The following is a 40,785-nucleotide window of genomic DNA, read 5'->3' on the forward strand; positions in this document are numbered from 1 at the left end:
CTTGCTTTTCTGAGCACACGATAGCTTGGCGAAAGGGAGTGAACAATAACCGTGACCACGTGGCCAAGAACACTTGGCTGCACTAGGCGAAAACCCGTTTTCTCGGCTCGTGCCACGGCAGGGCAGAGACAACTCAGATCATACTGAAATTGTCGCGTTTTCCTACCACCCAAACTGTTCGGTAAAGCCACCTTCCGCTCGAAAACGACGGTACTGCTCAAACACTACAAGAACGACTACTGCTCTAAAAACACTTCATTCGTTTGCGAACAACTACCTTTTCTCGCCGTAAGAGTGTTGACGCCCGCCTGCGGCACGTCGATTTGTGACCGGAAGCGTCCAAGTGGTTTACCATTCAAATACCAATCAGCTTCTTGATCACCAATTATCTTCAACACTCGCGACGTCGAGCGGATCCACGAACCATTCTGAGGGTAATTGATCAGATCATGGCAAGCAACTTTTGCAGGCATAACTTCGAACGCATCACGCGGCTGAAGTACTGGTTTCGATGGTGGCTTAAAACCCAGAGAACGCCCAATCTCGAGTGAAATCGGAAATGCAGAACCTGCGCCGGTGAGTGTTGATGTCGGTTCGTTATCTGGTGTCCCCATCCAAACCAGAATGAGATGATTTTCATATATTTGCACGCTCCAAGCATCCTGACGGGCATATGACGTTCCTGTTTTGAATGCTACACGCTCGCCATTGCTCATCTCTTGAATGAGTAGATCTAAAAGCTGCTCTGCAGTGGCTTGCGAAACAAGTGTCATTTCGGTTGGCGGCACTTCCCCGAGCTCAAATGTAAGTTCCCGCGCTTGCCCAGGGTCCAGAACCCCCAGATAAACTGACGCTAGCTGTTCTGGTGTCAGATACAGCCCCCCTACCCCCAGACTAAGGCCAGCATCTTGCTGCGTTGATAGAGCACCGTCTAGGTAGCTGTTTAGTTCACTTTGAAGCAGATTTGGATCAATTTTTTCTAGGACCCGAATAGCTGGGATGTTGAGCGATGTGATAAGAGCATTTCGAAGGCCGACTTTCCCGCTGAAGTCCTGATTAAAGTTGGTCGGCTGATACCCTGCTCTAAAATACGTGCTGTCATCAAAGACTTCATCGAACTGGATAAGTCCGCGATCTAGGGCTTTTCCGTAGATGAGCGGTTTCAGTGTAGAGCCAGGACTTCTCAATGAAGTAAGATAGTTAATGGCTCCCTTTCTGAGGGTAGAGCTATAGTTGGACGAGCCAACGTAAGCCCTCACTAGACCGGTCTTACGTTCTACTATTAGTGCCGCGGCTTGAATTGGCGCCGGACGGGTCTCGATATCGTGCGCTAAAATGTTTTCGACCTGACGCTGCCAGTCTGAGTTCAGCGTCGTATTTAAACCTCTGTGGCCTGCATGATTGAGCCGCTCAGCAAGGTGTATCGCGTGTGAACTGGGCTTAGATAGCCGCGACGGAAGCGGCTCAATTGAGACTTCCGCGAGAGCGTTTGGAGCAAAATTCAGCCTTGGAGCTACTTTTTCTAAAACAACTTGTTTTGCTTCGTATGCCGCATGGGGAAATCTATCAGGGCGACGTCGCTCGGGAGATTGAGGAAGTGCAACAAGCAGAGCTATTTCATTTAAAGTGAGGTTGGCCGGGCTTTTTTGAAACCAAGCCTCAGTGGCCGCCTTAACGCCTTCGATATTCCCCCCGTAAGGAGCGAGAGTAAAATAGGCCTCTAGGATCTCATCCTTTGTCCAGTGTCTCTCAAGTCGAATAGCTTCAACCATTTGCCGCAGTTTGGTGGTAAACGTGCGTTTGCCTAAACTTGTGTTTAGCAACCTTACGGTTTGCATGGTTATGGTTGATGCGCCGGACGTCACCTTACCGTACTTGATAAGGTTAATTCCCGCACGGGCTGCTGCCCAAAGATCTATTCCGCTGTGTTGCCAGTAGCGTTGGTCCTCATATGCAATGAGGACCTCCACTAGTCCTGGATCAATCTCTTCAATCCTCACCGGTTCGCGCCAAAACCCTTTGTCGGTAAGAGTAAGGTTAATGATACGACCATCACTTGATCGAAGGACGCCCGACGCGGCATCCAAACGCCCTAGCTCGGGAGGTTGATTAGTGTACCAAGCTAGAGCGCCTAAAGTGATCACTGCAGTAGCAACTATCGTTGAGATGATCCCCCTAAAAATTGTCATCGTTCTTGGACGACCACCTGTTCTATGCCTGACCGCCCGTTAACCTCTGGGGCGTACATTTCCTCAACAGTTGCATCTGGTATCTGAGCCTTCCCTTGGTAAGCGGCGCGAACGGTGTACTTCACAAAAGCAAAGTTGCCGCGATACCATCGGTCATCAAAGTGAGCGATGAAGCGATCGTCCATCTCAGCGGTAAAATATGGCTGCTTACCTTCACTGAGATCTAGCTCAACGCCATTGATCTGTGGATCAGCAAGCGTTGCATCTTCAATTTCAAAGCCGGTGGGTAGCAGATCTGTTAGGAGAAGGTCTGATCCGAAACCAGATTTTGTTCGATCAATTTCAACAACTACGGTGAACAGATCGCCTTGATTGACGTCCAGCGCTCCAGATGTAAGATCAACCGAATTCCCAGAACGATCGTACCACCATTTTGTTACCTGGTAGCCGTTGTCCAACGGATCAGTGAAGCTTCGTTGCCCGGTCGTTTTGACGTTAAGATACAGCGGGACGTCCGCGTTATGCTCGATTTCAAAACCAAATTTGAGCTGATGATCTGTCAACGGAACGCCACCCGTATCATCGAGAACAAATTTCACGTCGTCGATTAAGACGACGGTACCTGACATTGATTGTTCTTGATGCGTTTGCAGCGCAACCAGTTTGGCACTTGATTGGGTAGAGCGGTAACGGCGCTGGCTTAAGTACGCATGGGTGTTCCGTATAACTTCCGTCAACGCTGGAGCCAAACTGTCTCGGTTCAGTTCAGTCAAAAGGTGGGCATACTTAGGTGCAGAAATAGAAAGTCTAGCTCGATAATTTTCTGCAAGATCACTAGAAAACCATACGCCAGAAGAACGCTCAGGAAGCGCTCCAATGTCGGGAGCTTGGTCTAGTAAGTTTCGAACCTTTTCCGTTAGCTGCATCATCCTTTTTGTATCGCTCAGATTGGCTGCTGTCCAATATGCAAGCGTAAAGTCATCTAACGCCCTTGCCGTAGAGGAAGGTGCTGAGGTGGCAAATAACAGCTCTGTCCGCGGCCGTGATAATACGCTGTCAATCGCATACCTTGCCCGAGAGGTGACCTCATATCCTGAGCGCGCCAAGATACCATATGCGTACAGTTTCGTGCGTTCGTCTGTGAAGTTTGACCGATACAAGTATTCAAGACCATTGTTGATAGCCGCGATTACTTGGTCGGGCTTATCTGCGTAAGGTAGAAGTTTTTGTAGAGTGTCTACGGCATAAGGCTGATAAGCCTCATAGACCCGTGAATTTGCACTCCAATAGCCAAAAGCACCGGAAAATTTTTGTTTAGCGAGTAGGTTATCAATGCCGAGTTGGATCTTCTTCGACGTCGCTTTGTCCAGCCCACGAACCTGGGTAAAAGCAAGTAGACCGCGAGCCTTGGATGAGACCTGTTCGACACAGCCATATGGATATCTGTTGAGCTCAGATACAACTTGGCTCAAATTTATACCGGCTGTGTTTGTTAAGCTCGCACTGTATGTGCTGCCAGGCGCATCAAGTCCAACAAGGTACGCGCTATAGGGTTGGACCAATGAGCTGCCGAACCCGAGCCAGTTTCGTTTTTGTAACGCTACAGATTGAATTTCTGTGATCGGGTAAGACGCACTACGAGAGACTATTTCATAAGTGCGACGGTAGACGCGATCACCGGCCGTTACCGCAACACTGACGGGAACGGTTCCTGTTGTAGTTGACCTAATTGGAAGATCCATGACGTAGTCGTTGGAAGCAGATGGCGTAATACGTTGCGTAGTGGTTGATCCACCGATTGTCGTTTCTAAATCAACCGGCCCATCAAATTCGTTCCATCGAACATTCATTTTCGCATTGACGCTATCGTTCGGCGCAACAAACCGAGGCATGGAGACGTCTATACTGACAGGGTCCTGCACGGTGATTTCTGTCTCGCTAAAGCCAAACCCAGTATCGCTCATCGCTATCACGACGACACGAAGCCGGCCTTCCCATTCATCAGTTTTTTCGAACGTGTGGATCGCTTTGCCATCACTGAGCTCGAGTAGTGGGCTTGCCGCGACAAACGTTTTGAAAAATTCAGATTTAGGAGCCTGCGCGGCCGCAGCCAACATACTGCCATCACCGCCAACACGTATCGATTGCAAAGTCGCGTCTTGAGAGATCAATTTTCCAAAATTGGTGAAGATGCCATAGTTCAGAGCGCGTTCTGCAAGAAAATGCTCGGTAATATCATCATTCTTATACCCCGTTATCGCGTGAATGCCTTCATCGACCACGAAAATCATGGCACTTCCGCTGGGAACGTTCGTAGCAATCGAAACTTCGAGTGGCGTTTTACTGTCGGTTTTTGCGGGCGCATCAACCGCAATTTCGAGTTGCCTATCCGCACGTACCGTTGAGACCCAAGTTTTACCGAGAGCAATTTGAGGGAGATGTTCAGATCCTGTCTCAATCGGTCTAATCAGGGATGCAAGTAGGTGAATGCCTGGTTCAGCTCCCTCGGACAAAGTGAAAGGTAGTTCAAATTCGCCTTGCTGGACGTCAGTCAACATCACTGATTGTATGTCTTCATTTGCGACTAAGATCGACAGCTTACCACTGAAAGGGGCTGTGCCGCGAACTACTGCGCCGTCGAACGCAAAGCTTAATTGCTCCGGTTCACTCGCTGGCTTCGTATTGGCACCCCAGCCAACGTAAAACTCATAGCTGGTTTCAAACCCATGACTATTTTTGACGATAATTTCATGTCGACCCCAGGAGAGAGCTGTTTGCAATGTCAACGTGCGACTTATGACATCCCCTACTTCCACAGTCTCGCCTGATACGCGGACGGCATTCCAGCGCCAGCCACCGTCATAGTACCAGTTATAGTCGTAGTTAACTTTTCGGACCTCATAGATAATGTCGCCAAAACCAACCGCATTGCCCTGCCGGTCTATGGAAGCAACCGAGAATGAGGGTGGAACATCTAGATCTGCATATTCGTCAAACTCTGGACGTACGCCAACGTAACTAGCCAGGGTGTCCAAGCCCACGCGGCTTTTGATCGTGTTGGCTCGCCCACCTATGTCATAGATTGTCCCCTCAACAACCACTTCATAAAAACGGTCGCTCTCAAATTGATAATCCGTGAAAATTGTAGCAGTGAACTCTCCGTTATGATCAAGTGCTTCGCCGAAGCTATCCATCTCGCTGGTGGATGAGTTGTTCTTGTTGCCAAAGATGAAATCAACGAGGTGCGGAGCGTCGTGAGTGCTGACCTCTTTCAAAAAGGTGGTAATCTCGGCAGATAGATCCGCAGCAGCACCACCCGAATAGTACATACCTTTCAACGTGACCTCTTGCTGGGTACCAACTGACCAATAGTCTTCGCCAGTCGCCAAGCTAGCCTCAATGGTCAGGGGCGCAAAGTCGCTGACATTAACCGTATGTTCCGCGAGTACCACCTCGTCTACAGTTGTCACCTGAATAGAATAGCGCCCTAGTGGAATGGTCGATTTCAGGGGCACTTGCGCAGAAAACGCACCGAACTCATTGCTTAAAATGTCTGATGTATAGACCTGATTATCTTGGCGATTAACAAGTTTGAGTATGAACTCCTGGGAAGGTACTGGGGCCAAATCCAATGTTCTTGCGACCCCGAGCAGCTGAATAGTATCTCCAGGACGATAAATGCCGCGATCAGAGGTTAAGTAGACATCTGTTTGAAACCGTTTGGTATTCCCACCATCAAGGAAACGAGGTTTCTGGTCAGTGCTGTTCACTTCAATGATGCTTGTCCCACGAGCGGCATCCGAAACCAGTATGAACTTTGGTGCAAACCCGCCGTTACCGTTCAGAAATTTGTTTGAAACTTGTACTCGGCCTGCGTCGTCAGATTTTCCCTCAAATAAAGTCCGATTATTGGCAGCGACGATTCGAACATCGGCACCTGAAACAGCCCCGGCATCCGTAAAACTCGTCAAAAAAATGTCAGATTGATTAAGCCCTTTGTAGAACTGCATTGCGATGTCAGAAATTGAGAACCATTGAGTGGGTCTGTTTTCATAGCTACTGTTATCGATCTGTGGTGACGCAAACGTGGCAACAAAAAGTCCTGTAGCATCGTCTCTTAGGAGATCTCCAAAATTCAAGTTCAACTTTTGTGGTTGGTTCAACGGAGCGTCTACTGAAATCGTTTTTTGTAGAATTTCTTCGCCCCAGTAATTTTGAAGCTGGTTGATTTCTGCACCATCGAGCAGTGTGAAGACATCGTTGTAAGCCGGTAGTGAGGCTAGATCGATCTTGTGAAGAGTGACTTCAAGCTCTGTCACGTTTGTATATTCTATCGGAATAAACGCGTTGGTGGGATCTGTCATAATCGACTTCGACGAGTCCAACTTAATGCTTGGAATTCGCGGCGGTGTTTTGAACACAAGCGTAATCGGCGTCTGTACCACGACCTTATAGTTTTTTCGCGCCAATGTTAAGTCAGGTAGAAGACGCAGTTGGTAACGGGTCGAATGATCAAGGCCAATAATACAAAATTCCCTGAGTTCATCTCTCCATGAAAAAATATCCGTTGGGCTCGTGACAGAGTAAGCATCTACAACCTTATCATTTGACGTGAGTTCAAAGTACTTTTGGTATCCATCATCGGCGAATTCTAGCACCTCATCATGTACTTTTTGAACCAAAGTCGAACACATAGAGGCCGAGGAACCACTATCAAACGTACGAGCTGGGTAAACCGTCACGTTTTGATCATTGTCCTGCGAGTAGAACAACGACGCATCAGCGTTCAGCACTCGATCGCCGTAGGTGAATGTCGCGAGCTTTCCGCTTGGCGAATTGCTTCGGGTAACGTCGATAACACCAAGGAAGTTCACTTCAGCGCCAGCCGGAACGGTTATTATGTCATTAATCACAATCCGCTCGATAGCGATGTAGCGACCGACTTGCTCTGCCATGAGAAACGTAGGAAATGCCAACAAGAATATGTGGGTAACTATCTGAATAAATTGACGCATTTTAAGTTTCTTTCGTTCGACAGTGTCTGTGAAAAATTTAGGTGAAGTCGCCTTGCACGTCGGGCGACCCTTGCTCTGTTGTAGCTTCATATAAGGGTGTCGTTTTTATGAGTGTCACAGCCAAGTTTAAGAATTTCAAGGCTATCAGTAAGGTTGGCCACCGGCCACTTATTGCTTGACGAAAGTTCAATCCCCTCGGCGTACAGCGAAAATTGAGAGTGCTCAGTGTACTGAGGTAGATGGTCGATCACATCCCAGTCCCAATAGCCTAATCTGATATAAACCAGATCACTGTCAGAACTTTCACTTGGATAGATTTCTAAAAGATGGCCTTCAGATGCGATCTGTTTGTCAGCCAAAAAGAAACTGAGCTCCACAGCATCACCAGATGATACACCTTGCACGCTAGACCGCGCAAATTCAGTCCATAATCTCAGTTCTAGTGCGTCGCAGTTTTTCGATGGCATAATTTCCAACATCCCCTTGGGATGTTCCACACTATCAACAGTTAGGGTTTGTTCTCTAGACAACGCCCAGAGGTCCTGCGCCGAAGCATCGTGCGTCAAAAATAGGGACAGGACTGGGCCCATGAATTTCCAGGTCATTGTTCTGCCCACAGTACGAGACCGAAGCTAAACAGTAGAAATACGATAAGAACGCTTGTGGATATCATGGTGACCTCTCGTCTGTTGCCTATTAGGTTTAGTAACTCCCGCGAGGCCGGGAGATTGCCTCGCGGGAGGAGCACGCTCGTCTGCTCGACAGGTTGCCTCAACCTGCGACACTCGGTTTACAGCGTGAAAATGCAGATATATTTGGCCAGTTTTGTAGATTTTAAGGAGATATGTGCAGAAGCTGTGCACTCCTGAGAAAACGATTGATCCACAGTGCTTGAGCCGCCATGAAAGTGCCAAGCGAGGACCGTATGCCGAAAATTGTAATCGTTGATGATGAGGTGGAAATCCTCGAGCCACTTGAAGAGATGCTCTTAGAAGAGGGCTACTCTGTACGTGCATTTTCCAGCTCGCTTAAAGCGTTGGCTTACCTAAAGCATCAAGCAGCAGATCTAGTGGTTTTTGACATCAAAATGCCCGAACTCAACGGGCTCGAACTTCTGCAAAGGGTGAGAGAGGTACACCCGTCAATCCCCACAATTTTTTTGAGTAGTAAAAATGAGGATGCAGACCAACTGATTGGCTTTTCCGCAGGTGCAGACGATTACGTTGGGAAGCCTTTCACCAAACAGCTTCTGATATTTCGTATTAAGTCCGTTCTTCGCCGGTACGCACCCGCTGAACAGGTGTCGCAGCGCCCTATAGTTGCGGGTGATTTATCGATTGACCGCGAGCGCCACCTCGTCAGCTGGCAAGAGCAGGCGCTCACTCTTACAGTCACAGAGTGTATGATTTTAATCTCGTTAGCAGAAAGGCCTGGCGCAGTAAAAAAGAGGTCTCAGCTGATGGACGCATGCTATGAAGGTAATGTTTTTGTCAGTGATAGAACAATCGACAGCCATGTACGAAACATTCGGTCTAAAATTCGAGCCGTTGATCAAGAAGCGGAACTAATTAAGACCGTGCATGGACTGGGCTACAAGCTGGTAGTCTGACATGCACAGTATATTGAGTAAAATACTCGGTTTGATTTTGATATTTAATGTTGTGCTATGGATATTTGCCTTAGCGTCGGATGACTTTGCCATAAATGAAATCAAGCATAAAAAAGATCAGATATCTCTATCCGCTATTCTTTATGCTCAGATTGCTCTACCGATCATGCAAGACACCAAAATTACTGATTTTGAAAAAATGGTAAGAATTAGCCAGAAATTTTCGCGCAAAGTTATACCAAACTCAGAATTCGTGAATATCTATCGCTTCGAAGCTGAGGGTGAGCATTCTGAGTGGTTTAAATACTTTGACGGATCGGCCGCAAGTCGGCAAGAGCCCATTATCGTCAGTGGTTTACCGTCGAGCTTAAGTAGTCAGCAGCGGGCACAGCCAAGCTTTACTGACCAGATTGTTGGCGGTTTATTCGAGATTTATAAGCCTTTAGTGGACCGAAAGGTTCTTACAAAGCCGCTTGTTGAAAAGCGCGCAAGGTTTAGTAGTCAAAGTGAAGTTATCACTAATGAAGCTGGCTCTTATAACCTACGTGTTCTTACCCCTATCCGGGATGGCCGAGAAACTATTGGTATAGTAGAGGTTAGAGACAGCTACCAAATTAAAGATGCATATTTCGGAAGAAATGCCATGCGGCTTAATTTATTAGGTGGTATCTCTTTGATTAGCTGTGTCTTTGGGATCGTACTAGCAGTATCGATCGCCTTCCCTCTTCGAAGATTGTCCAAGCGATTAGACCAAAAGTTGTCGCCGGACGACATCGCTGTTCAGTTACAAAGTTTCAGTATCAGCAGCCTTAGTCGCCGCCGTGATGAAATCGGCAAACTACATGAAAATCTCGTCAAGCTCACTAAGCAGATGACAGAACTCTTTCAGGAAAAAGAGCAGTTTGCTGCAGAGGTGAGCCATGAACTCAAGAATCCTATAGCAAGTATCATCGCATATGCAGAGAACTGCGAAGACGCTGCTACTACAGATCCCGAGGTCATAGGAAAGATGAAGGCGCAGGCTGTTCGAATGAACAAACTTGTGACTGAAATTTCTGAAGCTGCTGTGGTTGATAATGATCTGGTCACAAAGAAGCGTGAGCGCTTTGATCTTTCGGAAACGATTGGAGAGATACTCGACCACTATGAAGATGTTAACGAATATCCCAGCCTCAAGTTTGTTCGCAACATTCAGCGAAGGGTAGCTATTACTGGACTGCAAGACAGATGGGGGCAGATTATTGTCAACCTACTTGATAATGCGGTCTCATTCACACGACCAGTCGGAACTATTCGTATCACGTTGAAAAAGACGTGGCGTCACGGTGTCGTGCTGGAAATTGAGGATACTGGCCCAGGAGTGAGTGAAGCAGCTGCAGAGCTTATCTTTGAACGTTTTTACACAGCACGGAGGGGCAATGCTGTTCAGGCAAATGCATCAGGCCTTGGGCTGGCATTGGCCAAACAGATTGTTGAGGCTCACGGGGGACAAATTAACCCGACGTCGTCTGAACTGGGTGGGGCTCGGTTTGTAATTGTTTTAAAGTGACATGGTTTGCGACTGAAGCGGGCACAATTGCCCGCCATCACGCGGCCAAACCAAACCGTTTCAATGTCCACGAATTTCATCGGCCATCCCTGAGCACGGCTGAGCACAAACGTTTGTGGATTTTCCGAGGGTGCGTCTCGCCAGACATTGACATGGCGTTGCCATAGAGGATCGTAATCAAGCCCTCACATGCGCGCTCCGGGCGCATTTTCACCCTTCGGCATGCGATGCACCATAGCTGATTTTTTACACGCATGGTTGCACCTCGACTGCGGCATACACGATTTTGGCAGCGCCGTGTCGCGACACAAATGCTGACTTGGCGCGCCGTAATCGCGCGGTTATCAGAACCTCCAGCATCCCTGAAGGAGACAGCCATGACCGCCACCGAAGTTCGTATTGCCCGCACGATCGCCACCGATATTGGCGCGACAGCTGAACAAGTCCGGGCAACGGTCGGTTTGCTGGATGGTGGCGACACGGTCCCCTTCGTCGCGCGTTATCGCAAAGAAGCGACAGGCGGACTTGATGATACCCAACTGCGCAAATTGGCAGAGCGGCTAGACTACCTGCGTGATCTGGAAAAGCGCCGCGCTGCAATCCTCGGCGAAATTACATCCCAGGGCAAACTCACCGATGATCTGGCTCGTGCGATTGCACAGGCAGATACCAAATCAGTGCTCGAAGACCTTTACTTACCTTACAAACCCAAGCGCCGCACCAAAGCGATGATCGCCCGCGAAAACGGATTAGAGCCTTTGTTACGCGCTATCATGCAAGACCGCGCCGCAGATCCGACAGACCTCGCTCAGGCTTATCTTAACGACGCAGTCACCAGCCCAAAAGACGCGCTCAACGGTGCGCGTGATATTTTAGTCGAGGAACTGGCTGAAAACGCCTCCTTACTCGGCCGCCTACGCGAGATGATGCAGAGCGAAGCTATGATCTCCGCCAAAGTCACTGCTGGAAAGGAAGATGTTGGCGCGAAGTTTTCCGATTATTTTGATCATAGCGAAAAATGGGCAACAATCCCGTCCCATCGCGCACTAGCCCTTTTGCGAGCCTCCAAAGAAGAAATTGTTACGCTCAACATCGCACCTGAGCCAGAGGCGGGCTTGCGGCGCGTGATAGGCACCATCAACGCCGAAATCGGCATACAGGGCCAAGGTACGGGCGACGTTTGGTTGCGGGAGGTCGCAGTTTGGGCCTGGAATGTGAAACTAAGCTTATCGATGTTCATGGACCTGATGGGGGACCTGCGTCGCCGCGCCCATGATGCCGCGATTGACGTGTTCGCACGCAACCTGCGCGACCTTCTGCTGGCTGCACCTGCGGGCGCGAGGGCCACTCTAGGCCTTGATCCCGGTATTCGCACGGGGTGCAAAATCGCAGTGGTGGACGAAACTGGCAAGCTTTTGGACACCGCAACCATCTATCCGTTCCAGCCCCGCAATGACCTGCGAGGTGCAGTAGCCACGCTGACCCAGATGATCCACAAACACGGTATTGCCCTCGTCGCGATCGGCAATGGCACTGCCAGCCGCGAGTCAGAACGTCTTGTTGCGGATGTTATCAAAAGCCTACCCGCAGGAACCCAGCGTCCCACACCTGTAATCGTGTCAGAGGCAGGAGCTTCGGTCTATTCCGCGTCCGAATTGGCCTCATTAGAATTCCCTGACATTGACGTGTCGCTGCGTGGTGCGGTGTCTATCGCCCGCCGCTTACAAGATCCTCTGTCCGAACTGGTCAAGATCGAACCGCAGGCCATCGGGGTTGGCCAATACCAACACGATGTTGACCAACGCCGTCTGGCGCAGTCGCTTGCCGCTGTGGTCGAAGATGCCGTGAACGCAGTGGGCGTCAATCTTAATATGGCGTCCGCACCATTGCTGTCACATATCGCTGGGCTTGGGCCGTCACTCGCACAGGCGATTGTCGCGCACCGCGATGCAAACGGACCATTTGCTGATCGCAAGGCGCTGCTAAAGGTTGCGGGGCTTGGCCCCAAAGCTTTTGAGCAATGCGCCGGTTTCTTGCGGATCACGGGCGGTGCTGAACCGCTTGATGCGTCCTCGGTCCACCCCGAGGCATACGGCGTTGCGCGCAAGATCGTGCAGGCTTGTGGCCGCGACATTCGCGCGATTATGGGCGACAGCAGCGCCCTGGTCGGTGTGCAGGCAGAACAATTCGTCGATGGCAGCTTCGGCTTGCCCACCGTGCGCGACATTCTGTCCGAACTGGAAAAACCTGGCCGCGACCCGCGACCCTCGTTCAAGACAGCCACCTTCGCTGATGGTATAAACAACATGACCGACCTTAAACCCGGCATGTCGCTTGAGGGTACCGTTACAAACGTGGCTGCCTTCGGAGCCTTTGTGGATATTGGCGTGCATCAGGACGGGCTTGTCCATATCAGCCAATTGGCTGACCGTTTTGTCAAAGACCCGCACGATGTCGTCAAGACCGGCGATGTGGTTCGCGTGCGCGTGACCGAAGTCGACGTCACCCGCAAACGGATTGGCCTGACCATGCGCAAGGACAATGAGACTATTAGGATGCCTCGCGGGAAAACAACTGAAAGGTCGAAACCTTCTGACCGTGCAAAAACGATGACGGCGCGGCCACCCAAAACAAAACCTTCCACACCACAGGTGGAAGGAGCCATTGGTTCTGCCCTATTCGATGCGTTGAAAAGGAGGACAGACAAGTCGTGAAATCGTGAAGAGCCCCCATCGAGTGGTCTAATTGAAATGTTAGTGCATGATCGGCCTCTGGTCCATCGGTCCATCGGGATGAAGCTTTCTGGCGCTGGCGGTCGGTATCCCAAGGCGCTGTGGGGCCTGACGGTATTGTAGTGGATGCGCCATCGTTCGATCAGGATTTGGGCTTCTCGGAGCGTGTAGAAGAGCTCACCGTTGAGCAGCTCATCGCGGAATCTGGCGTTGAAGCTCTCACAATAGCCGCTCTCCCAGGGTGATCCCGGCTCAATGTATGCGGTCTTCGCACCAACAGCTCCGATCCAGTCCCTGACCTTCTGGGCAATAAACTCGGGGCCGTTGTCAGACCTTATGAACTCAGGCGGTCCGCGCAGGATGAACAAGTCTGTCAGTGCGTCCACCACATCGATGGAATTGAGCTTGCGATCGACACGGATCATCAGTGCCTCCTTGGTATACTCATCAATGATATTGAGCGTGCGATAAGCGCGACCGTCGTGGGTGCGGTCCTGGACGAAGTCGTAAGACCAGACATGGTTCGGACGTTCAGGCCGCAGCCGGACGCACGAGCCATCATTCAGCCAGAGGCGGCCCTTCTTTGCCTGTTTCTGCGGGACCTTCAGCCCTTCACGTCGCCAGATGCGCTCAACCCGCTTGTGGTTTACATGACCTGCCCGAGTTGTTGAGCAGCCCCGTGACCATGCGATATCCGTAGCGCCCATACTTGCGGGCAAGCTCGATAATATCCTCAGTCAGCAGTTCTTCATCAGATCGGCCTGTTGGAACCTTGCGTTGAGTGGAGCGATGCTGTCCCAATGTGCGGCAGGCGCGGCGCTCAGATACGCCAAGCGTCTGCCGCACATAATCAATGCACCGACGGCGACGCGAAGGGCTCAGTAGTTTCCCCGTGCAGCCTCGGTCAGGATCAACTTGTCCAGCGTCAGGTCAGAAACAGCGCGCCTAAGATGCTGGTTCTCTTTCTCCAGCTCTTTGAGACGCTTCAACTGCGCCCGACCCATTCCGCCATACAATTTGCGCCAGCGATAAAAGGTCTGTTGTGTCGTTCCAACCTGCCGAACTGCATCCGCGATGGGCACGCCTTGGCCGTGCAGCACCTCGATCTGCCGCAACTTCGTTACAATGTCTTCCGGTTTCTCTCGTTTTCCAGCCATTCTCTGGTCCTCCTGAAATCGGGATACTTCTATCCCAGTGGGTGGACCACTTTCAGGGGGCTATTCCACGGGCATTTGTTTGCCTGCGAAGCTGACGGCATAGCGCCCGACATCCTGTGTATCGCCAAAGGCTTGGGCGCTGGCTATCAGCCGATCGGCGCGATGCTCTGCACCAGCACAATCTATGATGCCATCGCTGAGGGCACCGGCTTTTTCCAACATGGCCACACCTATCTGGGCCACCCCGTTGCTGCGGCCGCCGGTCGAGCCGTTTTACAGGAAATCTATGACCATTCACTGGTTCAGCGCGTGCGCGAGGTTGGTGATACGTTTCAAAAGGCCCTAAACGAAACATTCGCACAGCACTCTCATGTTGGGGATATTCGCGGTCGCGGGCTGTTTTGGGGCATTGAGTTCGTAGCCGACCGCGAAACGCGAACACCCTTTGATCCCCAAAATGGGTATGCTGGAAAACTTAAGCAAGCCGCGTTTGCGGAGGGGCTTATTTGTTATCCGATGCCCGGAACACGGGACGGTCAGCATGGTGACCATGTTCTGCTCGCACCACCGTTCATCATGTCAGACAGCCAAGTGGATGAAGTCATATCGCGCCTTGAACGCGCGGTGGGGGCGGTGTTTCCAGGATAAACACTGACTGCCGTCCGTCATCTTCCTCACAACCTCATCTGATAAAAAGACAAAGGGCGCCAACTGAGTTAGCACCCTTTTTATCAGAGTGACTTCTTACCTTTAGATGCAAGCCAAGAGAAGTGATCTTGTATTGGTTTCAGTCATTTTAACCGGATTGCCGCCCGTGCTTGGGTCCCGTAGTGCCCCCGCAACCACACGATCCACGTCGATACTTTCAATACCCATTTCCGTGAGCGACTTAGGAATACCCAACGAAGCGTTAAGGTCATCAACATAGGCACAAAAGCCCTCAAATCCGCGTTGGATGCTCAGGTAATTGGCCGCTCGAGCCAGTTTTCCACGGATTTCAGGCTTATTAAATTGCAGCACCGCAGGCATGCAGACAGCATTCGTCGTGCCGTGGTGGGTATGGTAAATGGCCCCGATAGGGTGCGAAAGCGCATGAATAGCGCCCAGACCTTTTTGAAAGGCGGTAGCGCCCATAACCGCCGCTGACATCATATGTGCCCGCGCCTCAATATCAGTGCCATCGGCATAAACACGCGGCAGATACTCTTTGACCAGACGCATGCCCTCCAACGCCATCCCTTGGGACATAGGATGATAGTGCGGTGAGCAATAGGCCTCAACACAGTGCGCGAAGGCATCAAGCCCTGTTCCTGCTGTAATAAACTGAGGCATTCCAACCGTCAGCTCAGGGTCGCAAATGACTACTGTCGGCAGGAATTTAGGATGGAAGATAATCTTTTTCTCTTGTGTTTCAGAATTGGTAATGACCGACGCTCGGCCAACTTCCGATCCGGTGCCCGCCGTTGTCGGCACAGCAACGATGGGCGCGATCGCATCAGCGTCCGCGCGCGTCCACCAATCACCGATATCCTCAAAATCCCACAAGGGCCGCGTTTGCCCCGCCCAAAACGCAACCAACTTCCCTAGATCAAGGCCAGAACCACCGCCGAACGCGATAACACCATCGTGGCCACCTTCCTTGAAGGCTCGCACACCGGCTTCGGCGTTTTTCTCATTTGGGTTTGGGTCAACGTCAGAGAATATCGCACGCCCTAGACCCGCTTCTTCAAGCAGGTCGAGTGTCTTTGTTGTGATATCCATCGCCGCGAGACCACGGTCCGTAATCAGCAAAGGTTTGGAAATTCCCGCAGATGCGCAGGCATCCGCAATTTCTGAGATCCGGCCCGCGCCAAAGCGGATTGCCGTAGGATAGGACCAGTTTGCTATGATGCTCATGGGCTTATGCTTTCTTGAGATGGTATGATTTCGGACGCGTTAGATTGTGGTAGCCAATGACCGACAACCCCCCTCCCCGTCCAGTGTCTTTGCACCCTGTCCAGCACAACCCCGGATCAAGGTAATCTGCCCGGTTCATGAACACGGTTCCTGTTTCGATCTGATCTGCGATGCTTTCGGCCCTTGCGACATCTTTGGTCCAGAGGGACGCCGTCAGACCGTAGTCGCTGTCATTCATCAGGCAGATCGCTTCCGCGTCGTCTTTTACGGACATAATCCCAACAACGGGGCCAAAGCTTTCTTCTCGCATAACACGCATGTCATGGGTGACATTGGTCAGGATTTGGGGCGTCAGATAGGCGCCGCCGTCATCTTGTGCAAACGTCTCTATGTGCGGCGTCGCGCCTTGGGCCAAAGCCTCTGATATTTGGCTACGTACGACTTGAGCAAATCGAGCATGTGCCATAGGACCAATCGTCGTGTCCGGCTCAAGCGGGTTGCCAAGGGTGTATCCTTTTACGATTTCGACCGCCTTTTGTACGAAACTGTCAAACAGACTTTCGTGAACATAGATGCGTTCGATCCCACAACAGCATTGCCCGGAATTAAACATGGCCCCGTCAATCAGAGTTTCAGCGGCTGCATCAACGTCTGCGTCGTCCATCACATACCCGGGGTCTTTACCTCCCAGTTCCAACCCAAGGCCGGTGAAAGTCCCGCTTGCGGCAGCTTCCATGGCGCGGCCACCACCGACCGATCCGGTAAAGTTCACAAAGCCAAAGGATCGCGCGCCAATGAGATCGGAGGTCGTTTGATGGTCGAGGAAGACATTCTGGAAAACGTCCTCAGGAATACCCACGCTATGGAACGCTTGCGCCAAACGCTCTCCGACCAGTGGTGTTTGTGAGGCATGCTTGAGCATGACGGCATTGCCCGCAATCAAAGCCGGCGCGACCGTATTGATCGCGGTCATGTAAGGATAATTCCATGGGGCCACGATCAGCACGAGCCCATGCGGCACGCGTTTGATAACCCGGCGGAATGCACCACTATCCTCAACTTCAATCGGAGCGAGAGCCTCATCCGCGATGCTGGCCATATACCTTGCACGCTCATCAAATCCGCCGAACTCACCGCCATATCGAACCGGGCGCCCCATCTGATGAGCGAGCTCTGGAACGATTTCATCATTCATAGCGCCCACAGCGGTAACGCCGGCCTGCACAAGGGCTATCCGCTCTGCTAGCGGGCGATTGGCCCACTCCTTTTGAGCGGCCTGAGCCCGACCCACTGCCGCATCGGCTTGTGCGCGGTTGAGAGTTTCACGGCGTACATATACCGACCCGTCAATCGGAGAAATACACTGGATTGTCATAATCTTTAAGCCCTTTCAAATCCGCGTGCGATTTCCCAATCGGTCACAACGCGGTCAAATTCTTCTTGTTCCCATTCCGCCGCGCGGGTGTAGTGGTTGACCACATCATCGCCGAGGGCTTCGCGTAGAAAGTCGGAGTTTCGCAACGAGTCCGTCGCCGAGCGCAGTGTCTGTGGGATGTCGGAGGCTTTTGCGTCCTCATAGACATCGCCAGTCGTGGCGGCCGCCAACGTCATCTTGTCCTCTAGCCCCTTGATCCCAGCAGCAAGCATGACGGTCTGAGCCAAGTAGGGATTAAGGTCCGAACCGCCGATCCGGCATTCGACCCGCACGCCTTTTGTCCCCTCTCCGCACAGACGGAATCCCGCCGTGCGATTGTCGACTGACCAAACGGCCTTTGTCGGGGCGAACGTCCCCTTAGCAAAGCGTTTGTAGCTGTTGATATAAGGAGCCAAGAAATAGACGTAGTCGCCCGCGTACGCGATAAGGCCAGCCATGTAGTGTTCCATCACTTCTGACATGCCGTACTTGCGATCGGGATCAAAAAAGGCGGGTTCACCATGCTGCCAAAGCGATTGATGCACATGGCTGGAAGAGCCCACGCGCGTATGGTGCCACTTGGGAAGAAACGATGCTGCTCTGCCATTTTGCCACGCGATTTCTTTAATCGCGTGTTTGGCGATCGAATGGTGATCTGCGCAATCCAAAGCAGGAGAATACCGGATATTCAGCTCTGCCTGTCCCGCTTCAGCTTCTCCCTTGGTATTTTCAATGGGTAGGCCCGCAGCGAACAGGTGATTGCGGATGGGGCGCATTACCCCTTCTTCTTTAGTGGTTTGAAAAATGTGGTAATCTTCATTGTAGCCACTGATCGGATCTAGAGAGCTAAATCCGCTTTTGCGAATGTCATCGAGGCTCTTTTCAAACAAAAAGAATTCAAGCTCGGTCGCCATCATTGCATCAAAACCCAAGGCCTCTAGCCGAGCAACTTGCTTTTTCAACATGGCCCGCGGGCTATGTGGCACGGGTTCGTGGGTATGGTGATCCAAAACATCGCACAATACCATCGCGGTGCCTGCCAGCCAAGGTACGGGACGAATTGTGCTGAGATCGGGTTGCATGACATAGTCACCATACCCGGTTTCCCATGACGTAGACGCATACCCATGAGGGGTCGCCATTTCGAGATCGGTTGCCAGCAAGTAATTGCAGCAATGTGTTTCTCGATAGGAGGTTTCCACGAAATTAACACCGTGAAAACGCTTGCCCATCAAGCGGCCTTGCATGTCGACGAAACAGACCAAAACGGTATCGATCGATCCGTCCTGAACGGCGGCTTTGAGGGCTTCGAAGGTAAGAGTGCCGGGCATAGGTCATCCGCTTGTTTGACGTTTGGTATCCGTCGGTGAATATCAGGGAGTGGCGTAAGGCGGAGCGTAAACTCCGCCTTATTTTGTCTTTTAACCGTAGCGGTAGGGGCGACCCGCTTTGACCATGTCTTCGTTGTATTTCTTGAAGATATCGACCACGCGGCGCTTGGTTTCGCTTTCGGCGGCGATCTCTTCCCAAAATACCTGAGCGGCGGCTTCGACGGTTGCCCATTCCTCATCGGGAATTGTGGTGAGTTCCAATTTGCTACCGTTAACGCGCAAGTTGGCTTCACCGCCCCAATACCACCACTGGCGATAGTAGTGTGATTGGTCACAGCAGACCCGGAACAACGTCTGCAGATCTTCGGGCAGTTCGTTCCAGCGCTCCATGTTGGCAAAAAACGATCCGGCCCATGCGCCCGAGATGTTGTTGGTGAGAAAGTAGTTTGTCACGTCTGCCCAGCCGACGGTGTAATCCTCGGTGATACCGGACCATGCGATCCCGTCGAGTTCCCCGGTTTGCATCGCGACTTCGATGTCTTCCCATGGCAGGTTGACTGGAACCACGCCAAATTGTGTCAGGAAACGCCCTGCAGTTGGGAACGTGAAAACCCGCTTGCCCTTTAGGTCTTCCAACGAACGGATCGGGTCTTTGGTTGCGAAATGGCAGGGATCCCATGCGCCGGCAGAAATGTGTTTCACGCCAACTTTGGAATACTCTTCGTCCCAGATTTCGTTCAGTCCGTATTGGTTAAACAGGACAGGCACGTCCAACGAATACCGCGAACCAAACGGGAAGTAGCCACCAAAAACGGTCACTTCCGTCGGAGACGCCATGCTATCGTCATCAGACTGGACGGCATCAATTGTTCCCCGTTGCATGGCCTGAAACAGCTCGCCTGTCGGAACCAGCTGATCTGCAAAGAACAGCTCGATCTGCATGCGGTCGCCTGCGATCTTGTTGAACATTTCAATGGCTGGCACGATGACTTCAGCCGCGAGTGAAGCGCCCGCGTAGGTCTGCATCCGCCACCGGATTGTATTTTGTGCGAGCGCAGGCGTGGCCAACGCGGCCGGCCCCGCAAGCGCGGCACCTTGGATAAACTTACGTCTAGATGTCAATTTTTCTCTCCTTGGTTGGTGTTTAGGCCACTTTTTACGAGGCTCTTTTATGGTTTGTTGTAAACGTACTCCGGGAGCCAGAGCGCAATGTTCGGAAAGACCATGACAAGAACAAGGGCCAGCACCATGATCCCAACGAAGGGTAGAATGGAGGCATAGATGTCGCGCAGCGTGATCTGGGGTGGTGCCATCGCGCGCATCAGGAAGAGGTTATACCCGAAGGGCGGCGTCATGTAGGCGATCTGGGTCGTGATCGTGTACAGAATTCCGTACCAAATCAGGTCGAACCCCAACGCACCCACCAGTGGCACATAGAGGGGGGCAACGATGACCAACATAGCTGTATCGTCGAGGAAAGTACCCATTAGCAGAAAACTTAGCTGCATAAGAATGAGGATCGTCCACGGGTTCAAGTTCAGCTTTTCGGTGAACAGACCTTCGATCGCCTTGACCGCGCCCAGCCCATCAAACACCGCACCAAAAGCAAGAGCCGCCAAAATAATCCACATGAACATGCACGTGACTCCGAGGGTGTTGCGAACTGAATTCTCAAACACCTCTTTAGTCATGCGCCCTTTAAGGACAGCCGCGACAAAGGCTGCGATTGCGCCAAGTGCCGAGCTTTCCACCAGAGAGGTCCAGCCCTTCACGAAGGGCACCATCATTACGGCGAAAATGATAACGGGCAGAAAACCGGCACGTAAAAGCCGAAGTTTTTCGGCCCGTGGAAGATTGCGTTCTTCGGCAGCCAGGACCGGGCCTAGAACCGGGTTAATCCGACACCGTACGACAATATAAATTACAAAAAGGCAGGCCATCATCAGGCCTGGAATAACGCCGGCCAGCCAAAGCTGACCCACGGGTTGCCGAGCAATCATCGCGTAAAGAACAAGCACAACAGAGGGCGGCACAAGAATGCCAAGGCTTGACCCTGCCTGCACCACACCGGTGACCATGCGTTTGTCGTATCCGCGTTTCAGCAACTCGGGCAGTGCGATTGTAGATCCAATTGCCATGCCCGCGACGCTCAAGCCATTCATCGCAGAAATCAGCACCATTAGCCCGATAGTACCAATCGCAAGCCCTCCACGAAGGCCACCCATCCACACATGGAACATGCGATAAAGATCATCCGCGATTTTGCTTTCGGACAGCACGTAGCCCATGAAAATAAACATAGGCAGTGTCAGAAGTGGGTACCATTTCATCAACTTCATTGCCGCCGAGAAGCCCAAATCGAACCCACCCCGGTCGCCCCACAGCAGCAGAGCGGCGACAACAGCAATAAAGCCGATCGCACCAAAAACACGTTGGCCCGTAATGAGCATCAACATCATTGATGAAAACATCAGTACAGCGATCAACTCATACGACATTAAGCGAATTCCTCTCCGCGTAGGCGCAGAACGTCTTTCAATAAATCTGAGATGCATTGCAGGAGCATCAAGAACATTCCCAAGATCATCACTGATTTTACGGGCCACAGATATGGCCGCCACGCAGAGGACGATCGTTCCATCCGCCCGACTTCCTCAGTCCCGATGACAACACCGCCCAAGAAAGAGAACGGCTCACTGCCCCAGTATCCAAGCGAGTAAGCGGTTGAGCTGACTGCGCCGTACAAAAGCACACAAAGATAGAAAATGAGAAACAAGACCGTCAGCACATCAAACTGGGCCTTCTTGCGCGTTGACCATTCACCGTACAAAAGATCCATGCGCACATTCGATCCCATTTGGATCGAATACGGTCCGCCAAGAATGTAGTATGCGACCATAACAAACTGGGCCATTTCAAGCGTCCAGAGTGATGGGAGAAAGAAAGTCTTACTGATTGAAGACCATAGCAAAATACCCATCAGTACGAAAATGCCGTACATGATCACTCTGCCGACACTGTAATTCACCGCATCCACGAAACGGATATAACCGCGCATCAAGCCTGACAATTTAAGTCTCCCTGAACGCGTAGGTGTGAAACCGCGGCCATCAACCAGCCCGAAATCATTTGAGCCATTTCGCTTTGTTGCGCGGCGGTCTCAAGAAGGTCATTTCGAACTTCAAGCATCACGTTGAGGTGGCCATGCGCGACGCCATGCTCCTTGAGCGTATGTGTTACGCCGTCCTCAGGCCCATAGGGCGCGTTGCGTTGCACATTGGCGGATGTATGTTGGTGGGAAAGAGCCAGCATGGCATCAGCCAGCCGGGTATCACTGTCGTGCAAAATCCCAATCTCCACCGCGCGCGTTTGGCCATGAAACACTGGAGTGTAGCTATGAACTGTCACAAGGATTGGCGCATCGACACGTTCTATTGCCTCGCGGAGTGCGCCATAAAACGGCGCATAGAAAGTCGCGACACGCGCGTCACGTTCTGCCTGACTTAAGGCTGTATTTCCGGGAACATTGATGACTTCGCTCCGTGCAGGCATCGCACTTGGTGAGTTTGGCGGACGGTTACAATCATAAATCAATCGCGACACGCCACTGGCAACGAGGGGTGCTTGCAACCAATTTGAGAGTTCTTCTGCCAGCGCCATAGCACCCGGATCCCAGACAGCGTGACTGGTTCGATCACTTGGTGAAAGTCCCAGACCGTCATACTCCTTGGGGATGTGCGCAGAGGCATGTTCACACACGAGCACGATGTTAGAGCCACCTTCCGCATTGCGGATTATGACGTGGTCTTGTGTGTGGTTGCGGTCTGTCGGCCCCATGGTGCCCTCCTGTTGAATTAAAGTTCTTGCCAAACCGACATTCTGTCAACAAGATATTGTGAAATAAATATCACACATCCGGATAGTGATATTTTTTTGAACAAAAACGAGGCAAGCACCATGAGCCCGGCAACGCTCACCATTTCTGATCGCATCCAAAAGCAACTGGATGATCTGACGCGCGCTGAGCGGCAGCTTGCTCATTCTATCCTTGAAAACTACCCAGCCTCAGGGCTGGGACCATTGAGCGCCTTGGCCAAGGATGCTGAAGTCTCTGTTCCTACGGTTGCACGAATGGTGCAAAAACTTGGGTTTAGCGGGTATCCTGAATTCCAGGCGGAACTGCGTGAGGAACTGAAGGCCAAGGCGAAAAACCCAATCGCCAAGCACGAAACTTGGACTGACGCCGCGCCATCGGAGCATCTTTTGAACCGGTTCACGGAAGCGGTGATCGACAACATTCGCCACACCTTGGGTCAAATTGACCCCAGCGAATTTGATCGCGCTTGTGAAATCGTGGCAGACACAGACCACCATCTGTATATCGTTGGCGGACGGATCACACACACACTTGCGGAGTATTTATTCCTGCACATGCAGGTCATCCGCGGTAGGATAACGCACATCCAGTCGACCTCAAATGCGTGGCCACATTATCTGTTGGATGTGAAAAAAGACGACGTTTTTATCGTTTTCGACATGCGCCGGTATGAGAACAATACCCTAAAGCTGGCCGAGCTCGCGCACGCCAAGGGAGCACGTGTGATCCTGTTTACGGATCAATGGCGGTCACCGGTGCACCAGTTTGCGGAAGTAAGCTTTAGCAGCCGGATCATAGCCCCATCTGCCTGGGATTCTGCCGCCACACCCTTGTTACTGTTGGAAACGATGATCTCGACGGTTCAGGGTCTGACCTGGGGCGATACCAAAGATAGAATGGAAACACTGGAAGACATGTTCGACCAGACAAAACTGTTCCGAAAATTCACATGACCGAAACAATACACCGTCAAACGTAGCAACGGCGCGCTAACACCAAGATTAAAAACCCCTGCCCTACATGCGCCAACAGGGGACAAATCACGACACGGAGAACTCCTATGAAGACCACATTTATCGCATCACTTCTCACGGCAACGGCGTTAAGCGCGTCGTTTGCGAACGCTGATACACTCCGGCTACTGACATGGGGCGGGTATGCGCCCGAGGACGTCATCGCAAAATTTGAAGCTGAAACAGGCCACACTGTCGAAGTCACAACGTCGAACAACGAAGAAATGATCGCTAAGCTGCGCGCAACTAATGGCGGCGGCTTTGACTTGGCACAGCCAAGCCAGGACCGGATCACCAGCGCTCAGGAAGAGTTCGGCATCTATAAGCCTATGGACATGTCCAAGATCGACACGTCGCAGTTCATCCCATCCATGCTGAGCGCGACAGCCGATAACACTACTTTTGAGGGTGAAGTTTACGGCCTACCACATGTCTGGGGTACGAGCGGTCTTGTTGTGAACACCGCAATGGCCGACGATGTGCAGGACTATACGGACCTGTGTTCAGACGCTCATGCAGGCAAAGTCTCGTATCGCCTCAAGCGCCCCACATTGATTGGCTTTGCCTATTCTATGGGACTTGATCCGTTTGCCGCATACGGCGATGCAGATGCCTATCAAGGCATTCTCAACCAAGTTGAGAATAAGCTGACCGAGTGTAAAGCGAACGTCAAAACCTATTGGTCTGGCGGTGATGAAATCAAAAACCTGCTGCGGTCCGGAGAAGTTGTCGCGTCAATGGCATGGGATACAGGCGGCTGGCAGCTAAACGCTGACAACCCAGATATCACGTTTGTTGCCCCCAAAGCCGGTGCGTTGGGCTGGATTGATACCTTTGTACTGCCAGCCCGGGGACGTGCCGATGACGCAGCCTATGACTGGATCAACTTCGTCATGCGCCCCGAGATCGCCTCGATGATTACCAACCAAGCAGGCAACTTTACAGCCGCAGTGAACGGTGAAACTGCTGTCAGTGGTGAGCTAAAAGCCCGTTTCCAAGGATCCTACGATCAAGCCGCGATTGATAACATCAAATGGTATCCTCCAGTACCTGCTGGCCTAGAGGCCCTCGAAGGCGCGACACTCGACCGGATCAATGCGGCGAAATAAGTCGCTCAACGTATCGACCAAAAGGGGGCGCGTTTGTGCCCCCTTCTCTTCTACCAGAAAGAAAAGCCCTTGACCCGTGCCCAGCCTGATTTGGTCTGCAATGCCATTACCAAACATTTTGACGATTTCCGTGCCGTGGATGAGGTCAGTTTTGAGGTCCCTCAGGGGTCATTCTTTTCAATCCTTGGCCCGTCTGGTTGCGGAAAAACTACGCTTTTGCGGATGATCGCGGGCTTTCAGCACCCCTCATCAGGCGAGTTATTGATCAAAGGCAAGTCAATGAATGGCGTGCCCCCCAACCGTCGCCCCGTATCTATGGTTTTCCAGCACCTCGCGCTGTTTCCAACGATGAATATAGGTGACAACGTCGGGTTCGGATTACGACAGCGCGGCGTAGCACGACACGAAATCACACGGCGCGTGGGCGAAGTTCTGGAACGCGTGGGCCTTCCGGGCATATCCAAACGTCGTATCGATCAACTATCAGGCGGGCAAAAGCAGCGTGTTGCCATCGCCCGCTGCATGGTCTTGGAACCTGACGTTTTGCTTTTGGATGAGCCACTTGGTGCCTTGGATCTCAAACTCCGAGAACACATGAAGGTGGAGCTTAAATCACTTCAGGCAGAATTTAACACGACGTTTGTATACATCACGCATGATCAATCGGAAGCATTGGTCATGAGTGACAATATAGCCGTTATGAACAAAGGGTGTTTTGAGCAGATCGGCGCCCCGCAAGACATCTACCACAACCCTGTCACACCATTTGTGGCAGGCTTTGTTGGTGAGGCGAACAAGTTCACAGCAACAGTCGCAATGACGAATGGTCAAGCCGTCAAGCTGGCGACAGATCAGGGTCACGAAATTTACATCGATGCCGGATCTTCGGATGTGACGAACGGCTCTCGAGTGGAAGTATTCTTACGCCCCGAGGCGATTGAATTGCTTCAGGAGGCGCCAGCAACAAACAATGGCGCGAACGTGAGCACCGGTGTCATCACATCGGTACTTTTTAACGGCGCCAACTCTGTTGCGACAATCCAAGACGCCTCGACGGGTATGGTGGTCACTGTTGCGCTATCACAAACAGGGGCTTTGTCTGAGCTTACGAAGGGCCAAACGGTTTTCACCAGATGGCAACCGAACATGGCGCGTATGTATCCCCTGGAGGACCAGAGATGAGCAGCGATACCTCCAGACTGGGCTTGTACCTTCTGCTGGCGCCGATCCTTTTATGGCTGGTGGTATTAATAATACTGCCGCACATGGGGTTATTCATTGTATCGATCACTGAAAAAATCGGGCCTCGTGAGTATACAATCGGATTAGGTAACTACGCCAAGTTTTTTGAAGAACCATTGTTCTGGCACACTTTTGCCCGGACAGCGATCATGTCAATCGTGGCGACGGCCCTCACGCTTCTTCTTGGTTTTCCAATTGCCTACTACATCGCAAAGCTCACCAAAGGACGGACCAAAGCGACGTTATTCTTGATGTGCATGATCCCCTTTTGGGTCTCTGAACTGGTACGCACATTCGGATGGATGATCCTTTTGCGCGAAACAGGTGTCATCTCGAATGGCTTGCAGGCGCTGGGGGTTGTCAGCGGCCCGGTAGAGTTGTTGTACAACGATGCGGCCATAATGGTTGGGCTTGTCTACACATCCATTCTTTTCATGGTGGTCCCTCTCGTGACCACGCTTGATAGCCTCGACGATAGCCTCATTGAAGCTGGTTATGACTTAGGCGGCAGCACCCAATCGATCATGCATGAAATCGTCATTCCGCATGCCATGCCCGGTATTGTGTCTGGCTGCATCGTGGTCTTCATGCTGAGCCTTGGGAACTATCTGACACCCGTTTTGTTGGGTGGAAAGGACAGTCTCTGGTTCACCGGCATGATTTATAGCCAGTTCATCACCCGGTTTAACTGGGAGCTAGGATCTGCATTTGGTTTTCTTTTGCTGATCTTGTCATCTCTGGTCGTTTATCTTGGGTTGCGCATTTCCGGCCAATCCTTGTCAGCCACGATGGGGCGCACATGATACCTACAGTTCCTCAACGCAGCTTTGCAAAATGGTGCTACCGTGCGTATGTCGCGTTATTCTTTACCTATCTTGCGCTGCCACTCACAGTTGTCTGCGTGTTCGCCTTTAACAATAGCGTCTTCCCCTCGTTACCATGGGAAGGCTTTACCACTGCGTGGTTCTTTGGAACAGAAGCTCCATTCATCGGCGTCTTCCATGAACGATCCATCTTGCGCGCGATAGGAACATCCGCATTCGTTGCAGTATGGGTCGCGGGTCTCGCCGTCGCGGTCGGCACCTGCAACGCGTTTCTTTTCGTCAGACACAATTTTAGGGGGAAAGGGTTCCTCTACATCGTGATGCTTTTACCCCTGATCATTCCGGGAGTTATCCTAGGGATCTCAATTCTGGTCTTTTCCAGCAATATCGCTAACACTCTTGAGGATGCGACAGGGCTGTGGTTGGATCAACTCCGCCCGGGGCTCTCTCTCGTCATCCTTGGGCAGTTTTCATTCATCACCACATTTGCCACTTTGGTCATTTCTGCCCGTTTACAAAAATTTGACCCGGCGCTTGAGGAAGCCGCTCTCAATCTTGGTGCGAGTAAGTTTGGGGCTATTCGTCAGATCACCCTACCCTTCCTTTTTCCTGCCATTCTTGCTGCAGCTGTGGTTGCAGTACTCATGAGTTTTGAGAATTTCAATACGACTCTAATGCTTGTCGGATCAGACTCACCTTTAACGATCGCGATGTTTGACAAGCTCAAGCAGGGTTCCTCGCCTGTCTTAAATGCGGTTTCATTGCTGCTCGTTCTCGTATCAACCGGACTTGGCGCAATGTCATTGATCTTTCAAAAAAAGGACAACTGAACGTTTTCTGCTGAAAATACAATGATCGTATTTGACATTAGGAAACAACAAGTACGGAACTGTCACGGTTTCATGCTGTTTCAAGACATGACAAGTACACTCCGGGATGTGGAGCTGGCTTCGGACATAGTCAATGTGGCCTTGCCGATTTCGACCGCAGGGTCGAACACTTGGAGCCCCACGAAACCGCGACGGGGCCAGTTTCGGCATCTCAGCTTTGCCTGTCAGCCCATCTTGTAAGCTGATGATGGTTTTAATGTGGGACTGCTAATTTGTTGACGTGGTGTTGACGTAAACGGGCACACGCAATTCCCAAGTGTTTCACTAGGGAACTAAGCGTTTGATATCATGTATAGATTTGGTTGCGGGAGTAGGATTTGAACCTACGACCTTCAGGTTATGAGCCCATTATTCAACGAATCCAATAACTTATAAATTTCAAAGACATAGACGGCAAGCCTTTGAATTCACAAATTTCCACCCCTGAAACTCGCTGACATTGGCCCACATCCACCGTGCCTCACACTCAAAAAATGACGTACGCTCGTTGACATGGCGTTGACATGGACTGTTGTGATTTAACCTTGGAACAATCAGCCTAATACCTGACACCACTTCCAAATCCTGTTAAGGTTTTGAACTGCCCGATGAGAACACGATCAACTTATTACGTTTTGCATTAAGCTGAAAATGGACATCTAGGGCAGCCCAATTAATTGTCTATCCAACGCCCGTTGCTGTCAAAGTACGAACACCGCTCAAAACCAAAAGCGTTCCAAAGCGAGTGCATTTGTTCTGACACAACGGCTTCATAGTTATCATCGGGATCATACTCTGTAATCATGCTGGGTGGTAAGTGTAACGCTTCGCGATCATAGGGCGCTGGTGGATCAAAATGCCAAGCGTCCATAGCCAGCTTTACACCGGCTATTCCAGTAGCAGAAATTTGCAATAGAAATGGCGGTGATACATCTAGAGCACGAAGCCCCCTCAAATATGATTTCAGGGCCAAGAAGATCTTTGGTGGGAAAGCTCGAGAAGGAAGGCTTCGAACCCCGTCATATTCTGGAAACATGCTTGTGCTAGTAGCTTCTAATGAGCCATCACGAAAAACTTGCGTGTAGCCATGGCATTGGCCGTGTCCGTCATTCCGGTAAACGCAAAATCCTTCCAAATTGACGCGCCAAGAATGCCCAGAACTTCCTAGAGGAAAGAAGTTTTGTGGCTGCGCAGTGATCGCCGACAACTCTATTCGACGGTTTGCTCCGAAGTCTGGAAGGGGAACTATATTCACAACCATTAAACCCTTTTCGATGGGCATTGGCATCACTCCATCGTTGCCTTCCAAGCGGAGGAACCTTTCGCCTATGAATCTCTTGGCGCGTTCTTCCAGACTGCGCTGCTCGCCAAAAAGCATCCGAAGTTCTTCTAAAGATAACTCGTATGCACCTCCTGAATGTCGCGCGAAGTAGCGGTTCGAGTTCTTGAAAATTATTCGATGCGGAGGATTGAAGCTTCGAGGGACATGGACAACGATCACACTACCGCCTGAGACATCAATACGTTTAATGCGTAAACCTAAAAGCTTCGGCTCAACACCTGTGCGAGCGATACTTTCGAGCCGAAGAAGCTCCTGATCAACATCTGAACAACAAGGTACAATGGCCGATGCAGCACCTTCCATCTCATCGACGCCGATCAATAGGAACCCACCAAGCGTGTTCGCAAATGCTGAAATGTCTTTCAAAAACTCTTTTTTGTCAGCATCAGAGTTTCCATAGGTATCTCGTTTGAAATCCAAGTGAACGCTTTCAGGCACTCCTGCTGAAACTAGAGAATGAATGGTTGCCCCATCTATCTCAGCAAAATTTTTTCCCATCAGCATTTTGTATCCCCTCTATGGTTGAAAAATCAAAGGTCCTGCTGCACCAGGATAATCCAATTTTTTAGGGCAGGACGGTTGTTCGCGCATCCTGAAATCCAGCCACCATCTGCCGCAGAACAGATGGTTGCAACACTTCAACGTTCTTTCCCCATTTCGCCAGATGCCACGCCATCTCGACCAACCCGCTGGCCTCGAAGCTGACCAGCAACCCGCCATCCTCCAAGTCGATCATGTCTTGCTTGGGATGAAACTCAAACTCCCGCGCCGTCGGCGCGGCGGCTGGGCTGAACCGCCATACAACCCGGCTGAACTCGTCGTCCGAGTGAAACGACCCGAACGATCGGGCGGCATAGGCCTCGAGATCGAAGTCCCTGTCCTTTTCGAACCAGTCATTGGTGATCTCGGCCTTTTCGATGCGATCTATGCGGAAGCGGCGCAGATTGTGATCCTTGGCCGTATCACGGGCAATCAAGTAATGCCGTGTGCCGAGCAGGATCCCATAGGGCTCGATCACGCGCTTACGCGGTTTGGCATCCTGCGCCCCCTGGTATCGGATGATGAGCCGGAACGGCCCTCTGAGGGCAGCCGAAACGACGTTCAGCACAGATGGAGAGGTTTTGACCTTAGGGCCTGGGCGACAGGCATAGCCTTTGGCCTCGAGGATAGTCTCAGCATCCACCTCCATGCTTCGGGCCTGCGCTGACGGCAAGGTTGCCACCAAGCGGTCCCGCAGTGACCGTAGCGCATCCACCTCCATATCCGCACCCTCCCGCTCAGCCCGCGTGATACTGGCCTCGAGCGCGACGAGTTCGCGGCGGTAAAGCCCCTGCATGCCGAGCATGCTGGTGTCGCGCAGCTTCCACCGTCGGCGGCGCTCGCTGTCCGTCTGATGGGAGATGCTTGGGAAGACATCTTTCAGGGCAGCAATCATGCGCTGGGCGGTCCGCTCGTTGACGCTGAACTCTTCGGCAACTTCTTTCACGGTGATGCCGCCGTGCCGGCTGGCGGACATGCCCGCGAGCTTCAACAGGTCTTGTGCCTTTTGGAACGACATGGCGCGTATCCCCGACAGTTATTGACGTAGTGAATGGGTTATAACCCGAGAGAGGACGATTCGTCCTAAGGATGCCGATCGATTGGAGAATTTGGCAGTCACCGCATGATCGTGAGTGCGGGGGTGCAGCTTCATGCGGCCTGCACCCCGGAGTTTCTGCCTCGCTGCCGATTGGGCGGCTTTTGCCACGCGCGAGGCCGCCCGCTGTCTTACCTCGACATCAGAACTGGAGCCCGCATGGCACTACCTCAAAGAGCATTCTTCACCCTGCACGAAACCGCGTCCCGATGGGGCTGCACCATCGCCGATATTGGCGGCTGGGCCACCGAAGGAAAGCTAGACATCGTCACGGGGGTTTCTCTCGCGATCTGCGGCGACGAAAAGGTCTCCGGCAAGATCACGATCTCGCCGATGGACATGCTGCCCCTCTTTCGCCGCGCGGGCACCGGCCCCACGGTCATCAAGCTGCAACGGATCAAGCCGGAGAATGCGCAAGACTGGTGCTATGTCACCGAACCTGCCGACGGGGTCGAAGTCTCGATCGCCGATCTCTTGATCACCGGTCAGGACGTCCTGAGGTTCGAAGACGAATATGACCTGCTGCGCCGCATCGGCGGCGGCACGGGCGCGCTCTCGCCCTACGACTGGGAGGGCATGTATGTGGCCCTGCTGAAGCGCGTCCACGAACATGGCATTCCGGAGACCCAGGCAGAACTGATCGGTTATCTTCAGGACTGGTTTGCCGATGTTGCCGAGAACGGCGAGATCCCCGATGAGAGCACCATTCGGCGCCGTCTGCGGCCCTTCTGGCGCGCGCTCCGCGGCGAGAAGTAGACCGGCCCTGTTCTCAGGCCCGCTTTGCCTCTTGCTCGGCATCTGCGTCATGCACAATCTTCGGCCGTGGCCGGAACATGCCGGCCACGGCATCTACCCCGGCACGCAGAGGCGAGTCCATCAGATGCGCATAGCGCAGGGTCGTCTGCATTTGACTGTGCCCCAGAAGCTTCCCGATCATTTCCAGCGAAGCGCCCCCGCTGACCAAGAGCGAGGCAAATGTATGACGCAGGTCATGGATGCGCACATCCGGTAGGTCCGCCTCGCGCTGCACCTTCACCCAAAACCGGCGGATTTCCTTGACGGGCTGGCCCGGCACATCGCCCGGGAAAAGCCACGGGTTGCCCTTGGGCACCACGAGCGCCCGCTGGCGCACGATCGCCGCCACATCGGCTGAGATCGGCACTCGGTGGATTTTGCGCTGCTTAGTGGTGGCAGCAGGCTTCGACCAAATCCCAAGCTCTAGATTGAATTGCTCAAACTGCGCCTGACGCACCTCCCCGACCCGCGCCCCGGTCAGCATGCAGATGCGGATGATGCCTGCAGCCCGCTGATCTTCGGCCGCATCCAGCACTTCGGCCAGCCGTCCGATTTCTTCATGGGAGAGGAAGCGCTCCCGCGCCGTCTCTACGCGTTTCTTGAAACCGGCGGCCGGATTGTCCGTGCGCCAGCCCCATTGGATGGCAAGGTTGAACATCTTCCGAAGTACTTCGCCAACGCGGTTGGCGCGCACCGGCGTGGGCTTGCGCCCCTGCAGCTTGCGCGCGCGATTGTTCGGCTTTGCCTTCGACGGCCGCGCCCTGCCCTCCGCAATCAGGTTCAAAAGCTTTGTCACATCGTGCGGCGTGATTTCGGTTACCAGCTTGTTGCCCCAATGCGGTGCGACCAGCTTGGTCAGGAAAGATTTATGATCGGACGCGCTCAAAGGCGTCAGCGTTGAGGCATGCTCGATCAAATACCGCTCGATCATGTCGTTGAAGCGGGGCGCCTCACGCAGCGTGTCGCGCTCCTCCATCGGATCTGTGCCCTCATCGATCAGGCGGCGCAGGTCTCGGGCTCGTTCTCGGGCAGCGGTGACGCTCCATTCGGGCCAGCGCCCGATCGCCATGCGGCGCTGCCGTCCGGCAAAGCGGTAATCCATCACAAAAGACCGCTCGCCCGAGGGCATCACACGGATGGAAAGCCCACGTATCTCGGTATCGAAAACCTGATAGGCCCGATCCTCTTCCGGGATCTGCTCGCGCACAGTTTTATCATTTAATCGCAATCGGTTGACCATATTCACACCTCCTTCATGCGCATTACACAGGCGTAGATGCGCAGGCTTATCAAGCGAAGCATGGGGCTTTGGGTGGCATGTAGGCGGAGACCGGCGGTGATGCGCCAAAACTCTGCCGGTCATTGAAAACATGGGAGAAAATGCCCGGCGGCTTTCATGGCGTTGGGCGAATCTGCCAGCCAGCGGAGTATGGTCCGCGGCCTAAAGCGCGCGCCAGAGGGCTTCTCGCTCGTAGAACAGGGCCTAATTTTGTAAATTTCGTTTAAAATCAATAACCGGCAAGGGTCCGGACCCCTTGCCGGTTGGGCGAATGCGTCTGAGCGCCCGTGAAACCCGCTGAAACACGGCGAAATCTTGTAAATTGGCCAGTTTTGGGTCGCCGAGACTCTGCACCAGGCAGTTTGCATAGACTTTTCGACACCCTTGGCTGTGCCCGCCATTCGGACCAAAACCGCAAAATATCAATGATATCAATGACCGGCAGCCATTTGGCGCATCACCGCCGGTCTCCGCCTTCCCGCCACCCTTTTCCGTCTGCGCTTCTGAAGCCCTGAACCCTGCCCGCGTCGGGCCAAACTCAGGAGAACCCAGATGCCAGATATTGGAACTGCCCCCCGATCCAGTAACCCTCAGCGCCTGATGAGCGGTTGGATCAGCCGCCTCGACCTCGCCCTTGAGCTTGGGGTCACCGTTGAAACCCTGCACCGTTGGGAAAAGATCCGCTTCGGCCCGCCCTGCGTGCGCGCCGGACGCAAGATCTATTATCGCCGAGATGCCGTGCAGGAATGGCTAATGCTGCAGGAAGCCCCTGCGCCACGTCGTGCGGGGTCACGCCGATGAGCCTCCCCCTTCCCTTCCGCAAGCCCGGCGCCCGGGACCGCGTCCGCCAAGAGTGGATTGAGGAGCGCCGGCGCGAGGCGCGCATGGTGGTCGCCGATATGGTTCACCATTCCGACTACCTTGTGCGTCTTGCCTGCAATGTTTTGGTTCAGCACGGCGAAACCCCCGAGGAGCGCGAGGATGCCCGCATCCTGCTTGTCGTACTCGACGCTAAATCGCCAGGGCAGCTTCCTGCACCAGATCGGGAGGGCCGCTCATGAAGCGACGCGGAACTCCAGAAGCTGATCTGCAGCGCGTCGTCGTGACCGCGCTTCGCTTTGCCCTGCCCAAGGGCGCCATCATCCATCACTGTGCCAATGAGGTGACGGAAGCCGGCCCGCGTGGGGCCAAGCGGCAAGCGATCCTCGTTGGCATGGGCGTCCATCCCGGCTTCGCCGACCTGATCATTTTGTGTGACGGCAAAGTCCTTTTCCTCGAACTGAAATCCCTCAAAGGACGACTGAGCCCAGCGCAGGAGGCGTTTCGTGACGCGATGCTGGCCGAAGGCTTTGGCTGGGCGCTGGTACGATCGCTTGATGACGCTCTAAGCGCCTTGGCGGATCATGGATTTACGATGCGCATCGCCTCTCCATCTGGGAGGGTCGCGCCATGAGCCATGCTGCAACCAACTGGGCCATCCAGCAGCGCGGGCTGAAGCCTGCGACGAAGATCGTCCTCTGGCATCTGTGCGATCGTCACAACCCAGACTTTGGCTGTTTCCCGACACAGGTCCGTCTGGCCGAGGACGCGGAAATGTCGATCTCCTCGCTCAACGATCACCTCAAGAAGCTGGAAGAGCTCGGGCTCATTCAACGCATTCAATGTCAGGATCATCGGACCAAACGCCGCCAAGCCACACGCTATATCTTGGGGTTCGAAATAGCCGGCCCACAAGAGCCATCTCCAGAAATCGGAGATGGGCAGCAAGGCACAGACTGGGAAAATGACGCCGAACCGTGTCCGGAATTCGGAGACGAAGCCAACTCCGAATTTGGGGCAGTTCCATCTCCGAAAAATAACCAAAGCCATCTCCGAAATTCGGAGACTAACCTTGTAAGGGAACCTTTAAGTAAACCAGTAAAGGAGGAGGAGGACGCGCAAGCGCGCGAAATCGTCGATGAAGAGTTTTTCGGATCGCTGCTGGTGGCGCTAGGCTTTGACCCAGACGGCGCCCTCCCCGGCTGGTGGCAGGGTTGGCCACCCCGAGAGCATGTTACGCGCTGGCAGACTGATCTTGGGTTGACCGAGGCCGAGATCCTCGAGGCTGCGGAAGCTTCCCGCCAAGAACACCCCGAGCCGCCAGATGGCCCCAAGGGCCTGGATCGCATCATGCAGCGTGCCGGCCAGCGCAAGGCGGATGAAAAATCCCGAGGTCGGCGTAAGGCCCGCAAGCCCGCAAAGTCGGAAACCCGACCAATCACCGACTTGCCCGTATTCTACGCCGAGATGGTCAACTCCGATCGCTACCTGCCCGTCAGCGCGATCTCCAACTCCATGCGCGATGCCATGCTGGCCCGGGGCCTCGTGACAGTTGAGCGTCTGCGCGACCGAGGTATCCGATGAAACACGATCGCAAATTGCACGGCGCGCCACGGCAAGCTGGTCACGGACGGCCGAAGCGCGTCATATCTGTGCAGCAGGCGCTGGAGTGGGCGTTTCGCGTTGAGCATGCGCAGCTGGAACTACCCGAACCGTCCGACCCCGAGCGTGGCCGGGGATTGGGCTTTGGTCTCGAATACGTCCTCATGCAGCGGGCGGCGCTGGGCTGCAAAATCGACGGCGGCCAGTACAAGATGGGCACCTACACGCACGAGGATGCCGAAGTGATCGCTGCCACCGTGGCTGGGATGCCCGACAACCTCGGCGGCAAGCGCATGGCTATTCGTGTGGCCGAACTCGCCCGAGCTGGGCTGACGCCCGACTGGATGCCAGGAGCGGTGCCGCGCTGCGTGCCGGTTGAGATGAAGCGCAATCGGCACGGGGATCATGCAACGACCGTGGTGGTTGGCACTGAGCGCGTGCTATCGCGCGGGAAGTGGCGGACTGTGGAGGTGCGGGCCTGTCCGGTGATGTTTCGGCCGGATGCAAGGCAGATTGAGTCAGCGCGCCGGGCGTATAGCGAGTGGTGGCTCGCGCTGGGCTGGGTGCGAGACGGGCTCCAGGTTGGGGGAATGCTGCGAGACGTGGAGGTGGTGGAAGGGATGCCGAAGGCTAAACCGTGGCATCAGAGCTGACTACAGTCATGCGGCGCGGCAAAGGGCGGTTTTACCTTCACGTCTGATAGTTGGGATGGTTGACAACTCACCCACCGAGCGCCGGGAAACCAAAGCAGGGCTGGAATTCTTGTAATCTTCGTGCTACATATACCCTTAATATGAAGCGCTAAGGTTACAAATGCCCACTCCACATACCCCTCCAGCGGCCGTGCGCCGCGCCCTTCGGAAGCTCGGCGCAGACATCCAGGATGCCAGACGCCGCCGAAAGCTGCCTATGGCGGTCGTCGCAGAACGTGCGTTCACATCCCGATCTACCCTGCAACGGGTCGAAGCTGGCGACACCAATGTGAGCATAGGCATCTACGCTGGCGTCTTGCAGGCCCTCGGCTTACTCGAAGGTCTGGGGCAAGTGGCCGACATAAGCAATGACAGCGTCGGACAAGCACTGGCCAGCGCCGATCTGCCCAAGCATGTTCATCTCAAACGCCCAACGAGGTCGTCTCAGGATGGCTGATTTCGAGGTGCATATCGACCTCCAAGGCCGCGCTCGACCAATCGGATTAGCGCGCAGCAACCGTGTTCGCGGCACGGAAACGATCCTGTTCGAATATGACAACAGCTGGCTCAACGACTCCGACCGCTTCTCATTGGAACCGGCACTCGCTCTGACGCGCGGCACCTTCGCTCCTCCTGCTGGTCTTGTAAGCTTTGGATCCCTCACTGATTCAGCACCGGATACATGGGGGCGACGCCTGATGCAGCGCGCTGAGCGCCGAATTGCCGCTCGCGAAGGCCGCGCCGTCCGAACTCTGACTGAAAGCGATTACCTTTTGGGCGTCGCAGACGAAACGCGCCTAGGTGCACTTCGCTTCCGATGGGTTGGTGAAGAACGCTTTGAAGCGCCGATCCGTGCTGGCGTGCCAGCCTTGATAGAGCTCGGTCGCCTTCTTGAGATCACCGAGCGCATCTTGCGCGACGAAGAAACAGACGAAGACCTCCAACTGATTTTTGCTCCGGGCTCGTCACTCGGAGGCGCGCGGCCGAAAGCCTCAGTCATCGATCAACATGGCCGCCTCGCTATCGCGAAGTTTCCAAAGGAAACTGACGATTACAGCATCGAGACCTGGGAAGAAATTGCACTGCGGTTAGCCAAGCAAGCAGGCATAGATACGCCACAGCACGCGCTAATCGAGGTAGCAGGCAAGGCCGTCATGCTGTCACGGCGCTTTGATAGAGACGGCGAGCGCCGCATACCCTTCCTATCTGCAATGGCGATGCTGGGTGCGAAGGACGGCGAGGGCGGCAGCTATCCAGAGATAGTGGACGCCATTGCTCGTCATGGCGCGCAGGGAAAAAAAGACGCGCACGCACTTTACCGGCGGGTGGCATTCAATGTTCTGATCTCCAATGTCGATGATCATCTGCGCAACCACGGCTTTCTGTGGCTAGGAAAGGCCGGGTGGTCGCTTTCGCCGGCTTATGACCTCAACCCTGTTCCAGCAGATCTGAAGGCGCGCGTGCTTACGACAAACATAGATCTGGACGAAGGCACTTGCTCCATCGACTTGCTCGAGGCTGCAGCGGAATATTTTGCTCTCACGCTGCCGCAAGCCCGTACAATTATCAAAGAAGTGGCCACGGTGACAGCTGCCTGGCGCGACACCGCTAAAACCGTTGGTGCCCGGTCGGCCGAGATCACGCGCATGGCGAGTGCGTTCGAACACGACGACCTCAAAAGGGCGCTAGCGCTGTGACAAGAACATCGGGTGCAAGCACCGGCCCTGTTATGCTCAATTGAATATGTTTCAACGAAAGCAGAGACGAAGAGTATGAACCTCCGCGCCATTCGAACCGATGAAGATCTGGATTGGGCGCTTGCGGAAATCGAGCAATACTTCGATGCACCGCCGGCGCCTGGAACGGAAGAAGCCGATCGCTTCGACATCCTGACCGATCTCATCGAAGCCTATGAGAACCGTGAATACCCCATCGAGGCGCTCGATCCGATCGAGACGCTGAAGGTTTTTATGGACATCAAAAAGAAGAAGCAAAGTGATCTGGCGGAGCTCGTTGGCGGCAAGTCTCGCGCCTCTGAGATTATGAACCGCAAGCGTCCGCTCACGCTGCGCATGATCCAGAAGATCAACACCAGTTGGAAAATCCCAGCCGCCTCCCTGATCGCACCCTGCCACCTCGAGACCAACGGTGAGAGGGCCTGACCCCCCTCCCATGGTTCCTCCCTGGCCCTTTTTGTATACGGGCGTACTCAGCGCGCAAGTTTCCTAGCGACTTGGATTTTCACCGGGGAATCCACTTGGAATCCAGCGGGTCAGCCGCGCGTCAAAACCTGCATCGTTATCAAAGGGTTACGCACGCGGAGCTCCTTTCAGGTGGATTCCTTTGAGGAATCCAGGAAGCCACCTTTGGTAGAATCCACCCCACCACTTTAAGAAGCCGTTGTTTCAAAACAGAAAACGGATTGACATTTCTAGCCCCCTTGACCTATCAAATAACCATCGAAGATTTGCGCCCAGAGGAGACCCTCGTGGGCGCTTTTGTTTTTCCGGCACCGCGATCGTTGACACGCCCATACATTTGGAGCTGGCTTCAGCACGCCTTGCCTGCAGCCAGTGAGCGTCCCGCCCCATGGATCTTGTCTTTGCACCGCGCCAGATCGAGCTCTGGCCGATCGAGAAGCTGCGCCCTTATGCCAAGAACGCGAAGATCCATGGCGAGGCCCAGGTTGCGAAGATTGCGGCCAGCATGGCGAAGTTCGGCTGGACCGTTCCCTGCTTGGTCGCGGATGACGGCGAGTTGATTGCGGGCCATGGGCGCGTGCTGGCAGCCGGCGCGCTCGGCCTGACCGAGGCCCCTGTCATCAGGCTTGGCCATCTAGATGAAGCGGAGCGTCGCGCCTACCGGATTGCCGACAACAAGCTGACCGAGCTTGGCGAATGGGACGAGGCGATGCTGCGCGACGAGATCGCAGGGCTCTTGGCGGAAGACTTCGACCTCGATCTGTTGGGCTTCTCGGATGAGGATCTGGATGCTTTGCTACAGGATCCAGAGACGGTGGGCGATGATGGTGCGGTGGATGGCGAGGATGACATCCCAGAGCATCCGGTCACCCCGGTGTCAGTGGCAGGTGATCTTTGGCAACTCGGGTCGCATCGGCTGATCTGTGGGGACAGCACCAGCGCCGATGTGGTTGGACGCGTTCTGGGCAGCGTCAAACCGCTACTGATGGTCACCGATCCACCCTACGGCGTGGAATACGATCCCTCTTGGCGCAACCAGGCTGGGGCCGCAAAGACCAAACGCACAGGCAAGGTCCTGAACGACGACCGCGCTGACTGGCGCGAGGCCTGGTCGCTGTTCCCGGGCGATGTGGCCTACATATGGCATGGCGCCCTGCACGCAGCGACTGTGGCCGACAGCTTGACCGCCGAGGGCTTCGTCATCCGCTCCCAGATCATCTGGGCTAAGGATCGACTGGTGCTCAGCCGCGGCGATTACCACTGGCAACATGAGCCTTGCTGGTATGCCGTACGTGCCAAGGGCAAAGGCCATTGGGCTGGCGATCGCAAACAGACAACGCTCTGGCAAATCGCTAATAAGGACCAAGACGCCGAGACCGTGCACGGGACGCAAAAGCCCGTCGAATGTATGCGCCGCCCAATCTTGAACAACTCAAGCCCCGGCCAAGCAATCTATGAGCCCTTCATGGGATCGGGTACCACGCTCATCGCAGCGGAGACCGCTGGGCGCATTTGCTACGGCGTCGAGTTAAATCCGGTTTACGTCGACGTCGCCATTGAGCGCTGGCAAGCCTTCACTGGTGAAGAGGCTGTTTTGGCAGACAGCGGGGAGAGCTTCGCGGCGCTCAAGTCGCAGCGGTTGGCCGAGTGATGCAATCGTGGCGCCAGTCCATGAGAGAGGCGATTATGAAATTCTGCGCTCGCACCAAGCTTTAATCTGGTACACCAATGACTTAATTAAATCGCCCCCCACGCCAAAGGAGCAGTAACCGTTTCTAAACAGTGATTTCATTGACAAGCTCGCCCGCATCTTGGACACGCATACCATTGAACGACGGGGACTTTGCGCTTGGCTCATCTTAACCACCAACATGTATTCCGGATAAGTCTGGCTATAACCCTCTTACTGGGGGGGCTCATGGCAGCGCTGACACTCGCACCGATCTCAGGCCCCGACATGCCCAGATCCGATAAGCTTTATCATGTACTGGCTTGTGCGGCTCTTGCCTTTCCGCTGCCGTTTGCAAGGCCCAGATTTATAATCCCTGTTGCGCTCGCAGTCGTTGTATACGGCGGACTGATCGAACTCATTCAACCCTATGTTGGACGCTCTAGAGAATGGGCTGACCTGTTTGCAGACGCACTCGGCGCAATGATCGGCGCAGGGCTTGGAGCTCTATTCGGGAATTGGCTTCAGCAATATTGGGGCACCAATGCCGCGCACAAGAACTAACATTACGCACCGAAGGCCGTCACTGGCCTACCATTCAAATCAACCGCCTCAGATCAACACCAAAGCTGCCTATAAACGGTCCCCCGCCCGGCTTGTTTTTCAGACGTAATCGTCAGGCCAAACTTTTTCTTAAGCGCGCCGGAAATCACGCCTCTCGCGGTATGGGCTTGCCATGACGTCGCCTCGACGATCTCGCCGATGGACGCCCCCTCGGGCCGCTGCAGCAGCGCTATGATCTGCGCTTGCTTGGTTCCGGCACGGATGGCGGCAGGTTTCGGGCCGTCAGGATTTGGAGATGTTTCGAATTTTTCCTTGGGCTCCAAGCCCAGCTCCGGCTTCACCTTGCGACGAGTGGGTATC

General features: G+C 53.5%; 33 protein-coding genes and 2 pseudogenes. 20 read left to right on the forward strand and 15 right to left on the reverse strand.

The genetic code is table 11. The features are described from left to right. Positions 1-236: 236 nt before the first annotated feature. The 3 genes from PM04_RS16050 to PM04_RS16060 form a co-directional block, all read right to left on the reverse strand. Positions 237-2,189, reverse strand: coding sequence for a transglycosylase domain-containing protein (locus PM04_RS16050; RefSeq protein WP_038008765.1), 1,953 nt, complete (start codon positions 2,187-2,189; stop codon positions 237-239). Then, positions 2,186-7,204, reverse strand: a complete 5,019-nt coding sequence (locus PM04_RS16055) for an alpha-2-macroglobulin (RefSeq protein WP_038008767.1) — start codon at positions 7,202-7,204, stop codon at positions 2,186-2,188. Before PM04_RS16055 ends, PM04_RS16050 begins: the two co-directional genes overlap by 4 nt. 86 nt (positions 7,205-7,290) lie before the next feature. Further along, positions 7,291-7,809 (reverse strand): hypothetical protein, encoded by a 519-nt coding sequence (locus PM04_RS16060; protein WP_038008769.1) that lies wholly within the window; start codon positions 7,807-7,809, stop codon positions 7,291-7,293. Between the two features lie 296 nt (positions 7,810-8,105). Here PM04_RS16060 and PM04_RS16065 point away from each other — a divergent pair, with 296 nt between their 5' ends. The 3 genes from PM04_RS16065 to PM04_RS16075 all read left to right on the forward strand — a co-directional run bounded on the left by PM04_RS16065 (position 8,106) and on the right by PM04_RS16075 (position 13,076). Continuing rightward, the gene (locus PM04_RS16065) at positions 8,106-8,813 is read left to right on the forward strand and encodes a response regulator transcription factor (protein ID WP_235281466.1); all 708 of its coding nucleotides are present in this window, start codon (positions 8,106-8,108) and stop codon (positions 8,811-8,813) included. Between the two features lies 1 nt (position 8,814). Beyond that, the gene (locus tag PM04_RS16070; protein ID WP_052077322.1) at positions 8,815-10,362 is read left to right on the forward strand and encodes a HAMP domain-containing sensor histidine kinase; all 1,548 of its coding nucleotides are present in this window, start codon (positions 8,815-8,817) and stop codon (positions 10,360-10,362) included. Between the two features lie 377 nt (positions 10,363-10,739). After that, positions 10,740-13,076, forward strand: coding sequence for a Tex family protein (locus tag PM04_RS16075; RefSeq protein WP_038008770.1), 2,337 nt, complete (start codon positions 10,740-10,742; stop codon positions 13,074-13,076). 39 nt (positions 13,077-13,115) lie between these two features. On the opposite strand, the pseudogene PM04_RS17815 reads toward PM04_RS16075, so the two are convergent. Then, positions 13,116-14,251, reverse strand: a pseudogene (locus PM04_RS17815) (IS3 family transposase). Between the two features lie 69 nt (positions 14,252-14,320). On the opposite strand from PM04_RS17815, the pseudogene PM04_RS16085 reads away from it, so the two are divergent. Further along, positions 14,321-14,899: pseudogene (locus PM04_RS16085) on the forward strand (aminotransferase class III-fold pyridoxal phosphate-dependent enzyme); the annotation flags it as partial. A gap of 102 nt (positions 14,900-15,001) precedes the next feature. Here the strand turns inward: PM04_RS16085 and PM04_RS16090 are convergent. The 7 genes from PM04_RS16090 to PM04_RS16120 all read right to left on the reverse strand — a co-directional run bounded on the left by PM04_RS16090 (position 15,002) and on the right by PM04_RS16120 (position 22,729). Continuing rightward, entirely contained in the window at positions 15,002-16,147 is a 1,146-nt protein-coding gene (locus tag PM04_RS16090; protein WP_038008776.1) for an iron-containing alcohol dehydrogenase, read from the reverse strand. 4 nt (positions 16,148-16,151) lie between these two features. Further along, positions 16,152-17,522, reverse strand: coding sequence for an aldehyde dehydrogenase family protein (locus PM04_RS16095; RefSeq protein WP_038008777.1), 1,371 nt, complete (start codon positions 17,520-17,522; stop codon positions 16,152-16,154). 5 nt (positions 17,523-17,527) lie between these two features. Then, positions 17,528-18,892, reverse strand: a complete 1,365-nt coding sequence (locus PM04_RS16100; protein ID WP_038008779.1) for a glutamine synthetase family protein — start codon at positions 18,890-18,892, stop codon at positions 17,528-17,530. A gap of 90 nt (positions 18,893-18,982) precedes the next feature. Further along, a complete protein-coding gene (locus tag PM04_RS16105) occupies positions 18,983-20,014 on the reverse strand; it encodes a TRAP transporter substrate-binding protein (protein WP_038008780.1) in 1,032 nt (343 codons plus the stop codon). 47 nt (positions 20,015-20,061) lie between these two features. Continuing rightward, positions 20,062-21,390 (reverse strand): TRAP transporter large permease subunit, encoded by a 1,329-nt coding sequence (locus PM04_RS16110; protein ID WP_038008781.1) that lies wholly within the window; start codon positions 21,388-21,390, stop codon positions 20,062-20,064. Further along, positions 21,390-21,950 (reverse strand): TRAP transporter small permease subunit, encoded by a 561-nt coding sequence (locus tag PM04_RS16115; RefSeq protein WP_200880378.1) that lies wholly within the window; start codon positions 21,948-21,950, stop codon positions 21,390-21,392. The genes PM04_RS16110 and PM04_RS16115 overlap by 1 nt, the downstream gene beginning before the upstream one ends. Continuing rightward, complete coding sequence (locus PM04_RS16120; RefSeq protein ID WP_038008784.1) at positions 21,950-22,729, reverse strand: N-formylglutamate amidohydrolase; 780 nt, start codon at positions 22,727-22,729, stop codon at positions 21,950-21,952. The genes PM04_RS16115 and PM04_RS16120 overlap by 1 nt, the downstream gene beginning before the upstream one ends. 120 nt (positions 22,730-22,849) lie before the next feature. Between PM04_RS16120 and PM04_RS16125 the strand changes: the two genes are divergently transcribed. From PM04_RS16125 to PM04_RS16145, 5 genes are all read left to right on the forward strand, one after another. Continuing rightward, on the forward strand, positions 22,850-23,722 hold the full coding sequence (locus PM04_RS16125; protein WP_038008821.1) for a MurR/RpiR family transcriptional regulator: 873 nt from the start codon (positions 22,850-22,852) through the stop codon (positions 23,720-23,722). A 107-nt stretch (positions 23,723-23,829) separates the two neighbouring features. Beyond that, positions 23,830-24,891: an extracellular solute-binding protein gene (locus PM04_RS16130; RefSeq protein WP_038008785.1), complete on the forward strand. Its 1,062-nt coding sequence runs from the start codon at positions 23,830-23,832 to the stop codon at positions 24,889-24,891. Positions 24,892-24,960: 69 nt separating this feature from the next. After that, on the forward strand, positions 24,961-26,073 hold the full coding sequence (locus PM04_RS16135; protein ID WP_038008823.1) for an ABC transporter ATP-binding protein: 1,113 nt from the start codon (positions 24,961-24,963) through the stop codon (positions 26,071-26,073). After that, positions 26,070-26,936, forward strand: coding sequence for an ABC transporter permease (locus tag PM04_RS16140; protein ID WP_038008786.1), 867 nt, complete (start codon positions 26,070-26,072; stop codon positions 26,934-26,936). Before PM04_RS16135 ends, PM04_RS16140 begins: the two co-directional genes overlap by 4 nt. Beyond that, positions 26,933-27,787 carry an ABC transporter permease gene (locus tag PM04_RS16145; protein ID WP_038008788.1) on the forward strand — a complete coding sequence of 285 codons (855 nt, stop codon included), beginning with the start codon at positions 26,933-26,935 and terminating at the stop codon, positions 27,785-27,787. The genes PM04_RS16140 and PM04_RS16145 overlap by 4 nt, the downstream gene beginning before the upstream one ends. 712 nt (positions 27,788-28,499) lie before the next feature. Here PM04_RS16145 and PM04_RS17820 read toward each other — a convergent pair. Then, a complete protein-coding gene (locus tag PM04_RS17820; RefSeq protein WP_084212719.1) occupies positions 28,500-29,672 on the reverse strand; it encodes a helix-turn-helix domain-containing protein in 1,173 nt (390 codons plus the stop codon). A gap of 61 nt (positions 29,673-29,733) precedes the next feature. Further along, a complete protein-coding gene (locus PM04_RS16160; RefSeq protein WP_038008793.1) occupies positions 29,734-30,726 on the reverse strand; it encodes a YafY family protein in 993 nt (330 codons plus the stop codon). A 237-nt stretch (positions 30,727-30,963) separates the two neighbouring features. On the opposite strand from PM04_RS16160, the gene PM04_RS16165 reads away from it, so the two are divergent. After that, complete coding sequence (locus PM04_RS16165; RefSeq protein WP_038008794.1) at positions 30,964-31,560, forward strand: hypothetical protein; 597 nt, start codon at positions 30,964-30,966, stop codon at positions 31,558-31,560. A gap of 13 nt (positions 31,561-31,573) precedes the next feature. On the opposite strand, the gene PM04_RS16170 is transcribed toward PM04_RS16165, so the two are convergent. Beyond that, positions 31,574-32,839, reverse strand: a complete 1,266-nt coding sequence (locus PM04_RS16170; RefSeq protein ID WP_038008796.1) for a site-specific integrase — start codon at positions 32,837-32,839, stop codon at positions 31,574-31,576. Between the two features lie 591 nt (positions 32,840-33,430). Between PM04_RS16170 and PM04_RS16175 the strand changes: the two genes are divergently transcribed. The 10 genes from PM04_RS16175 (at position 33,431) to PM04_RS16220 (ending at position 40,425) form a co-directional block, all read left to right on the forward strand. Beyond that, positions 33,431-33,679 (forward strand): DNA-binding protein, encoded by a 249-nt coding sequence (locus PM04_RS16175; RefSeq protein ID WP_038008798.1) that lies wholly within the window; start codon positions 33,431-33,433, stop codon positions 33,677-33,679. Next, positions 33,676-33,939 (forward strand): hypothetical protein, encoded by a 264-nt coding sequence (locus tag PM04_RS16180; protein ID WP_038008800.1) that lies wholly within the window; start codon positions 33,676-33,678, stop codon positions 33,937-33,939. The genes PM04_RS16175 and PM04_RS16180 overlap by 4 nt, the downstream gene beginning before the upstream one ends. Next, positions 33,936-34,331: a VRR-NUC domain-containing protein gene (locus PM04_RS16185; RefSeq protein WP_038008802.1), complete on the forward strand. Its 396-nt coding sequence runs from the start codon at positions 33,936-33,938 to the stop codon at positions 34,329-34,331. Before PM04_RS16180 ends, PM04_RS16185 begins: the two co-directional genes overlap by 4 nt. Beyond that, positions 34,328-35,281, forward strand: a complete 954-nt coding sequence (locus PM04_RS16190; protein WP_038008804.1) for a helix-turn-helix domain-containing protein — start codon at positions 34,328-34,330, stop codon at positions 35,279-35,281. Before PM04_RS16185 ends, PM04_RS16190 begins: the two co-directional genes overlap by 4 nt. Beyond that, positions 35,278-35,952 carry a hypothetical protein gene (locus PM04_RS16195; protein WP_052077323.1) on the forward strand — a complete coding sequence of 225 codons (675 nt, stop codon included), beginning with the start codon at positions 35,278-35,280 and terminating at the stop codon, positions 35,950-35,952. The genes PM04_RS16190 and PM04_RS16195 overlap by 4 nt, the downstream gene beginning before the upstream one ends. A 160-nt stretch (positions 35,953-36,112) precedes the next feature. Further along, positions 36,113-36,448, forward strand: coding sequence for a helix-turn-helix domain-containing protein (locus PM04_RS16200; RefSeq protein WP_038008806.1), 336 nt, complete (start codon positions 36,113-36,115; stop codon positions 36,446-36,448). Next, positions 36,441-37,688, forward strand: coding sequence for a type II toxin-antitoxin system HipA family toxin (locus tag PM04_RS16205; protein ID WP_038008809.1), 1,248 nt, complete (start codon positions 36,441-36,443; stop codon positions 37,686-37,688). Before PM04_RS16200 ends, PM04_RS16205 begins: the two co-directional genes overlap by 8 nt. 75 nt (positions 37,689-37,763) lie before the next feature. Further along, positions 37,764-38,153: a type II toxin-antitoxin system HigA family antitoxin gene (locus PM04_RS16210; RefSeq protein WP_038008812.1), complete on the forward strand. Its 390-nt coding sequence runs from the start codon at positions 37,764-37,766 to the stop codon at positions 38,151-38,153. Positions 38,154-38,580: 427 nt separating this feature from the next. Further along, the gene (locus tag PM04_RS16215; protein ID WP_038008814.1) at positions 38,581-39,843 is read left to right on the forward strand and encodes a site-specific DNA-methyltransferase; all 1,263 of its coding nucleotides are present in this window, start codon (positions 38,581-38,583) and stop codon (positions 39,841-39,843) included. Positions 39,844-40,110: 267 nt separating this feature from the next. Beyond that, on the forward strand, positions 40,111-40,425 hold the full coding sequence (locus PM04_RS16220; protein ID WP_052077324.1) for a VanZ family protein: 315 nt from the start codon (positions 40,111-40,113) through the stop codon (positions 40,423-40,425). Between the two features lie 53 nt (positions 40,426-40,478). On the opposite strand, the gene PM04_RS16225 is transcribed toward PM04_RS16220, so the two are convergent. Beyond that, positions 40,479-40,785, reverse strand: a 307-nt coding sequence (locus PM04_RS16225) for a DUF3489 domain-containing protein (RefSeq protein WP_152600866.1), incomplete at its 5' end; no start/stop codon positions are given.

The organism is Thalassobacter sp. 16PALIMAR09 (assembly GCF_000765485.1).
GTDB lineage: Bacteria > Pseudomonadota > Alphaproteobacteria > Rhodobacterales > Rhodobacteraceae > Thalassobacter > Thalassobacter stenotrophicus.

Bases quoted from the DNA above. Each gene is read 5' to 3' on its own strand.
- PM04_RS16050 (WP_038008765.1), bottom strand. From the start codon at position 2,189: ATGACAATTTTTAGGGGGATCATCTCAACGATAGTTGCTACTGCAGTG.
- PM04_RS16055 (WP_038008767.1), bottom strand. From the start codon at position 7,204: ATGCGTCAATTTATTCAGATAGTTACCCACATATTCTTGTTGGCATTT.
- PM04_RS16060 (WP_038008769.1), bottom strand. From the start codon at position 7,809: ATGACCTGGAAATTCATGGGCCCAGTCCTGTCCCTATTTTTGACGCAC.
- PM04_RS16065 (WP_235281466.1), top strand. From the start codon at position 8,106: ATGAAAGTGCCAAGCGAGGACCGTATGCCGAAAATTGTAATCGTTGAT.
- PM04_RS16070 (WP_052077322.1), top strand. From the start codon at position 8,815: ATGCACAGTATATTGAGTAAAATACTCGGTTTGATTTTGATATTTAAT.
- PM04_RS16075 (WP_038008770.1), top strand. From the start codon at position 10,740: ATGACCGCCACCGAAGTTCGTATTGCCCGCACGATCGCCACCGATATT.
- PM04_RS16090 (WP_038008776.1), bottom strand. From the start codon at position 16,147: ATGAGCATCATAGCAAACTGGTCCTATCCTACGGCAATCCGCTTTGGC.
- PM04_RS16095 (WP_038008777.1), bottom strand. From the start codon at position 17,522: ATGACAATCCAGTGTATTTCTCCGATTGACGGGTCGGTATATGTACGC.
- PM04_RS16100 (WP_038008779.1), bottom strand. From the start codon at position 18,892: ATGCCCGGCACTCTTACCTTCGAAGCCCTCAAAGCCGCCGTTCAGGAC.
- PM04_RS16110 (WP_038008781.1), bottom strand. From the start codon at position 21,390: ATGTCGTATGAGTTGATCGCTGTACTGATGTTTTCATCAATGATGTTG.
- PM04_RS16115 (WP_200880378.1), bottom strand. From the start codon at position 21,950: ATGCGCGGTTATATCCGTTTCGTGGATGCGGTGAATTACAGTGTCGGC.
- PM04_RS16120 (WP_038008784.1), bottom strand. From the start codon at position 22,729: ATGGGGCCGACAGACCGCAACCACACACAAGACCACGTCATAATCCGC.
- PM04_RS16125 (WP_038008821.1), top strand. From the start codon at position 22,850: ATGAGCCCGGCAACGCTCACCATTTCTGATCGCATCCAAAAGCAACTG.
- PM04_RS16130 (WP_038008785.1), top strand. From the start codon at position 23,830: ATGAAGACCACATTTATCGCATCACTTCTCACGGCAACGGCGTTAAGC.
- PM04_RS16140 (WP_038008786.1), top strand. From the start codon at position 26,070: ATGAGCAGCGATACCTCCAGACTGGGCTTGTACCTTCTGCTGGCGCCG.
- PM04_RS16145 (WP_038008788.1), top strand. From the start codon at position 26,933: ATGATACCTACAGTTCCTCAACGCAGCTTTGCAAAATGGTGCTACCGT.
- PM04_RS17820 (WP_084212719.1), bottom strand. From the start codon at position 29,672: ATGCTGATGGGAAAAAATTTTGCTGAGATAGATGGGGCAACCATTCAT.
- PM04_RS16160 (WP_038008793.1), bottom strand. From the start codon at position 30,726: ATGTCGTTCCAAAAGGCACAAGACCTGTTGAAGCTCGCGGGCATGTCC.
- PM04_RS16165 (WP_038008794.1), top strand. From the start codon at position 30,964: ATGGCACTACCTCAAAGAGCATTCTTCACCCTGCACGAAACCGCGTCC.
- PM04_RS16170 (WP_038008796.1), bottom strand. From the start codon at position 32,839: ATGGTCAACCGATTGCGATTAAATGATAAAACTGTGCGCGAGCAGATC.
- PM04_RS16175 (WP_038008798.1), top strand. From the start codon at position 33,431: ATGCCAGATATTGGAACTGCCCCCCGATCCAGTAACCCTCAGCGCCTG.
- PM04_RS16180 (WP_038008800.1), top strand. From the start codon at position 33,676: ATGAGCCTCCCCCTTCCCTTCCGCAAGCCCGGCGCCCGGGACCGCGTC.
- PM04_RS16185 (WP_038008802.1), top strand. From the start codon at position 33,936: ATGAAGCGACGCGGAACTCCAGAAGCTGATCTGCAGCGCGTCGTCGTG.
- PM04_RS16190 (WP_038008804.1), top strand. From the start codon at position 34,328: ATGAGCCATGCTGCAACCAACTGGGCCATCCAGCAGCGCGGGCTGAAG.
- PM04_RS16195 (WP_052077323.1), top strand. From the start codon at position 35,278: ATGAAACACGATCGCAAATTGCACGGCGCGCCACGGCAAGCTGGTCAC.
- PM04_RS16200 (WP_038008806.1), top strand. From the start codon at position 36,113: ATGCCCACTCCACATACCCCTCCAGCGGCCGTGCGCCGCGCCCTTCGG.
- PM04_RS16205 (WP_038008809.1), top strand. From the start codon at position 36,441: ATGGCTGATTTCGAGGTGCATATCGACCTCCAAGGCCGCGCTCGACCA.
- PM04_RS16210 (WP_038008812.1), top strand. From the start codon at position 37,764: ATGAACCTCCGCGCCATTCGAACCGATGAAGATCTGGATTGGGCGCTT.
- PM04_RS16215 (WP_038008814.1), top strand. From the start codon at position 38,581: ATGGATCTTGTCTTTGCACCGCGCCAGATCGAGCTCTGGCCGATCGAG.
- PM04_RS16220 (WP_052077324.1), top strand. From the start codon at position 40,111: ATGGCAGCGCTGACACTCGCACCGATCTCAGGCCCCGACATGCCCAGA.